A 57,378-nucleotide genomic window follows, 5' to 3' on the forward strand; every position below is an offset into this window, starting at 1 on the left:
CTCGAACTCGACCGGGGCCGTGGCATTCCGTATGAGGGGAACTACTCCTCGTGGCTGGAACAAAAGGCCAAACGGCTGGAGCAGGAAGCCCGCGAGGACAAGTCCAAGCAGAAAACCCTGCAACGCGAGTTGGACTGGATGCGCCAGGGCCAGAAAGCCCGTCAGGCCAAATCCAAGGCCCGGATCAACGCCTATAACGAGCTGGCCGAACAGTCCGAGCGCGAAAAGCTGACCCGCGCCCAGATCGTGATCCCCAACGGCCAGCGCCTTGGCGGCAAGGTGATCGAGGTCGAAGGCCTGTCGAAACACATGGGTGACAAACAACTGATCGAAGGGCTGGACTTCGCCCTGCCCCCCGGCGGCATCGTCGGCGTCATCGGCCCCAACGGTGCGGGTAAATCGACCCTGTTCAAAATGCTCACCGGACAGGAACAGCCCGACAGCGGCACCATCACGCTGGGCGACACCGTACAGCTGTCTTACGTGGACCAGTCCCGCGACGACCTGAAAGACAACGACACCGTGTGGGAGGCGATAACCGGCGGCGCCGAGATCATCCAACTGGGTGACGCCCAGGTCAATTCCCGCGCCTATTGCTCGTCGTTCAACTTCAAGGGCGGCGACCAGCAGAAAAAGGTCTCGTTGCTGTCAGGGGGTGAACGCAACCGCGTCCACATGGCCCGCCTGCTGAAAGAAGGCGGCAACGTCCTGCTGCTCGACGAACCGACCAACGATCTGGACGTCGAAACCCTGCGTGCACTGGAAGACGCCCTTGTCGATTTCGCAGGCTGCGCCGTTGTGATTTCCCACGACCGCTTCTTCCTCGACCGGATCTGCACGCATATCCTGGCATTTGAGGGCGACGCCCATGTGGAGTGGTTCGAGGGCAACTTCGAGGACTACGAAGAGGACAAAAAGCGCCGTCTGGGACCAGACGCGCTGGAGCCCAAGCGGTTGAAGCATAAGAAGTTCGTTCGATAAATCGCAACGCGATTTTCGGACGGGCGCGAGGCAGCGTCCGCATAGCGGGTGCGTTCGCGCTCCGTAGCTTTGAGTGCAAGCTTGGCATCTTTTGCACACTTGCTAACGATACTCGAAATATTCTTGTAACGCTGGGCGGTCTTCTGTCTGCCCTTTCAACTACAGTTTAGCATTAACCGTGGCTACAAGCGTAGGACGGGTTTTCCGCGTGTGTCTTCTTCCACCAATCCACCCGAGATTACCCAACCAGCACGCGCGTCACCGTTAGCCAGTGAATACGACCAATCGGGCGGGAGTCTCACCAAAGCATGTTCAAGTGATCTGAACAAAAAAGACGCACCTCATCGGTCCCGCCCAACCCCAACCCGTTTTGAGGTGGCACCCCGCCACTCTTCCATATAGTATTAACGAGATACGTTCCCAAAACGGGGCGGCAACCGATTAAACACAAGACATTCTCGCGATGAGTGGAACCCTAAAAAAGTGTTCAACCCGTTGGATGCGCAGCGCGCAGAAGAAGGTTGCGCTTGTGCGCTCTCAGATTCAGCCGGAACGGCGTCTGAGGCATCGGGTGATTGTGGCCAGCAATGGGCGCGCGGGCAGCACGTTGACCTATTCGGCCTTGATGGAAGGTCTGAACAAGACCGACCCTCGGCCCGTGAAACGGGCACGGTTTGTGCCTCGGCTGGCCCATGCGGAACACTCAGCACCCTGCCTGTTCAAGACGCATGATTTCCCCGCAGCCCTTGGCGCCTGGCCCGAGACCACGCGGGCGGTGTTCTGCTTTGGCGACACGCAGGATTCCGCGCTATCGGTCTATTCCGCCAAGTCGCGGTATGGCGACGAATGGGTTACGGAACATTTTGAGCATCTTCAGGCCACCGGCAGCTTTGACGAGTTGTTCGAACGCGATGTGCTGCAACAGGCGCGTCAGGTCAAGGAATGGGCCATCTTCGAACAGGTGCCCGTCCTATGCGTTCACTATGATGCACTGTGGGATCATGAAGAGACGATCTCGGACTTCACCGGGATCGCCTTCAAGGCCCCGCCCAGACGCGCGCGCGTCGCCAAGGACATCCCATCGGATCTCAGACAAGCGGCCGAGCGACTTTATGGGCCGATTGATGCGCTGATCAACCAGCTTCCCAAGTGCTTCGTGGCCGGGCCGCAATACAAAGGTTTGGTCAGCAAACTACCCTCCTGAAGCCTGCGGAAATTTGCTGGGGCGTTCATAAGCTACTCTTGCGTCAGACCATTCGGAGTGACATACCAATGGGGCTTACGTTTTTCTATTTCGACCTACTGTCTCCTATCACGGCGCTCAGTCACTCGATCCAGACCGACGACGCCAGGCTGCCGCAACCCCGTGGGCAGCATCAATCAGGAGACAACGGATATGCCCGCAGGCACCGTTAAATGGTTTAACACCACCAAAGGCTACGGCTTTATCGCGCCCGAAGACGGCGGCAAAGACATCTTCGTCCACATCTCGGCCGTCGAACGTTCGGGTCTGACCGGACTGGCCGACAACCAAAAAGTCACGTACGAGCTGCGCTCGGGCCGTGATGGCCGCGAAAGCGCGGACAATATCGAGCTTGCATAAGCTCTGAAAGGGCAGGGTCTTTCCCTGCCCTTTGCACCGGCAACACATGTCAGAAAGAACATGTGAAATTTGAATACGCCCTAAAATTGACCAATTGTGCTATCATACTTTCGGTAAAGTTTTGATTGTAATGGTTAATTGATGAGGCCTGCCATGTTCACGCGCCGCACGTTCCTTGCCGCGACGGCGAGTTCCAGCCTTCTGCCCACATTCGCTCAGGCAAAGAAGGCCGTCGAATACGACCCGACACCGCAATTTGTTCGCATCAAAAAGCAGTTCCTGCCGGGGCAATTGCTTGTCGTTCCGCGCTCATTCTATCTGTATTTCGTGACCGAACCGCGCAAGGCGATCCGGTACGGGTGCGGTGTTGGACGGGCCGGGTTAGAGTTCACCGGATCCGCCACGATCGACGTCAAGAAAGAGTGGCCGACCTGGCGACCCACACAAGAGATGATCGAACGTGAGCCGATCACCTACGCCCGTTTCAAGGACAATGACTATGTTCAACCCGGTGGCAGCGACAACCCTCTTGGCGCGCGCGCGCTCTATCTGTTCCAGAATGGGGTCGACACCTATTTCCGAATCCATGGCACGACACAGCCGCAGACGATTGGGCACGCTGCGTCAAACGGATGTATTCGTATGCTGAACGAGCATGTGATCGACCTTTATCAGCGTGTTCCACTGGGTACGGTTGTCACCGTAGTCTAATCTTGGGCCTTGGCCACAAGCTCCAGCACGTGCGGGCCCAGCCCCTCGACGATCTGGGTGACGCCGCTTGTATTTGGGTGAATGCCGTCGCTTTGCATCAGATGGCGCGCGGCCTGTAAATCCTGCCCGTTCGGGAAACCCTGAAAAAAATTCGGCGCGTATAGCGTGCCGAAGGCCTTCGCCAGTTCTGGGTATATCCCGTCGAAGGCGCGCTTGTATGCGGCCCCGTAGTTTGCCGGAGCTTCCAGCCCCACCAACAGGACCTCGACATCAGCAGCGCGCGCGGCCTTGAGGATCTTGCCCAGGTTCAAACGCGCGTATTCGGGATCAAGCCCCCGCAGCAGATCATTCCCGCCCAAAGCCACGATCATCGCGTCCACCTCTGGCGTCAGCGTCCAATCCACCCGCACAGCTCCTCCGGCTGTGGTATCCCCCGACACGCCTGCGTTGATCAGGCGCACATTCGCCCCCTGCGCCAGCAGCCAGCGTTCCATCTGCGGCACAAAACCGTGCTGAATCGGCAGCCCATAACCTTGGGTCAGGGAATCGCCCAAAGCGGCAACAACAATGGTTTCCGCTTTGGCAGCAAGACCACACAGGACGAAAATGAATGACACCAAGACCTTGCGTATCAGCTGCATCGCGCCATATCCCACATTATCGCTCTCCTTTCCGGACCGACCATGACCGAACCTGTACTTGCCCTTCAAAATGCATCACTGTCCCTGGATGGCAATGCCGGGCGCGTGGATATTCTACGCGATATCTCACTGACCGTTAACCATGGAGACTCCGTAGGCCTGATCGGGCCATCCGGTTCGGGCAAATCCTCGCTCTTGATGTTGATGGGCGGCTTGGAGCAGGCGACAAGTGGAACGATTACCGCGTTGGGGCAAGATCTGACGTCAATGTCCGAAGACGCACTCGCCCGCTTTCGCCGTGACGCGATGGGCGTGGTGTTTCAGAACTTCCACCTGATCCCGACGATGACCGCGCTGGAAAACGTGGCAACCCCATTAGAACTGGCGGGGCACACCGACGCCTTTGCCCGCGCCGAGGCCGAGTTGGATGCGGTTGGCCTTGCCCACCGCCGAGACCACTACCCCGCACAGCTATCGGGTGGAGAGCAACAACGTGTGGCGCTGGCGCGTGCGTCTGCCCCAAGACCAAAGATATTGCTGGCCGACGAGCCGACGGGCAATCTCGACGCCGCCAACGGACAGGCCATCGTCGATCTCTTGTTCGGCCTGCGCGACCGCCATGGCGCGACCTTGGTGCTTGTCACCCACAGTCACAGCCTGGCGCAAAAATGCGATCGAGTGATCCGGCTGCGCGATGGTAAGATCTCGGAAGACGCCTTGAATGAGGCCGCTGAATGAGCCTGAAACAGGCCAGCAGGCTGGCACGGCGCGAGCTGCGGGGCGGCCTGCTGGGGTTTCGTGTGTTTCTGGCCTGCCTTGCCCTGGGTGTCGCCGCCATCGCTGCAGTAGGCTCGGTCCGGCAGGCGATACAAACCGGGTTGGCCCAAGAGGGCGCTGCTCTACTCGGCGGCGATGCCGAGCTGGAATTCACCTATCGCCATGCAACGGACGAAGAACGCGCCTGGATGACGACAAACGCGCAAACGGTGTCCGAGGTGGTCGACTTCCGTTCTATGGCGGTGAAAGACCCGGACGGAGCACCAAAACGCGCGCTTACGCAGGTCAAATCGGTCGATGACGCCTATCCGCTGATCGGTGTACCGGTCTTGGAGCCCAACATTTCGTTGGCCGATGCACTGGACGGCGCGGATGGCCTGCCCGGTGCGGTCATGGATCCGACGCTTATCGCACAGCTGCAATTATCGGTCGGCGACAGGTTTGCGCTAGGCACCCAAAGCTTTGTGCTTTCTGCAGCCCTGATCCACGAACCGGATGGGGCTGCTGACGGGTTTGCACTTGGGCCCCGCACTCTGGTGCGCACGACCGACCTGCAAAACTCAGGCCTGTTATCTGCGGGCACCCTGTTCTCGACCAAATACCGCCTTGATCTGCCTAGCGACGCGGATCTTGCCCAGGTTTCGCGCGACGCAGAACTAAGCTTTGACGGCACCGGAATGCGTTGGACCGACGCGCGCAACGGTGCCCCGGGGATTACCGAGTTTGTCACCCGTCTCAGCGCGTTCCTGGTTCTGGTTGGTCTTTCTGGCCTTGCCGTAGGCGGCATCGGCGTGTCCGCCGCTGTGCGTGCTTATCTGATGCAAAAGACCGAGACAATTGCGACCCTGCGCACTTTGGGCGCCGACCGTGCCACGGTATTCCAGACCTATATGATCCAGATTGGCATCCTGTCGGTTGTCGGCATTGTTGTCGGGCTTGTGCTGGGGAGTGGCATCCCGTTGATGCTGGCCCCCATCATTGAAAGCCAACTCCCCGTCCCTGCGGTCTTTGCGCTCTATGTCGGCCCTTTGGGCGAGGCCGCGCTTTACGGCTTGCTTACCGCGTTCCTCTTCACCCTCTGGCCTTTGGCACGAACCGAAGAGGTACGGGCCGCGACCCTGTTTCGGGATGCGTTGACCACCACACGCGGCCTGCCGCGCCTGCCCTATCTGGCAGCCACAGCGCTTGGGTTGGCTGTGCTGATTGCCGCAGCCGCTTGGTTCAGCGGCTCGCCCCGTTTGACCCTATGGACAGCAGGCGGCTTGGCTGGTGCGCTGTTGCTGTTGTCCCTGGCCGCCGTTGCGATCCGGTGGCTGGCGCGTCGCGCCGCCCCTCTGGCGCGCGGTTGGCCTGCGTTGCGTTGGGCGCTGTCCGCCATTTCCGATGCCCGTGAAGGGGCCGCGTCCGTTGTTCTATCTCTTGGCCTTGGGCTTTCGGTTCTGGCCGCCGTGGGCCAGATCGATGGCACCTTACGCAATGCGATCACGGGCAATCTGCCAGACGTTGCACCGTCGTTCTTTTTCGTCGACATCCAGAAAGACCAGATGCCCGGCTTTACCGCGCGCCTCGACAGTGATCCCGCGGTCACGCGGCTGGAAAGCGCCCCAATGCTGCGCGGCGTGATCACCCAGATCAACGGTGCCCCGGCGCGCGACGTCGCCGGTGACCATTGGGTTCTGGATGGCGACCGTGGAGTGACCTATTCCGAAAACCCGCCCGAAACCGCGCGCATCACCCGAGGCGCATGGTGGCCCGAGAATTACGACGGCGCGCCACAGATAAGCTTCGCGGCAGAAGAGGCCGAAGAAATGGGGCTCGAACCCGGTGACGAGCTGACCGTTAACATCCTGGGCCGCGATATCATCGCCGAGATTACATCATTGCGCGAGGTTGACTTTTCGACCGCAGGCATGGGCTTTGTCATGTCCATGAACCCGGCCGCTTTGGCCGGGGCGCCACACAGCTTCATCGCCACTGTCTATGCAGAAGAACAGGCCGAGGCAGCGATCCTCAGCGATTTGACCGGTCAGTACCCCAATATCACAGCGATCCGTGTCCGGGACGCAATCGACCGTGTCTCAAACCTGCTCGCTGGTCTGGCTGCAGCAACATCCTATGGCGCAGGGGTATCCATCATGACAGGGTTTTTGGTTCTGATCGGAGCCGCAGCAGCCGGTGAACCTGCGCGACGCTACGAAGCTTCGATCCTGAAAACCCTCGGCGCGAACAGACGCCAAATCCTCGCCAGCTTCGCGCTACGGGCGGTGTTACTGGGAACAGCCGCCGGATGCGTCGCACTGACCACCGGAATCCTCGGGGGATGGGCGGTTGCGCGCTTTATCTTCGAGGTTGACTATGCCGTCATCTGGCCTTCGGCTTTGGGGATCATTTTCGCAGGTATCGCGGTCACGCTGGCAGCAGGTCTTGGCTTCGCCCTGCGCCCTCTGTCGGTCCGCCCGGCGCGTATTCTGCGGGCCAGCGACTAAGCGCTGTGGGCGCAGGCCAAAGGTTGCAAGATCTTCAATAAAGGCGCGTTGTCACAAACCAGCGCATCCAGCGTAATGCGGTCTAGCGATGCGTAAAAAGCCTGCGCCGCATCTTGCAGCGCAAGGCGCAATCGGCACGCGGCAGTCAATGGGCAAGTATTGTCCGCATCTGCAAAGCACTCAGCAATCGGCAGCTCACCTTCTACGTCGCGAAACACAGCCCCAATCCGGATTTGATCCGCAGCTTTGGCCAAGGTCATGCCACCATTCCGGCCGCGCTGCGTGGCAAGATACCCTAACTGCGCCAGCTGATTGATAACCTGAGCCAGATGGTTCTCCGAGACACTACAGACCTCTGCAATCTCGGATTTTGTCACCAATCGGCCTGGATGCGCCGCACAATACATCAGCAAACGCACAGCGATATTGGTCCGTTTAGTAATCCGCATGAGGCCCTCCCGGTTTTGTCGATGCTGCGTTATTGCATGATCGGGAAAAAACCGGTTTGACATACATCAATCGACTTAAAAGGACAGAACAGCGCATGGCAGACCCCTATTTCTTTGGCTACGGCAGCCTGGTGAACCTGGCCACGCATGACTTCCCCGACCCGCGCCCTGCCTCTCTCAAAGGCTGGCGGCGCGTTTGGCGGCACACCGACCTGAGGCCCGTTGCGTTCCTGACGGTCGAACGTGACCCCTCCACCGAAATCGAAGGTATGGTCGCCCATGTTCCTCGCAATGATTGGGCAGCCCTGGACGCGCGCGAATGGGCTTACGATCGCGTGCCCGCCACACAGGCTGTGTCACACCCTCTGCGACACGAGGTCGAAATCGCGGTCTATGCCGTGCCTGAGTCCCGACAGAACGCGCCAAGCGATACTCATCCGCTGCTGCTCAGCTATATTGATGTGGTGGTCCAGGGATATCTGCGAGCGTTTGGCCCCGAAGGCGCCGACCGGTTCTTTGCCACAACAGATGGCTGGGATGCGCCAATCCTGAACGATCGCGCCGAACCACGATATCCGCGCCACCAGCAACTCAAACCAGACGAAACCGACTTCGTGGATCAGCGCCTGCACCAACTCTCGGTCCGGCTTTTACAACCCAGCTAGAGAGCCAAGGCTAAAAGCTCCCTCAGCTTCTTCTGTTCAAAAATACCTCTGCCGGAGGCATGTGCCGACAGGCACATTCTCCTAGCCGCGCGCGCGGATGACTTGCAGCAACGGCAACAGTGTCGCCATCTCAGGCCCCCGCTCCATCCCGGTCAACGCCTTGCGCAGCGGCATGAACAGTCCCTTGCCTTTGCGACCTGTGGCCTCTTTCACAGCTTTGGTCCAAGTCCCCCAAGTGTCACCATCGAACGGGCCGTCCGGTAGTAGATCCATTGCCTCGGCGATAAACGCGCGATCCTCGTCATCGATCAAAGGCTCAGCCCCATCGCGACACAGATCCCACCATGCTTTGAGATCCCCCAGAGTTGTGATGTTCTCACGCGCCATGGTCCAGAACGGCTCTGCCAGATCAGTCGGAACACCTGCGTCGGCGACAGCCTCGGACACGTCGGCCAAGGGCAGCGATTGCAAATGCTTGGCCGTCAGCGGGAACAAATCCTGTACGTCAAACTTGGTCGGTGCCGCACCAAAGCGGCCGATATCGAACCCGTCAATCAGTTCAGACATGTCCGCGCGCAGCTCGACCGGATCGGACGAGCCCAACCGCGCCATCAGGCTCAGCAAGGCCATCGGCTGCACACCCTGTTCGCGCAGATCGCGCAGCGCCAGAGTACCCAGACGTTTTGACAACGCTTCCCCCTGCGGGCCCGTCAACAAAGAATGGTGCGCAAAGCGCGGGCAGGTTCCGCCCAGCGCCTCGATGATCTGGATCTGTGTCGCCGTGTTGGTCACATGATCTGATCCCCGCACAACATCCGTGACCCCCATTTCGGTGTCATCGACGACCGACGCAATCGTATAGAGAACCTGCCCATCACCCCGGATCAGAACCGGATCCGAGACCGAGGCCGCATCGATGGAGATATCGCCCAGAATCCCGTCGTTCCATTCAATCCGCTCATGATCCAGCTTGAACCGCCAGACGCCATTGCCACGCTCTGCGCGCAAAGCGTCCTTTTCGGCCTCACTCAAGCTCAGCGCAGCGCGGTCATAGACCGGGGGTTTGCCCATATTCAGCTGCTTCTTGCGTTTCAGGTCCAACTCGGTGGGCGTCTCAAATGCTTCATAGAACCGGCCAATCTCGCGCAGCTTGTCCGCCGCCTCGGCATAGCGGTCCAAACGGTCGGACTGACGTTCAACGCGGTCCCAATGCAGGCCCAACCACTCCAGATCCTGCTTGATCGCATCGACATATTCTTTTTTCGACCGCTCAGGATCGGTATCGTCGATGCGCAGAATGAATGTCCCGCCCGCCTTACGGGCGATCAGGTAATTCATCAAAGCGGTACGCAGGTTGCCCACATGGATATAGCCGGTGGGCGACGGGGCGAAACGGGTGGTGGTCATGGAGTTCTCCTGTTGGCGCGGCTCTTGTCACAAAGCCGCGTTTTTGTCCAGCAGGGGTTTCATTCACCCCAGGCAGTCAGAACCCGCGAGATCGCGAAGTGATCAAAAATGAACACGTAATGTTCATCCGTGCAGGCCGAAGACCGGGCTATACACTGGCGCATGGCCCACTTTGGGCTAGCTCGTACTGGACGACCTGACAGGGAGACGACGACATGGCCATTAACTTGACACGCAGAGCGGCCCTGGGTGCCGCAGCAGCCCTTCCATTTGCGTCAGCGGCAACACCGCTGTTGGCAGCCGGGGCACAGACCAAGGCGAACACCACTATTGCCAGATCATTCCAGCTTGGCGACTTCACAGTCACAACCCTGCTGGACGGCAGCCTGCCGCGCGACACTGCAAAGGAAATCTTTGGTGGTGGCGCATCTGACGAAGAGTTTGCAAAAGTATCCGCCGAGAACTTCATCTCGCCCGACGTGGCACAGTTCTTCTTCACGCCGACATTGGTGCACACCGGATCAGAGCTGGTTCTGTTTGACACAGGGCTCGGACAAGGTGGCATTCAGGCTGCGCTGGCAGATGCTGGCGTTTCGCCCGACCAGATCGACGTTGTTGTCATCACCCATATGCACCCTGACCACATCGGTGGCATGACGACAAATGACGCAGCAACGTTCCCCAACGCGCGCTATGTCACAGCGGCACAGGAATATGATTTTTGGGCAGCCCAAGAGGCCGGAAACCGCGTGGGCGATCTGGTTGCCGCCAAAGTATCACCGCTGGCCGAGAAGATGACGTTTGTCGAAGATGGCGGCGATGTCGCGTCCGGCATCACCGCGATGTCCGCCTTTGGACATACACCGGGCCATACGGTCTTTCACCTCGAAAGCAACGGTCAACGTTTGATCCTGACAGGTGACCTGGCCAACCACTATATCTGGTCCTTCGCACATCCCGAGTGGGAAGTGCGCTTTGACATGGACAAGGCCGCGGCCACAGAATCGCGCCGCAAGGTCCTGGGCATGCTGGCCGCCGATAAAGTGCCCATGGTCGGCTATCACATGCCCTTCCCTGGCGCAGGCTTTGTAGAAACACGCGGCGACGGCTTCCGCTTTGTGCCCGTCAGCTATCAGATGATGGGCTAAGCTTCCGCGGTAATGGACCGGCACTGCCGTTCTTTCAGGAGGTTTTGTGACATTGTACAAAACCTCCTAACCCACCCGGTGAACCACGTCTAAACAGCGATTTCGCCAAAGCTAGAAACCGTCGCTTTTGACTTTTCTGCTTTGTCAGAGCAAGAACACGTCGTCGATGTAGAATTCATCCCCGACACCTGCTTCTACGGTGAATTGAACCACGTCGGTCGCGTTTGTGAATTCCAAAACTCCATTGGCATCCAAGTCGGCATCCGTGACAGTAACCGAACCCAGAACATTTCCGCTTTCATCAGCGAAATAGAAGTTCGCTTCTTCACCCGGATCAAGCCCAACGATTGTCATGCCGCCCAGGTCAAAGGCCTCATTGTCCTTGTGCTTGAAATTCATTTCATGCGTGGTTCCGTCAAGGTCGGTCCAAACACGAAATTCATCGTCGCCATCGAGGTCATAGTCGTAGTTGCCACCCGCAGACAGATCTCGTTCTTCGAACCAGTTCGTGGCATTGGTTAGCTGGCTTATCCAATATTCTCCATTTGGACCATCCTGGTAGATATGCCCCAGAATTGCCGAGGCGAACGGGTCGTAAAGCGGCACCATCGACTCAAAGGTCACATCGCCCGGTGGTGCGGGATACGTGACTTGGAAAGTCACGTCGCCATAAGCTGTGGCTCCATTGCTATCGCTCGCCTCATACCAAAAAGACACGGTTGGCGAGGTGCCGTCGTTCGACTGATAGACACCGTTCGGGTCCCAAGTCACGGTTCCGTCTGCCAACACTGTCAAAATCGATCCATCATTCAGCAGGCCGCCATTGCTGTAGTATGATAGTGGCTCACCATCAGGGATCAGGTCGTAGTCGTTGATCCCATCGCCATTCAAATCAAGCTGAATGTCATCAATTGCAGAAAGTGTCAGACCTTCACCCAGGTTCCCACCCTCGATGTAGTCGTTGGCAAGTACATTGACGGTTATTGTCGAAGCATTATCGACAGAGGCAAAATCACCCTGCGTGATAATCTCCCCGGCTTGAGGAACAACTTCGATATTCACGCTCGCCACATTGGTAATATAGTCAACGTCGCCCGAACCATCGTTGGCAAACACTTCGTAGGCAACCACGACTTCTTTGGCTTTCTTTCCGTTGCCTTGGATCTCGGTAATCTCGTTGATTGTATAGTCCGTCTCGCTGTTGGCGAAATACAAGACTGTATCAATTCCGCTACCGCCATCGATGATGTCACTGCCTGCGCTTCCGATGATCAGATCTGCACCATCACCACCATTGATAATGTCGTCACCGTCACCACCGTTCAGAGTATCGTTTCCGGCTCCGCCTTCGATGGTATCGTTCCCTGATCCACCGTCGATCTCATCGTCACCGTCAAGGCCCCAAATGACGTCGTCCAATGGTGTGGCACTCAGGGGTGATGAGGTGGGCGTAATGACGTCGGCGCTATCTGTGCCAACGATCGCTCCGGGTGGTGGAGCTACGGTATCTTGGTTCTTCCCCCCACCGTTGCTGTTAGGCTTCGGCATTTTCTTCTCCAATCCAGACACGAGCCGCCTCAGCCTAAAAATCTGGCAGATCGGCGACTATGTAGAGAGGAAACCACAATAAAGGCGTAAGTAGGTCGGATTCTCGCCTTTTTGTGCCCATTGTCCTGTGCAGAGAGCGGATAAATTCGGAATCAGAGCTTTGTTTCTAAAAATTCGAATATGATCTTACTTTGTTCTTTCACGTCCAAAACTGCGAAGCAGCCGATCACCGTCAAGGAATTCAACTAGTATCCCGGATTCGGCCGCACTTTTGACCCATCCGTAAAACGGGATAAGCGAAAGGCGGTCGGGTCCACGCAGGGTTTCGACCGCGTGACCATCTCGGCCATCAAACGCCCTGCGCCAGGTCCTATTCCAAAGCCGTGTCCGGAAAACCCGGTGGCGATAAACAGACCCGGCAAGTCATCTACATCCGAAATAACCGGAATGGCGTCCGGGGTGACATCAATCATCCCGGCCCAGCTTTCGACGACCTCGGTAGATTGCAATTCTGGAAACGCACGGCGGGCATTGTCCCAAGATTTTCTGAGCAATTTTTGCGACGGTTCAGGATCCAGCACGCGACATTTCTCAAACGGTGTCACGTCACTTGGTAACCACGTCCTGTCCTCGCCCGCTTCAATACGCCAGCGTTTAGAAAGGCGAAAGCGCAGCGAGCGCCATTCCTGCGCGAAGGCCGGCATAAACGCGCGCGCCAGGCGGAAACTGTCGGGCACGATATCCACAGTGTTCTGGTTGCCCATCGCGATGGTGAACCCACCATCGGCACGCCTGCGAATGGCAAAATCATCCGACCACAAAGCCGTCTCGGGGCCAGCATCGACCGGAGCTGTACGCAAAACAGTGTTCAGCACCTTCAACTGAGGCAGCGCGATCCCCGCGTTTCCCGCAAACAGGCGCGACCACGCCCCACCCGCCAGTACCACTTGGGCGCAGGCAACACGGCCCCGCTCTGTAAATACCCCGCTCACGCGCCCATCCTGCGTGTCGATGCTGCGCACCGCGCAATTGGTCATCACGGTGGCGCCATTGTCGTGCGCGGCCTCGGCAATCGCAGGTGCGGCCCATTGCGGTTCGGCCCGCCCGTCCTGCGGGGTATAGAGCCCCGAAGACAGTCCAAGCGTGTTGCCTTGCAGCAAATCCTCAAGCTCAGGCCCCAAAACCATGCGGGCCCCTGTGCCCAGCCCTTCCAGGTTGCGCAGCCAGCGGTTCAATTGGCTTTCCACTTTGGTGGTCGCTGCGCCAAACACTATGCCGGACTGCACATATCCGGTATTACGCCCAATGCGCGTGTCCAGGTTCTCCCAAATACGGATGGATTCCTGCATCAGCGGGATTTCACGAGGATCACGCATGGCCAGACGCACCCAGCCCCAATTGCGCGAACTTTGCTCGCCCGCGATCCGTCCCTTCTCGCACAGCAAAACAGAACGTCCTCGCCGGGCCAGTTCGAACGCGGTACTGACCCCGATTATTCCACCGCCGATCACGACCACCTCGACCGATTTCGGCAGGTTGAGATCTGATTCTACTGGGGAAGGTCTGGGACCAGGCATCGACCGCTCGAACTGTTTGCTTGGGCCGACATCAGGCCTCAGGACATCGGCACTGACAATCCGAAAAACAAAGGTGGCCTGCAATACAAGCCACCTGTGGCGCAATCGCCATGCGAAATTCTAAATTTCGTCAGCAAAAACCGTTACGCGGCACCCGACAGATGCGCCCAAGTCTGGCGCAACAGATGCTTGACGCCATTTTCCTCGGCTGCGGGCTCTTCATCGATGATTTCATCCACCTCTTCCTGCGCCGCAAGCTCGGGCAGGTCACGGCCGGGCTCTGGTTCCAGATCGCCCTCGGACCCGAGATCGCTGATGAGGCTTGAAATTGCCGCGTCAACTTTTTGCTCGTCCAGTTCCTGACCGGGCGACTTCATCATCTTCATGCGCGACGGCGCATGTAAAGGCTTGTCGTATTCATTAAACATATCGACCACCAACACTCTGTACATCAGCACCCAAAAACACAGGCGCTTGGTTTCCCAATGCAACGACGCAAATTCACAGGCCAACATCGGCTCGACATCCACATCGCGTCACGATTGCCAAACATAAGGCAAACCCCGGCCATAAATGTGTCAAAAAAAGGACAAGCTGGCAAGCAAAACAGAAGAAAACGACGGCTAGACCGCTGATAATAATAAACAATCCAGAAGCCAGATTAGGATTGTCCACAAGAGGTGAACGATCAACGAATTCTTACCGCTTTTACCGCGACTCAGCGGTCGCGCCAGCGATTAACAATCGGGTATCTGCGGTCCAGCCAGAAGGCTCTGGGCGACAGTCGCGTCCCCGGTGCAGACTGAAAACGCTTGTATTCGCTGATATAGATCAGATGCTCGACCCGCCGCGCCACATCGGCATCAAATCCGGCGGCAACACAGTCGGCGATCGAGCCATCCTGATCCACCAATATGTCCAGTATACCGTCCAAAACCGGATAGTCAGGCAAGCTGTCGGAATCCTTTTGATCCTCACGCAGCTCGGCACTTGGCGGTTTGTCAATAATGGAGGGTCGAATTACTTCTCCGCCCGGTCCTTGCATCCAGTCACGATGGTTGGCGTTTCGCCAGCGGCAGGTCTCAAAAACCCGGGTCTTATAGAGGTCCTTGATCGGGTTATAGCCACCGTTCATGTCGCCATAGATCGTGGCATAGCCCACCGCAATCTCGGACTTGTTGCCTGTGGTCAGCAACATGTCACCAAACTTGTTCGAAATCGCCATCAGCAGCAGCCCGCGCAACCGCGACTGGATGTTCTCTTCGGTCAGATCCTCGTCACGCCCGACAAACAATGGCGCCAGTGTGTTTGTGATCGCCGCCCGCCCTTCGGAAATCGGCACAAAGTCATATTGCACGCCCAGCGCTTTGGCCAAGGCCTCGGCATCATCCAGCGACGACTGGCTGGTATATTCCGAAGGCAACATGACACAGCGCACATTCTCGGCCCCGATCGCATCAACGGCGATTGTGGCAACCAGGGCCGAGTCGACCCCGCCCGACAACCCCAGAACCGCGGATTTGAACCCGGTCTTGCGCATATAGTCGCGCAACGACTCGACCATGGCGCGGTAATCCTGCTCCCACACATCGGGTTGCGGAACAATCTCGGCCGGAACAATGCGCCAGCCTTCCTCGCCGCGCTCCAGATCGACATGGGTGATGGCGGTGTCAAAGACAGGCATCCGGAACGCCAATTCTCCACCCGGGTTCAGGCCAAAGGTTGCCCCGTCAAAGACCTGATCGTCTTGCCCACCCACCATGTTCAGATAGATCAGCGGCAGATCGGTTTCGACAACGCGCGAAACCATGTGGTTCAACCGAATGTCGTATTTGTCGCGAAAATAGGGCGATCCATTGGGGATCAGCAGAAACTCAGCACCGGTCTCAACCAAAGTCTCGGATACATCTTCGTGCCAGCCATCCTCGCAAACCGGGCTGCCGATCCGAAAGTTGCCAACTGAATAAGGTCCGCCCAGCGGACCCGCATCATACAGGCGCACCTCATCAAACACCGTTTCATTTGGCAAATGGTGTTTCAGCACCTTGCTGGCGATCCGACCGCCTTTCAGGATGAGATAGGCGTTATACAGTTTCCCATCTTCCGCCCAGGGCCCACCGATTGCCAGGGCGGGGCCATCTGCGCAGGATGTCGCCAAATCCTCGACAGCGCGCATGGCGGCCAGATGGAAAGAGGGTTTGGCGATCAGATCCTGCGTGTTGTAGCCGGTGATGAACATTTCGGGCAGCGCCACAAGGTTGGCCCCCGCGTCGCGCCCCTTTTGCCAGGCATCCTTCGCTTGGGCAGCGTTACCATCGATATCGCCGACGCACGGGTTCAATTGCGCCAGTGTGATGCGGAAACGGTCGGCCATCGATGCCCTCTTATGTTCATCGTTTCCATCGCATTTAGCAGATCGGGCGGCGAGGAAAAGCCAAATGCTGCAAAAGCCGTTGCCCTGCGTTCAGCGGTGGCCTAGTTTTGCGCCAATTGTGTGGGAACCTTAGAACAGGGCAAACCAGTTAGTACCATGAGTGTAATCCGTAATATCCTTGCTATCTCCGCCCTCAGCCTTTCGGCGCAGCTTGCCTCTGCGCAAGACGGGCAAATCATCACCAAGGATGACGAGGTTGGCGGTGTCTATGAAGGCACTTTCCAAAACGGCCTGCGCCACGGCACCGGAACGTATCGTTTGCCCAGTGGGTTTGAATATACCGGTGAGTGGGTCGAAGGCGAGATTCAGGGCCAGGGCACGGCCCGCTATGCGGATGGGTCGATCTATGAAGGCACGTTTGTCAAAGGCCAACCCGAGGGTCTTGGCAAGATCACATTTGCCAATGGCGGCACCTATGAGGGCGAATGGCGCGACGGCGCGATCAACGGCAACGGCATCGCACAATACACCAACGGTATGCGCTATGAAGGTGGCTTTCGTGACGCTCAGCGCCACGGCGAAGGCGTTCTGACCGACCAGAAGGGTTATGTCTATGATGGGGGCTGGGTCGACGGGGTGAAAGAAGGGTTTGCCAAAATCACCTATGCCGATGGTGGCACTTATGAAGGCGACATGAAGGCCGGCCAGCGCCACGGCAAAGGCACGGTGACCGTGCCCGACAGCATGACCTATACCGGTGATTGGCTGGAAGATCAGATCACCGGCACCGGCAAACAGGTGCTGTCCAATGGTGACGTGTACGAAGGCGAGCTGATCAACGGTCGCCGACACGGCAAAGGCAAGGAAACCTATGCCAATGGTACCGTTTATGAGGGCGATTTTGTTGACGACCTGCGCCATGGTCAGGGCACCCTGACTGGGGCGGATGGCTACAGCTATACCGGCGCCTGGGTGAATGGCCATATCGAAGGATTGGGTGAGATCACCTATCCTGATGGCGCGGTCTACACCGGGGATCTGCTCGACGATCTGCCCCATGGCAAAGGCCGGACCACATATCCCAATGGAACCTCTTATGATGGCGAGTGGATTGCCGGAGTGTTCGAAGGCACGGGCACCGCGACTTATTCCAACGGCACTATCTACACCGGTCAGTTCAAGAACGCGCAATATCACGGTACCGGAAAACTGACCCATCCGAACGGTTATCAATACGAAGGCGACTGGGTGGAAGGTGTTCGCTCTGGGACGGGAAAAACCACATTCGCCGATGGCTCGGTCTATGAAGGTGACTTCAACAATGGCGAACGGCACGGCAAAGGCACGCTCACCACGCCCAACGGTTTCAAATATGAAGGCGACTGGCGCGAGGGCGCGATCAACGGTATCGGCACGGCGACTTATGCCACCGGCGATGTCTATGTCGGCAGCTTTGTCGACAACAAACGTCAGGGTGACGGAACGATGACCTATGCCAACGGTGTGGTGGAATCCGGCACGTTCGAAAACGGTGTATTTGTCGAAGGCTCTGGCACCACCGAGCCTGCAGCACAAGACGAGCCGACAGAGAGCCCCGCGGAAGACACAAGCTCGGACGGCTAAGCGTCTCTCACCACGGGATAGGCTTACCGGCCCAATCGAAAAACCCGCCGGACTGATCCGGTGTCAGGCTCTCGATTACACGCAACAGGTTTTCGGCAGCCGCTGACGGTTCGACCGCTGGATGGCGGCCCAGGTATTTTTGCGTGAACTTGGTTTTGACCGTACCGGGGTGCAACGCCACACAAACACCTTTGGGATGGGTGCGTTTCAGCTCAATCGCTGCCGTGTGGACGATCTGGTTCACTGCCGCCTTGGCCGCGCGATAGCCGACCCAACCGCCCAACCCATTATCTCCGATCGACCCGACTCGCGCCGACAGCACCGCAAACACCGAAGGCCGATCACGGGGCAACAAACGAACGGCGTGTTTCAGAACCAAAGCCGGTCCAACCGCATTCAGCGCAAACTGGTCCATCATGGCTTGCGCCGTGACTGCGCGCAGCGACTTTTCGGGCACCGCGCCATCGATCTCAAGCGCCCCCGTTGCCACCAGCACCAGATCGAACGGGCCAGCGATGTGGTCCAGAATGGGCTCGGCCAAGTCGGGCCGGGTCAAATCCAACCCGTGTTCCGACCGCGACAACCGGGTAACCGCAACCCCTGAGGCTTCAAGTCGGGTGCAGACCGCCTGCCCGATCCCGCCGCTGGCTCCTATGATCAACGCTGTGCTCATGACCCTCAAGCTAGAGGCCCAACCACCAAGATCAACGCGGGCCCTCGGATACCTGGCACCGACATCGGCATCATTTTCCCACTTTTCATTCCGACCCTGCGTTGTATAAGGTCGTCCTCATGATCGACCGCGCAGATATCACACTTGCCGACACCGCCCTTCGCGGTGCATCGCTGCGTGGCCTACTGATCCTAATCCGCCTCTGAGCGTGCCATCCGGCGCGCCCGCTCAGAGGAGGACGCCAGCGCGCCATAGGCTTTAGGACAGAAGAAGAAAGAGAATCCCATGACCAACGTGACCGACCAAGACCGCGTCTTGATCTTCGATACCACTTTGCGCGACGGCGAACAAAGCCCCGGCGCGACCATGACCCATGATGAAAAGCTGGAAATCGCCGAACTGCTGGATGACATGGGCGTCGATATCATCGAGGCTGGCTTCCCCATCGCCTCGGAAGGTGATTTCAAGGCCGTGTCCAAGATTGCAGAACGGTCCAAAAACAGCCGCATCTGCGGACTGGCTCGCGCCAATTTCGCCGATATTGACCGCTGCTGGGAGGCGGTGAAGCACGCCAAGAAGAACCGCATTCACACCTTTATCGGCACCTCGCCGCTGCACCGTGCGATCCCGAACCTGACCATGGATGAGATGGCCGACAAGATCCACGAAACGGTCAGCCATGCGCGCAACCTGTGTGAAAACGTCCAATGGTCGCCCATGGATGCAACCCGTACGGAATGGGATTACCTCTGCCGTGTGATCGAGATTGCGATCAAGGCGGGGGCGACCACGATCAATATTCCCGACACTGTGGGCTATACCGCTCCGGTGGAAAGCGCCGACCTGATCAAGCGCCTGATCGAGACTGTTCCGGGCGCTGATGAGGTGGTCTTTGCCACCCATTGCCACAATGACCTCGGCATGGCGACCGCGAATTCTCTGGCGGCCGTCGCGGGTGGAGCGCGTCAGATCGAATGCACGATCAATGGCCTGGGTGAGCGCGCGGGCAATACTGCGCTGGAAGAGGTGGTGATGGCCCTGCGTACGCGCAACGATATCATGCCGTGGCACACGGGTATCGACACCACCAAGATCATGCATATCTCACGCCGTGTGGCGACCGTGGCTGGTTTTCCGGTTCAGTTCAACAAGGCGATCGTCGGCAAGAACGCATTTGCCCATGAAAGCGGTATCCACCAGGACGGGATGCTGAAAAACCGTGAGAATTTCGAGATCATGCGCCCCGAGGACATCGGTCTCTCAGGCACCTCGTTGCCCTTGGGCAAGCATTCGGGCCGCGCCGCGCTGCGCGACAAGCTGGAAACACTGGGTTATGAGGTTGGGGACAATCAGCTCAAGGACATCTTTGTGCGGTTCAAGGATCTGGCCGACCGCAAGAAAGAGGTCTTTGACGACGACCTGATCGCTCTGATGACGTTGGACGATGACGAGGCGAACGATCACCTCCACCTGGTGTCGATGAAAGTCACCTGTGGCACTGGGGGCCAAGCGGAATCAACCGTCGAACTGGAAGTGGATGGTAAGGATGTGATCGCCACCGAGCATGGTGACGGCCCCGTTGATGCGACCTTCAAAGCAATCCGTGCGATCTATCCGAACAAAGCGCATCTGCAGCTCTATCAGGTGCACGCCGTCACCGAAGGCACAGATGCGCAGGCAACAGTGTCGGTACGTCTGGAAGAGGACGGCATGATCGCCACCGGACAATCGGCCAACACCGACACGGTGGTTGCCTCGGCCAAAGCCTATATCCACGCCCTGAACCGCCTGATCATGCGCCGCGAAAAGGCGGGCCCCGGGGCGGACACGCGCGAGATCAGCTACAAAGACCTGACCTGATCGCCGCTGGCTGGCAGGGCTCCCGCACCCGCGGCTGTCCGGCTACGCCGAACATCCTGGCGGCTTTGGGCCCGGCACCGCGCTTTCGCGGTGCCGGGCCCAACACGTTTGACCGCATCTTTGATGCTGGCAAACGGGGCGGGCGCTTCTGCGGGTCACAACTTCTGAAACAACGTTGTCAGGCGCGCGGCTTCGTCTTCGATGCCAAAGGGTGCGTTCAGAAAGAACATACCAGACCCGACCATGCGGTGGCCTTCGCGCGCGGGGGGGAAGCTGACTTCATGACAGAATGCTTTCGGAAACCCTTGCGCCTTCAGTGCTGCAACCATCGGCTTATGCCGACCATCAGTCAAAACGGGATACCAAAGCGCGATGATACCCACATTCCATTTCCGGTGCAGTTTGGCGATCAGTTTGGGCAGACGCTCGTAATCCGCCTTCACCTCATAGCTTGGATCAATCAACATCATTCCGCGCCGAGGCGTCGGCGGTAGCAAGGACTGTGCGAGCTCAAACCCGTCCTGCGGATAGGTTTTTGCCCCGAATGCAGAGGTCGCAAGCTCCAAGGCCGCATATTCCCGCGGATGCAGCTCGGCAAAGTGCAGGCTGTCATGTTCCCGCAACACATGAGCCGCAATCAAAGGCGATCCAGGATAGGCCAAGGCCCCATGGCTCGCCTGCACGCGGCGCAATACATCCGACATAGGGTGATCAGGGCCAAACCACCCCTCGCGCTGCGCCCTCAGAATTCCGGCCTGCGCCTCACCTGTCCGAACCGCCTCTGCCGCATCCAGCTGATACAATCCACGCCCCGAATGGGTCTCGATATAGCTGATTGGCTTGTCCTTTTGCGTCAGATACCGCAGCGTCCACGCCAATAATGCGTGCTTTTGTACATCAGCCAGATTTCCAGCGTGGTAAATATGTTGATATGAGAGCATTTTGCCTTCTAAAGTCCGTATCAATAAGGCGGAAAGGTGCTGATTGTCGCGGAATCAACCCTTTTACCGGGCGGGTTCGCACCCTATAAGGCATCCGTCCCGGAACCGTCGAGTCGCGGGCAGATTATAAGAACGTACAAGCAGGATCAGGGACATATGGGATTCTTTGGCAATCTGGGCGGTCTGTTTACAGCAGATATGGCCATCGACCTAGGGACAGCGAACACGCTGGTCTATGTCAAGGGACGCGGGGTCATCCTGTCGGAGCCCTCGGTGGTTGCCTATCACGTCAAAGACGGTGTCAAAAAGGTCCTGGCCGTTGGCGAAGATGCCAAGCTGATGCTGGGCCGCACACCCGGTTCAATCGAAGCTATCCGCCCGATGCGTGAAGGTGTCATCGCCGATTTCGACACCGCAGAAGAGATGATCAAGCACTTTATCCGCAAGGTGCACAAACGCTCGACCTTCTCGAAGCCCAAGATCATCGTCTGCGTCCCCCACGGGGCCACCCCGGTTGAAAAACGCGCGATCCGTCAATCCGTGCTGTCTGCCGGAGCACGCCGCGCCGGTCTGATTGCCGAACCGATTGCTGCTGCGATTGGCGCGGGCATGCCGATCACTGACCCGACCGGCAACATGGTCGTGGATATCGGCGGCGGTACCACTGAGGTTGCTGTTCTGTCACTGGGTGACATCGTCTATGCGCGCTCGGTGCGTGTGGGTGGTGACCGGATGGATGAGGCAATCATCTCGTATCTGCGCCGACAGCAGAACCTGCTGGTGGGTGAATCCACCGCTGAGCGGATCAAAACCACCATCGGCACCGCACGGATGCCCGACGATGGCCGGGGCCAATCAATGCAGATCCGGGGGCGCGACCTGTTGAACGGTGTGCCCAAGGAAATCGAAATCAGTCAGGCGCAGGTGGCCGAAGCGCTTTCGGAACCTGTTCAGGCAATTTGCGAAGCGGTGATGACCGCTCTGGAAACCACTCCGCCAGATCTCGCCGCTGACATCGTTGACCGTGGCGTGATGCTGACAGGTGGCGGTGCTTTGCTGGGTGATCTGGATCTGGCACTGCGCGAACAGACCGGCTTGGCCGTGTCGATTGCCGATGAAAGCCTGAACTGCGTGGCCTTGGGCACCGGCAAGGCTTTGGAATACGAAAAACAACTGCGCCACGCGATTGACTACGAAAGCTAAGGCGCGCACCCTTCTTAGGGTAAAAGACGGATACGAGCAGCACGGGAAGGTAACCTGTGGCAAAGGACCGTTCACAGCGCGATGAATACACAACCCCTCTGCGCAGATTGCTTACGGGTCTTGTTGTGTTGTGCCTGCTGGGAATTTTCCTGATCTGGCGGATCGACAGCCCGCGGGTCGAGCGGTTTCGGGCTCAGGTTGTTGATGCCGTGGTCCCGTCGATGGAATGGGCCATGGTCCCAGTCACCGGGCTGGTCAATCTGGTTAGAGACTTCCAAAGCTACCAACGGCTCAGCGAACAAAACCGCGAACTGCGCAGTGAGCTGCGCCTGATGCGCGCCTGGAAAGAAGCCGCGCTGCAGCTGGAGCAGGAAAACGCGCGCCTGCTGGACCTCAACAATGTACGGCTTGACCCGCGCCTGACCTATGTCACGGGCGTTGTCATGGCTGATAGCGGATCCCCCTTCCGCCAGTCGGTTCTGCTGAATGTTGGTGAGCGCGATGGCATCGTCGATGGATGGGCAACGATGGACGGGATCGGTGTTGTCGGTCGGATTTCCGGCGTGGGGCCGGATACGGCGCGGGTTATCCTGCTGACTGATGCATCCAGCGCCATTCCGGCGACCATTCAACCCTCTGGGCAAACCGCGTTGGTGACCGGCGACAATACCTCAGCCCCGGTGATCGAATTTCTGGAGAACCGCGAACTGGTACGTCCCGGAGATCGCGTTGTGACCTCGGGCGATGGTGGCGTGTTCCCGGGTGGGTTGCTGATTGGTCAGATCACGGCTGATCCGGGTGGGCGATTGCGCGTGCGCCTGTCAGCCGATTTTGAACGGTTGGAATTCCTCCGTGTCCTCCGGTTTCAATCCGCCCCGGCGATCCGCGACCCGGGCGGGCTTGTTGGCCCGCAGCGCCCCGAAGCCGCCCTGACTCAGCCTGAGGCCGGCGATGGATAGACCGGTTTCACAGCTTTGGGGAAAACGCTGCCTTTATCTGGGCCTGGCATTGGCGATCATGTTCCTGCACCTGTTACCGCTGGACACGAAACCTGATCGCTGGCCGTTTCCCGATTTTTTGATCGCACTGACCTTTGCTTGGGTGATGCGCAGACCCGAATTTGTACCAATCGTCAGCGTCGCTGCAGTCATGCTGATGGCTGATCTTCTTCTCCAACGCCCGCCCGGCCTGCTGGCCGCTTTGGTTGTGCTTGGCACCGGTTATCTGCGCAACGCGGCACCGGGGATGCGAGATGCCGGGTTTCTTGCAGAGTGGAGTACAGTTGCGGCTGTGATCACTGCAATTTTTGTCCTGAACCGGATGATCCTTGCTATTCTGTCGGTGCAACAAGCTGCGTTAGGTCCAGTGGCGATACAAGTGATGCTGACAATCGCGATTTATCCGATCATCGTTCTGCTGAGCCAGAGCGCCTTTGGCGTGCGCCGGTTCTCAGTCACCGACACGGGCGCGATCGGAGCACGAGGATGAAGCGGCCAACGCAGAAATCAGAAGGCCGCGCCTATAAGCGCCTGCCGCGCCGTGCCCTGGTGCTGGGTGGGCTGCAAGCCGTGTTCATCGGCGGGCTGGCCGCGCGCATGCGGTACATGCAGGTGGATCAAGCCGACGAATACCGCCTGCTGGCCGAGGAAAACCGGATCAATATTCGCCTGATCCCACCAACCCGGGGCCGAATTTACGACCGCAACGGGCAGATCATCGGGCAGAACTCCCCCTCTTACCGCATTGTCATCGTGCGCGAAGATGCCGGTGATATCGACAAAGTCATCGCCAAGCTCTCGGAACTGATCCCGCTGACACAGGAAGAGATCGACCGCGCCAAGACCGAAATGCGCCGCTCGGCCCCGTTCCTGCCCGTGACGTTGGCAGACCAGGTCACGTGGGAAGACATTTCGAAAGTGGCCGTGAACGCCCCCGCCCTGCCCGGCGTGATCCCCGAGGTCGGCTCGACTCGGCAATACCCCCGTTATGAAGATTTTGCTCATGTGGTGGGTTATGTTGGCCCAGTCAGCGACTATGACCTGAGCCAGATCGAAGATCCCGAACCGGTGCTGCGCATCCCGCGCTTTCAGATCGGCAAAGTGGGACTAGAGGCCAAACAGGAAGGATCGTTGCGCGGCAAAGCAGGTGCTAAGCGGGTCGAAGTCAACGCGACCGGGCGAGTGATGCGCGAGTTGGACCGGCAAGAGGGTATTGCAGGCGCCGATCTGCAACTTTCGGTCGATGCCGACCTGCAGCAATACGCACAGGCGCGGTTGGCGGGTGAAAGCGCCGCTGCGGTGGTGATCGATTGCGAAACCGGCGACATTCGGGCCATCAGCTCGGCCCCCAGCTTTGATCCGAACCTGTTTGTGCGCGGGATTTCGGTGGCAGACTACCGCGTACTGACCAACGACAAATATCGCCCACTGGCGAACAAAACCGTGCAAGGCACTTATCCGCCCGGCTCCACCTTCAAGATGATCACCGCGCTGGCGGCGCTTGAGGCGGGTGTTATTGCACCCTCCAGCACCGTTTACTGCCCGGGCCACCTGAAGGTCGGCAGCCGCCGCTTTCACTGCTGGAAACGCGGCGGTCACGGAACGGTTGACCTGGAAACCTCGCTGAAACGCAGTTGCGACGTCTACTACTATGACGTCGCCCTGCGGGTGGGCATCGACAAGATATCGGACATGGCCCGCACCTTCGGGTTGGGTGTGAAACATGACATCCCGATGTCGGCGGTGGCCGCTGGGCTGGCCCCCAATCAGGAATGGAAACAACGTGTCCATGGGCAGGACTGGCTGGTGGGCGACACCGCCAATGCCTCGATCGGGCAAGGCTTCATGCTGGCCTCACCGCTGCAATTGGCGGTGATGACGGCGCGGATTGCCACCGGTCGCGCAGTGTCTCCGCGTCTGGTGCGGTCGGTCAACGGGGTCGAAGAACCGTCGGGCGCGGGCGAACCGCTGGCGGTGAACCGCAACAATCTGGAACAGGTTCGCCACGCGATGTGGACAGTTTCGAACGACCGACGCGGTACCGCCTATCGCAGCCGCATCATTGCTGATGATTTTCGTATGGCCGGCAAGACCGGTACCAGCCAGGTGCGCAACATCACCAAGGCCGAGCGCGCCGCAGGTGTGATCCGCAACGAAGACCTTCCATGGGAGCGCCGCGACCACGCGCTGTTTGTCAGCTTTGCACCCTACGACAAACCGAAATACGCCATTGCAGTTGTTGTCGAGCACGGTGGTGGTGGTTCAAAAGCCGCGGCCCCTGTTGCCCGCGACATCATGCTCCAAGCGCTCTATAACGGAACGCCCCCGCTCGAAGCCTATCCCGCCGCAGATCGCGAACGCATCAAAGAGCAGCAGATCCAGCTTGAGGGCGACCCCCGCCCCAAAGCGCGTCCTGACGCGAAGGACCGCGCATGAGCTATCTTGAAAGTACCGTCAAATCCACACCATCGGGATTTCGCAAAATCCTGTATCTGAACTGGCCCCTGACCCTGTTGCTGATCAGCGTTGCAAGTGCCGGTTTTCTGATGCTGTTCTCGGTCGCAGGCGGGTCATGGACCCCTTGGGCCGAACCTCAGATGGAGCGTTTCGGGCTTGGCCTGACAGTGATGTTCATCGTCGCCATGGTGCCCATCTGGTTCTGGCGCAACATGTCGGTACTGGCCTATCTGGGATCAATCGCACTGCTGGTCTTTGTGGAGCTGTTCGGCACGGTCGGCATGGGCGCGCAGCGCTGGATCGACCTGGGGTTCATGCGTCTGCAACCGTCCGAGCTGATGAAGGTTACGCTGGTGATGCTGTTGGCCGCCTATTACGATTGGCTGCCATCACAGAAAACCTCGCGCCCGATCTGGGTGATCATCCCGGTGCTTCTGATCCTGATCCCGACCTTCATGGTGCTGCGCCAACCTGATCTGGGCACGTCTATCCTGTTGCTCGCAGCTGGTGGTGGGCTGATGTTTCTGGCTGGCGTCCACTGGGCCTATTTCGCGGCGGTGATCGCGGCAGGCGTCGGGCTTATCGCAACCGTGTTCAACAGCCGAGGCACGGAATGGCAATTGCTCAAAGACTATCAGTTCCGGCGCATTGATACGTTTCTGGATCCGTCGACCGACCCTCTGGGCGCGGGCTATCATATCACCCAGTCAAAGATCGCCCTGGGATCAGGTGGATGGAACGGGCGCGGTTTCATGCAAGGCACCCAGTCGCGCCTGAACTTCCTGCCGGAAAAGCACACCGATTTTATCTTCACCACTTTGGCAGAAGAGTTCGGCTTTGTAGGCGGGATCACCTTGCTGGTCCTTTATGCGTTGATCCTGATCTTCTGCATGGTTACAGCGTTGTCGACAAAGGATCGCTTCTCGTCTCTGGTCACCCTTGGGATCGCGCTGAACTTCTTCCTGTTCTTCGCTGTCAACATGTCCATGGTGATGGGGCTGGCGCCGGTCGTAGGCGTCCCGCTGCCAATGGTCAGTTATGGTGGTTCGGCCATGCTGGTGCTAATGGCCGCCTTCGGCATCGTGCAGAGCGCACATATCCACCGACCTCGCTAACTTAGAGGCTTTAGATGACCGTCAACATCCTGTTTTCCGCGCGCCCAGCCTTATGGCCGGTCTATGAACCCCTGCTTCGTCAAAATCTGTTGGACCCAGGGCTGGAATTTCATCTGTCGACGGATATCCCGCCGGATCAGGTCGATTATGTCATTTATGCCCCCAATGGCGGTCTGCGCGATTTCACACCCTACACGCGGCTCAAGGCTGTACTCAGCCTGTGGGCCGGCGTGGAAAGCATTGCTGACAATGAAACCCTGACCGTACCATTGGCCCGCATGGTCGATCACGGATTGACCCAGGGCATGACCGAATGGGTCGTTGGCCATGTGCTGCGCTATCATCTCGGGATGGACCAGCACATCACAACGCAGGATGGCACATGGGAGCCAGACCCACCGCCGCTGGCCTCAGAACGGACGGTCGGCATTTTGGGGCTGGGCACATTGGGCACCGCGTCGGCCCACACCTTGAATAGCCTGGGCTTTAACGTCATCGGTTGGAGCCGCTCGGCCAAAGAGAACACAGGGATCACGTGTTTGCACGGGCCCGAAGGCTTACGAGAAACTCTTTCGCAAGCAGAAATCCTGGTTCTGCTGCTGCCCGACACAGCTGCAACTGAGAATACGTTAAACACTCAGACCCTTGCGCTGATGCCCAAAGGAGCCAAGATCATCAATCCGGGACGCGGCCCTTTGATCGATGATGAGGCGCTGTTGGCCGCGTTGGATGCAGGCCAGATCGGACACGCGACACTAGATGTCTTCCGTGTCGAGCCGCTGCCCGCCGACCACCCCTTTTGGGCGCACCCCAATGTGACGGTCACGCCTCATATCGCATCCGAGACCCGGCCACCGACCGCGGCTCAGGTCATTGTCGAAAACATCCGGCGCGGTGAGGCGGGAGAGCCCTACCTTCACCTCGTAGACCGCACTCTGGGCTATTAGGCCGCGATCAGACCCCGGCCTTTCAGCAACGCCTCAACGCCCGGCAGGCGCCCGCGGAAGGCAAGGTAGAGATCCTCGGCCTCGCGCGAGCCACCGGTTGACAGGATATTGTCCTCCAGAGCCTTTGCCCGTTCAGCATCAAACGCACCGCCTGCTTCCTCAAAGGCTGCGAAAGCATCCGCATCCATCACCTCGGACCACATGTAGGAATAATAGCCCGAGCTATAGCCATCGCCCGCAAAAACATGGGCAAAATGCGGTGTGGCGTGCCGCATCCCGATTGCGTGTGGCATACCCAATTCGGCCAGCACCTCGGCCTGTTTTACCATCGGATCCGCCGGGGCAGCGCCATCGTGGAAGGCCAGATCAACAAGGGCTGAGGCCACATATTCAACCGTTTGGAAGCCCTGATCGAAATTCGCCGCGTTCAACACCTTTTCCAGCATCTCTTGCGGCATGGGTTCGCCTGTTTCCGCATGTGTCGCGTATTCGGCCAGAACCTCTGGCACCTCCAGCCAATGTTCATAAAGCTGGCTTGGCAGCTCAACAAAGTCGCGCGCCACAGAGGTACCAGAGATGCTTTCATAGGTTACGTTCGACAACATCTGGTGCAAAGCGTGGCCGAACTCGTGAAACAAAGTGCGGGCGTCATCATAAGACAGTAAAGCCGGATCACCTTTGGCAAAGTTGCAGACGTTGATCACGACCGGCGCCTGCACCTTCGGGAATTTCGCCTGCGCCCGCATCGCGCTGCACCACGCGCCCGACCGTTTTGAGCCCCGCGCAAAATAATCCCCGATGAACACGGCCACATGCTGGCCATTGCGGGTCACCTCCCACGCGCGGCAATCGGGGTGATAGAGCGGCACATCCAAGGGGGCAAATTCCAGCCCGAACAAGCGGTTCGCACAGGCAAATGACGCCTCGATCATGCGATCCAGCTGCAAATAGGGCTTCAAAGCCGCCTCATCCAAATCATGCTCGGCCTTGCGGCGTTTTTCGGCGTAATAGCGCCAGTCCCACGCCTCGAGCGGGCCGTTGACACCGTCGTCCTGCATCATCTCGGTCAGAACCTCGGCATCCGCATCGGCCTGGGCCTTGGCCGGCTCCCAAACCTGCATCAACAGATCCCGCACACGGTCCGGTGTGCGTGCCATCTCGGTTTCCAGTTTGTAGTCGGCAAAGCTGTCATAGCCCAAAAGCTGGGCGCGTTCCTGGCGCAGTGTCAGGATCTCAGCAGCGATTTCGCGGTTGTCTGTCTCTCCACCATTGGCTCCGCGGGCCGTCCAGGCTCGATAGGCCTTTTCCCTCAAATCGCGGCGGGGTGAGAATTGCAGAAACGGAACGATGATCGAGCGCGACAGGGTCACCACCGGCCCGTCTGCACCCTTTTCTTTGCCTGCCGCGCGCGCTGCATCGACAACAAAGTCCGGTAAGCCGTGCAGATCATCCTCGCTCAGGTCCATGTACCAATCACGCTCATCGGCCAGCAAGTTCTGGGTGAAGCTTGTCCCCAAAGTGGCCAGGCGCGACTTGATCTCTTGCATTCTTGCATCCACATCGCCTTCTAGCGCCGCCCCTGCCCGCACAAAGCCCCGATGGGACAGCATCAGCACACGGGCCTGTTCTTCGGCCAAATCCAAACCGTCACGCCTGTCCCACAGGTCTGCGACACGGCTGAACAGCGCCTTGTTCGACGAAATCCCCGCAAAATGCGCCGCCAGCTTGGGTGAAAACGCGCGCTGGAGCTCTTCACGTTTCGGGTTGCTGTCAGCCCCGGCCACTGTGAAAAACACCGACAAGACTTTGTTCAGATCCTCACCCGCTGCCTCCAAGGCCTCAACCGTGTTGGCAAAACTCGGCGCCTCGGTATTCGCGGCAATCGCATCAATCTCGGCATTATGCGCCGCCAGCGCCTGATCCAATGCGGGCGCAAAATCATCGTCTGAAATCTGCGCAAAAGGTGCAAGTTCGAACGGGGTGGTCCAATCAGACAGGATCGAGTTGGTCATTGAGATCTCCTTTGCCTGTCAAGCTAGGGAGCACTGGTGCGATGGTCCAGTGGTTGAGCTTGGAAAACTCACTGGTAGGGAAGGAGAGGATGCGTCTTGGCGGTGTCGGACCGGGCCGCGCGCCTTTGGCATGCGGCAATTGCCTCAGGGGTGCGATCCCGCGCAGATCGGGCAGTCGGGGTTTTGCGACAGGGTGATCTTGCGACTTTCCCCGTAGAGCGCGTCATAGATCAGCATTTCGCCACTCAGGGCTTGCCCCGCACCCGTGATCACCTTGATCGCCTCGACCGCCATCATCGACCCGACAACACCGGGCAAGGGGCCGATGACGCCAGCTTCGGCACAGGAGGGTGCCAGACCAGCGGCTGGCGCCTCGGGGAAGATGCACTGATAGCAGGGGCCGCCATTGGCGGGATCAAAAACGCTCAACTGTCCTTCCCACTGAGACAGAGCGCCGGATATCAGCGGTTTCCCCAGTGCAACGGCTGTGCGGTTGGCCAAATAGCGCGTGTCGAAATTGTCTGTGCCGTCAAGGATCAGGTCAAAGTCCTGGAACAGTTCGGTCGCAATGTCCGGGCTCAGGCGACGGTGATAGGGGCGCACTACGACATTCGGGTTCTGCGCCTCCATCGCCTGCTGGGCCGAGAAGACCTTGGGGATGCCAATATCGGCGTCGCGGTGGATGACCTGACGTTGCAGATTGGCGTTCTCGACTACGTCGTCGTCGATTAACCCGATGGTCCCCACCCCTGCGGCAGCCAGATACTGCAACGCTGGCGCGCCCAGCCCGCCTGCGCCGATCACCAGAACGCGCGCTTGTTTCAGGCGTTTCTGTCCCGGGCCGCCCAACTCTCGCAATACGATGTGGCGGGCATAGCGGTCGAGTTCGGTTTCGCTAAAGGTACCTTGGGGTCTTGGCATGTCCTGTTCCGGTTCTGCTGTTGCTCGGGAGCGCAGCGCCTTTACAACCTGGCCATAGCCGACCGCCAAAGCCGCAAAGCCAGCCAGCATCAACCAAAGGGCCGCCGACCCGCCTGTAGCCTGACGCAAAGGGTGCCCATCCGGTAGCACCAACTGCGCCAGGATCACGCCGATCAACAGCACAGAGACCGAAACGACGCGCGCCGAGCGAGAGACACCGGCCAAATAGCCGATACCCCAAAGACTTGCCGCCATAAGCAAAACCAGCAGCATCAGGCGCGTCCCGTCGACCCAAAGCCGCCAGCACCACGTTCGGTTTCGTCCAAGCTATCAACCAGCTCGAACGAGGCCTGCACGACCGGGGCGACCACCAGCTGAGCGATACGCTCGCCATGGGTGATCTCAAAACTCTCCTGCCCCGCGTTCAGCACGATGACACCCAGCGGGCCGCGATAATCACTATCGATCGTCCCCGGCGTGTTGGGCAGAGTGATGCCGTGTTTCAGCGCCAGCCCCGAACGCGGACGCACCTGTATCTCGAACCCTTGGGGGATTTCGACCCGCAGACCCGTTGGGATCAACGCGCGTGCGCCGGGTTCAAGCCGCACCGATGTTGCGTCAGGCAGGTTGGCACGCACATCAGCACCTGCCGCACCCTCGGTTTCGTAAGACGGCAGAGGAATGCTGGGATCAGCACCCTCATCACGGATGACACGGATAGATACCATGCTGGGTCCTTTGTTCTGTGTTTGTCAGCTCAGCGCCTCGGCAATCCGAAGTGCAAGACGGCGCGCAACCTCTTCCTTGCTCATCCGGGGCCAATCTTCTGCGCCGGTATCGGAAATCAGCACGACCGCATTCTCGGACCCGCCCATGATCCCGGTTGACGGGCTGACATCATTGGCCACGATCCAGTCACAGCCCTTTCGGTCGCGTTTGGCCGTTGCATTTTGGACCAAGTCATCGGTTTCCGCTGCAAAACCGACAACAAGTGTTGGACGCCCCTGCTCCATACGGGCCACTTGCTTGAGAATGTCTGGATTTTCGGCAAATTCCAGAACCGGCAGGCCATCCCGGCTTTTCTTCAGCTTGCGATCCGAGGCTGAGGACACACGCCAATCGGCGACGGCTGCTGCAAAAACCCCGGCATCAACCGGTAGCGCGGCGTCGACCGCATCGGCCATCTGTTGGGCCGTTTCAACCGGGACAACCTGAACGCCCTGCGGTGGAGGCACGTCTGCCGGACCCGTCACAAAAACAACCTCGGCACCCAGCGCCGCCAAGGCAGCAGCCACCGCGCTGCCCTGCGCCCCTGACGACCGGTTGGCGATATAGCGTACGGGATCAATGGGTTCATGCGTCGGGCCAGAGGTTACCAGAACCCGTTTGCCTTCCAGCGGCCCGTCACCCAACGCGGCTTCGATGGCTGACACTATCTCAAGCGGTTCGGACATGCGACCGGGGCCGGATTCTCCGCAAGCCATGTCGCCTTCATTCGGGCCCACAAAGCGGATGCCATCCGCCTGCAACTGCGCCAGATTGCGCTGTGTGGCGGGATGATCCCACATTCGGACATTCATGGCAGGTGCGCATAATACGGTCGTATCAGTGGCCATCAGCAGGGTGGAGGCCAGGCCATTGGCCAAGCCTCCGGCCATCTTCCCCATCAGATCTGCTGTCGCTGGGGCCACCACAATCAAATCAGCGGATCGAGACAGTTGGATATGACCCATCTCGGCCTCATCCGTCAGATCAAAGAGGTCACGGTAAACCTTCTCTCCGGCTAGAGCGGAGACGGACAAAGGTGTCACAAACTCTTCGGCTGCACGGGTCAGAACAGGAGTTACGGCAGCGCCACGTTCTTTCAGGCGCCGGATCAGATCCAGCGATTTATAGGCCGCGATCCCGCCGCCGATAATCAGCAGGATACGTTTGGATGCCAGCATGTTCAGCCCTTCCTGTCCCGGTCAGCGCCAAGCTTAGGCAAGGCGGGCAGACAGTTCCAGCGGTTAATTGCTGGTTTCAAAGGCTTTGCACGGGTCTTCCCGCTCGGGTGCCGGGCTGTCGATGACCGCGTCAAATTCCCCGGTGATCGCGCCATCTTCGGACTGCCCCAGGGCAAAGACTTTCAGGCCCGGACGCAAGCGCGCCAGATAGGTTGGTATCCCCCAATCCTTGCGCGCATGTCCGTTACCCGTGATCACGGCAATCGGCCCTCCGGTCTCTGCTTCAGCCCGCAGGATCGCGCGTGCCAGCACCGCATCGCGCAGCCTTTGAATGGCCACCATCTGCGGCATGGCTTCGGCAGGAAGAGCATTGCAATGCGCCGCCATCTGTTCAACTTCACGTGCGGCTTGCTCTGCTGCAGATAGGGGGATGGTGAGTCCAAACCGTGCCGCATCAGCTCCTAAAGCCGTCGCAGCCCCACGCTCCATCGCTGCACGGGCGGCTGATCGTGGCACCATGGCACCATAGACCGGAGCACGTGTCGCCTGAAACAAAGGGTAATACATGCTAAGCGGCGGCCAGCCGGATTCAGCCCAGCGCAAGATACGGGACAATTCATCAGGGTTTGAGACCGCGGTTTGCGCAAGCCGCTGCGCACCTTCCTCGGTTACCATTTCCCAGACAACCGCAGACGGATCAATCGCCTCTAATGCCTCTTTCTGGACATAGTGGTGGTCAGGATTGTCGTGGATTTCACCCAGAATGACGACATCCGCAGATTGCATCTCTGCGATGATCTCATCAGGTATCAGATCCGCTGCAACAGCTGCGCGACTTGCACCAAGGCACGCAACTGCGGCAACCACCAGAATCGCAAAAGTTCTCATGCGAGGAAGTGTTGCACCTCGCGCGATTGGGCTTCAAGGTTCTTACGCATTTTTGAAAAGGCGGCGGCTTCAAGCTGACGGACCCGCTCTTTGGACAGGCTCAACTCTTGCCCCAGACTTTCAAGGGTGCGTGCCGGCTCACGCAGTTTACGTTCACGGATGATAAACCGCTCGCGATCATTCAAAGCGTTCATCGCCGCCAGCAACCATTCGCGCAATTGCTCGGTATCGTGGCTGTTCTCGACGGTCTCGGCGGCTTGCTCGCGCTCATCCTCAAGCGCGTCAATCCACTCGCGCCCGTCCTCATCCGCCGATTGCACCGCATTCAGCGAAAAATCCGAGCCCGACAGACGACCTTCCATCATCTCGACATCGCGCAGTGGCACGCCAATCTCGGTGGCGATCAACTGATGCAATTGATGGCGATCCAGCTCTACCCCTTCGGTGGCGGCCTCACGCTCAAGCCGCGCCTGCACGCGCCGCATATTGAAGAACAGCGATTTCTGCGATGACGTCGAACCGGTCCGCACCATCGACCAGTTGCGCATTACATAGTCCTGAATACTGGCTTTGATCCACCACACGGCATAGGTAGAAAACCGCACACCGCGATCAGGATCGAACTTGTCGGCGGCCTTCATCAAACCCAGCCCGGCCTCTTGGATCAGATCGTTCATCGGCGCGCCATAGCGTTTGAACTTGGCGGCCATGGAAATCGCCAGACGCATATAGGCGGTGATCAGACGATGCAGCGCTTTTTCATCGCGGTCATCGCGCCATGCATAGGCCAGTTTCAACTCTGTCTCGGCATCAAGCAATTCGGCCTTCATCGCCTGCCGGGACATCGAAAAATCGTTTGCATTGTCCAAAGCCATGCAAATCTCCCTTTTTTTCATAGGCGTTGGCCGGGCTTGCCTTGCCGACCTGGTGTCGATACGCAGGACATCACCGGTTGGATCACCAGAAAGGTATGATTTATGCGTCCCGATTTAACCTTAGTCTTGGGGGGCGCTGCATCAGGAAAGTCCGAGTTTTCCGAACAACTTGTTGTTTCGTATGGAAAAAACAGAGTTTACCTTGCATCATCACAAGTGTTTGATGACGAGATGCGCCAGAAAGTCGAGCGACATATTGTCCAGCGCGGTGCGGGTTGGACCACGATAGAAGCTCCGTTCGATCTGGGCCCGGCCCTTTGTGATTTGACCGCCGATGATGCCTGTTTAATCGATTGTGCCACGATGTGGCTGACCAACCATCTGCTGGCGGAACATGATTTGCAGGCCCAGCAGGACGCTCTGTTGCAAGCATTGCGCGATTGCGCCGCACAGGTTGTCATCGTCTCGAACGAGGTCGGGCATGGTATTGTGCCAGACAACGCCCTGTCCCGCAGGTTTCGCGAGGCACAAGGCCGCTTGAACATCGCGCTGGCCGCGCAGGCAGATTTGGTTGTTCAGATCACCGCCGGTCTGCCGCTGGTGCTGAAAGGGCAATTGCCGTGACGCGGCTGCATTTGGTGCGCCACGGGCCGACCCATGCGAAAACAATGGTCGGATGGTCCGATCTATCCGCAGACCTGAGCGACACCGCAGCCATCGCGCGCCTTCACGAACACTTGCCCGCGCAGGCCCTTGTGATTTCGTCCGACCTGACCCGCGCGGCAGACACCGCGTCGGTCATACAGGGGCAACGCCAGCGATTGGCTCATCGGGCTGACCTGCGCGAGATCAACTTCGGCACGTGGGAGCTGCGCGGCTTCAAAGAGATAGAATCTGAGGACCCGGAACTGGCCTTTGCCTATTGGGACAACCCCGGTGACGTCCGTCCACCCGGGGGCGAAAGCTGGAACGAAGTGCGCGCGCGCGTCGATGCAGCCGTTGACGCGTTGATTGCCCAGTTCAGCGGTCAGGACCTAATCATCGTGGCGCATTTAGGGGTGATCCTGACTCAGGTGCAACGCGCGCTGGATTTGACTGCTTATGAAGCGTTCAGCCATCGCATCGACAACCTCTCGGTCACCGAGGTGACCCATCATGGCGACCGCTGGTCCGTGGGACGGATCAATCACCGCCCGTGATCAGGCAGCGCACAAATCACTGATTTACGGATCACGACCCAGACGCCATCGTGGCTCCATGACTTATGATTTGTTTATCGGAGACCGCCTGTTTTCCAGCTGGTCGATGCGCGGCTGGTTGATGTTGGAAAAGTTCGGCCTGCCTTATCGAAGCCACATGATCGGCCTCTATTCTGGAACCATGGAGGAAGACATGAAGCCCCTCGCACCGGCACGGCTGGTTCCCACCTTGCGCCTGCCCGACGGAACTGTCGTGGGCGAAAGTCTGGCTATGGCGGAAACATTGGCCGAACGCCATCCCGATGCAGGCCTCTGGCCCAGTGCTCCCGCAGCACGCGCAACAGCCCGCTGGTTATGTGCCGAGATGACAGCCGGGTTTTCTGCCTTGCGGGGTGAATGCCCGATGCAATTGAAACACTGCTGGCACGGGTTCAAAGCATCCCCAGAAACGCTGAAGGATTTACAACGGGTTGAAGAGCTTTGGGCCCACGCCCGCACGCTTTCAGGCAGCGATACCGGCCCGCTGTTTGGCGACTATTCTCTGGCGGATGTGTTTTATACCCCGGTCGCGGCTCGTATCATTGGGTATGACCTGCCGGTGTCTTCTGACAATAAGGACTATTGCCTGTTCCTTCTGGCCGACACCGCGGTGCGGCAATGGCGCGCGATGGGTCTGACGGTCAATTATGATCCCTTCCCCTATCAACAAGGACTGTCGCATCAACCTTGGCCGGTCGGCGGTACGTCAAAAGCAAAACCGGTGTCGCAGGGCCCGTCGCGCAATACGCATTGCCCGTATTCAGGCGACCCCGTGCGCGACTTTCTGGAACTGGACGGTCAGGTCTGGGGCTTTTGCAACCCGTTCTGCCGCGACAAAACCGTCGCAGACCCCGAGGCCTGGCCAAAATTCACCGCGATGATGGCCCAGCATTAACCATTCTTAAACCGCGCCCATGGCAGCAACGACCTGTTAACCAAGAAACAGGATCGCCATGGTCGCCTTTGCTCAAACCGTTGCCTTTCAGGGGGTCGATGCCCGCCCGGTTGAGGTGCAATGCGCCGTATCCCCTGCCCGCCGCGATGACGGCCGCTGCCGAAGACCGCACGCTGCTCTGCCCCCGCGCCTCCAGCGCCGAGGCGGCTTGGGTCGACGCGACGCAGGTAATCGGTGCGGGTTCCTTGGGCGATGTGGTACGCCACTTCACCGGACAATCGCCGCTGGCCGCTGCGACACCAGGAGAGGTCACATTGGACACGAGCCCGCGTGATCTACGAGACGTCAAAGGGCAGGAACGCGCCAAGCGCGCGCTAGAGATCGCCGCCGCAGGACGACATCATCTGATCATGATCGGGACACCGGGGTCGGGTAAATCCATGCTGGCGGCACGCCTGCCGGGCATCTTGCCGCCCCTGACCCCGACCGAGGCGCTGGAAACCTCGATGATCCAATCCCTCTGCGGCCTGTTGGACGAAGGCGGTATCAGCCGCACCCGCCCGTTTCGCGAGCCCCATCATACCGCCTCGATGGCGGCAATCGTGGGTGGTGGCAAAGGTGCGAAACCGGGCGAGATATCATTGGCGCATAACGGCGTTCTGTTCATGGACGAGTTTCCCGAATTCCCGCGCACAGTGTTGGAAACCCTGCGCCAACCGATTGAAACCGGCGAAGTGATGGTGGCCCGTGCCAATGCCCATGTGAAATATCCCTGTCGGTTCATGCTGGTTGCCGCTGCAAACCCGTGCAAATGCGGCTATCTCACCGATCCCGCCCGCGCCTGTTCCCGCGTTCCTGGATGCGGAGAAGACTATCTGGGGCGCATTTCAGGCCCTTTGATGGACCGGTTCGATTTGCGGATCGAGGTTCCTCCGGTCGCCTTCACCGATCTGGATCTGCCACCGTCTGGCGACAGCTCAACCGCCGTTGCGGCCCGCGTGGACGCAGCGCGGCAGATACAGGCAGACCGATTCAAAGACACACCCGATACCCGCCAAAACGCGGATGTAGAGGGGAAACTGCTGGAAGAAATCGCCGCGCCTGATCCCGGAGGCAAAGACTTGTTGTTGAGAGCCGCCGAACGCTATGGCCTGTCGGCCCGCGCCTTTCACCGCATCCTGCGCGTGGCGCGCACGATTGCGGATCTGGCCGGTGAGGATGCAATCCGCCGCCCGCATGTGGCCGAGGCGCTGAGTTTTCGCATCAGCGCCAAGGTGGCGGGTTAAATCTTGGCCTCGATCGCCTGCCAGATCTTTTCGGCGATGTTCACGCCATCAAAGCGTTCCAGCTCCTGAATGCCGGTGGGTGAGGTCACGTTGATCTCGGTCAGATAATCACCAATCACGTCGATGCCGACAAAGATCTGACCTTTTTCCTTCAACAAAGGCCCGATGGCCGCGCAGATCTCTTTATCGCGTTCGGTCAGACCGATCTTTTCCGGGCGCCCGCCCACATGCATGTTCGACCGCGTTTCGCCTTTGGCAGGCACCCGATTGATCGCGCCAACCGCTTCGCCATCGACCAGAATGACGCGTTTGTCGCCATTGCTGACATCCGGCAGGAATTTCTGAACGATCAGGGGTTCACGCGAAAACCCGGTGAAGAGCTCATGCAATGAGGTCAGGTTGCGATCATTGGCATCCAGCCGAAACACACCCGCGCCCCCGTTGCCATAAAGCGGTTTGAGGATGATATCGCCGTGCTTTTCCTTGAACGCTTTGATGGTCTGCAAGTCACGCGCGATGGTGGTAGGCGGCGTCAGCTCAGGGAAATCCAGCACCAGCAGTTTTTCTGGATAGTTCCGCACCCAAAACGGATCGTTCACCACCAGCGCCTTGCCTTTGAGCCGGTCCAGAAGGTGGGTCGAGGTGATGTAGTGCATGTCAAAAGGCGGGTCTTGCCGCAGCCAGATCACGTCGAAATCGGCCAGATCAACCTCACGCTCGGGGCCCAATACAGCAGGATCACCCGGCACGCGCTGAACCGTCATGTCCTGTCCGCGCGCGGTAATGCGACCTTCCTGATAGGCGAGCTGATCGGGTCCGTAGAAAAACAGCGTATGCCCACGGGCCTGCGCCTCTTCGGCCAGACGGAATGAGCTGTCGGCGTTGATATCCACGGCCCCGATCGGGTCCATCTGAAAGGCAATTTTCATGGCGCGTCCCTCGTATTTACGCCTGATACATGGCGTAGCAGCGCCCCAGGTTCAATGGCGATTTCAATGGCGATCAAACCTGTCCGAAGGCATTTTCAATAATTTGAACCGCGCCCGAGGCGTCAACAAGCGCCGCGTCAAACCGCGCATTGGTCAGCTGCCCGGCCGGTTCGGTTTCCAGAAACTGCGCTGCCGATGCGTAAATACGTGCCATTTGGCGCTTACTGATACGGGCCGCAGCGGCGTCAAAGCTGTGGCTTTTCTTGACCTCGATAAAGACCAGACCTTCGCTGTCGCGCGCGATCAGATCAATCTCACCCCCGGCACCGCGCCAGCGGTGGTGGAGGATCCGGTATCCGCGCCGCGCATAGTCATCGGCCACCGACATCTCTGCCGATTGGCCTGCGTGATAGGTGAGTGTGCCGCGCGTGGATCGTTTGGCCAATTCATCCCTTTCCCAGCTTCAGCGCCTTTTGATATATCGGGCGGCGCGGCAACTTGTACATCTGCGCCACCAGATCCGCCGCATCGCGCACCGAATGGCTTTCCAAAGCGTCTTTCAACGCTTGATCTACGTCAGATTCGTTAACGCTTGGCGAATGGCTGCGGTCGACCAGCAAGACCACCTCACCCTTGACGGTGGTGGATTCATAATCCGAGGCCAATTGCGCAAGTGTTCCGCGCCGCACTTCTTCGAACTTTTTCGTCAACTCACGACAGATGGCAACCTGTCGATCACCGCCCAGCACATCGGCCATATCCGACAGGCAGGCCGCCAACCGCTTGGGCGATTCGTAAAAGACCAGCGTGCCGGGGATATCGCGCAGCGCCTCGATACGCGCTTTGCGGGCACCGGTCGCATTGGGCAAAAACCCGGCAAAGAAAAACGCATCTGTGGGCAAGCCCGCAAGCGTCAGCGCCGTCAACGCAGCCGACGGCCCGGGCGCGCAGGTGACCATGAACCCCGCCTCGGACGCCTGCCGTCCAAGGTCGTACCCCGGGTCAGCGATCAGGGGCATCCCGGCTTCGGACGCATAGGCAACGGACTTGCCGTCGCGTAGTGCATCAAGGATTTTCTCGCGCGCGCCTGCGCCGCTGTGATCGTGATAGGCTTGGATCCGCCGACCTTCCAGCGGGATGCCGTGGATCTCCATCAACCGGCGCAAACTGCGGGTGTCTTCTGCGGCGACTACATCTGCCGAGGCCAGTACGTCCAAAGCCCTCAGCGTGATATCGCGCGCCGTTCCAATCGGCGTGGCCACAAAATACAGCCCGGCGTTCAATTTGGTTTTTACAAAATTCAAAGCTGGACCCTCACAGCGTGACGTTTATTATCGCGGCGCAATAGTATAGCAGCGTGCCAAGCCGCCGATCAGGGAGTTCTCATTTAGATGTTTACCGTTTGCAACCCCGTACGCAAGCTGGCGCGTTTCGCGACCGTTCTGGCCGCCGCAGCCGTGCTGGCCGCCTGTGAACCCGGTGGATTTGGTGGAGGTCCGTCGATCAATACCTCCGAGCCTGTGCCCGTTGCTTTGCTGGTTCCAAGCGGCTCACCCCAATCCGGTGATGCAGAGCTTGCCCGCAGTCTTGAGAATGCCGCGCGTCTGGCCATGTCGGATCTGCCAAATGTGCTGATCGATCTGCGGGTCTATGATACTGCAGGCAGCGCCAATACAGCCGCGGCAGTGGCGCAGCAGGCTGTTGCCGACGGTGCCAAGATCATTCTGGGGCCCGTCTACGCCCAGGCTGCGAACTCGGCAGGCCTGGCTGTTTTGAACAACAACGTCAATGTGCTGTCCTTCTCGAACAACACCAGCATCGCGGGTGGCAACGTTTATGTTCTGGGCCCAACCTTCCAGAACACCGCCGACCGTCTGGTCAGCTATGCAGGCCGCCAGGGCAAGTCGAGCGCTGTCATTGTCAGCAGCAACGACGCCGCTGGTCAGCAAGCGCAGTCGGCAATTGCCTCGGCTTTAGGCAGCAGCCCGGTGGCCAATGCGGGCACGGTTAATTTCGAACGTTCGCAGCAAGGTGTGATCGACTCGATCCCAACAGTCAAAGCGACTGTAGACGCCAACAACGCCGACGCGATGTTCCTAACCGCCACAACGGCGGGGGCCCTGCCGCTGTTCTCGCAACTGCTGCCGGAAGCAGGTGTATCACCGGCCACCACGCAGTATATCGGCCTGACTCGCTGGGATATCCCCGCGCAGACACTTGAATTGCCCGGTGTGCAAGGCGGGTGGTTCGCTCTACCCGACCCTGCCAAGGCGCAAGCCTATCGCCAGCGGTACAACAACACGTATGGCGAAGCGCCGCATCCAATCAGCGGGTTGGCTTATGACGGCATCGCTGCTATCGGCGCACTGGTCAGCCAGGGGAATTCCAACGCACTGTCCGGCGCCGCCCTGACCCAAGGGGCCGGCTTTCAAGGAGTCGGAGGCATCTTCCGCCTGCTGCCCAACGGAACAAACCAACGCGGCCTCGCGGTCGCGACAATTCAGAACAAACAGGTGGTTGTGATTGACCCTGCCCCACAAAGCTTCTCTGGCGCCGGATTCTGATTGGGCTCTTCGGATCGCTCCTCCGCTGGGGGAGCTGATTTGCCCGGCAGACGAAATCTTCGACAGCGCCGCGGTCAGCACTCAGCTTGCCAACGCATTCGAGACCATCACGGATAACACCGCATTACGTGCCGAAACGGTGCGCATTCTGCGGGACACCCAGAAAACAGGACGCAAAGCTATAGCAGAGGCTTTTGCCGAACGTCCTTTTGATGCCCGACCGCTGACCCGCTCATACGCCTATCTTACCGACCAACTGGTCTGCGTCGCCATGCAGGTATCCAGCGAAAAGCTGCACCCGCTGGCCACGCCTACGCGCGGAGAGCGGATCGCAGTGATGGCGGTGGGCGGCTATGGTCGTGGCGAAATGGCCCCAGCTTCGGATGTCGATCTGCTGTTCCTGACGCCCTACAAGATCACCGCCTGGGCCGAGAGCGTCATCGAATCCATGCTGTACATCCTTTGGGATCTGCGGCTTAAGGTTGGCCATTCCTCGCGCACGATCAAGGATTGCCTGCGCCTTGGGGCCGAGGATTTCACGATCCGCACCGCGATGCTGGAACACCGACAACTGGCAGGCGACAGCGCCCTGGCGCAAGAGCTGGACACCCGGCTGCAAGAAGATCTGTTCAAAGGTTCTGAAAAGCAGTTCATCGAGGCCAAACTACAAGAACGCGAAGCGCGGCACCTCAAGCAGGGCCAACGCTATGTGGTCGAACCGAACGTCAAAGAGGGCAAAGGCGGGCTGCGCGACCTGCAATCGCTCTACTGGATCGCCAAATACATCTACGGCGTACAGGACGTGGCTGAATTGGTGCCGCTCGGCCTGTTTACCGCCGAGGAGTTTCGGGGTTTTGTCCAGGCCGAAGAATTCCTTTGGGCGGTCCGGTCTCATCTTCATTTGGTCACTGGCCGGGCAACCGAACAACTGACCTTCGACCTGCAGGTCGAAGTGGCCGAGCGCATGGGGTACAAAGACCGCGCCGGGCGTCGCGGCGTCGAAATCTTTATGCAGCGCTATTTCCGCGAAGCCACAAGCGTGGGCGAGTTGACCCGGATCTTCCTGACCAAGCTGGAAGCTGCTCATGTCAAAAGCGCGCCTCTGCTTGAACGGATCTTCCGCCGCCGCCCCCGGGTCAAAGACGGGTACAAGGTTGTACACGGGCGTCTGGATGTTGCAGATCCAGACACGTTCCTGACCGACAAGCTGAATATGCTGCGCCTGTTCGAAGAAGGTCTGCGCACCGGAATGCTGATCCACCCGGACGCGATGCGCCTGGTCTCGGCCAATCTGGATCTGATCGACGAAGATATGCGCAACGACAAGGAAGCGCAGCGTATCTTTCTGGATCTGATGCTGAAGCACGGAAACCCCGAGCGCGCATTGCGGCGCATGAACGAATTGGGTGTTCTGTCGACCTTCCTGCCCGAGTTCGAGCCCATCGTCGCGATGATGCAGTTCAACATGTATCACAGCTATACGGTGGACGAGCACATCATTCAGTGCATCACACATCTGGCCCGAATTGAACGTGGTGAGCTGATCGAAGCTTTGCCTTTGGCGTCATCGATCCTGAAAAACGGCGTGAACCGCAAGGTTCTCTATGTCGCTTTGTTGCTGCATGACATCGCAAAAGGCCGCCCCGAGGATCATTCAATCCTGGGCGCCCAGATCGCGCGGAAGGTGGCGCCACGCTTAGGGCTCGGCAAGTCCGAGTGCAAAACGGTGGAATGGCTTGTGCGTTATCATTTGCTGATGTCGGACATGGCACAGAAACGCGACATCTCGGACCCGCGTACAATCCGCGATTTTGCTAAGGCGGTGAAAACCGTCAAACGTCTGGATCTGCTGACGGTCCTGACCGTCTGCGATATTCGCGGCGTTGGACCAAACACTTGGAACAACTGGAAAGCCACGTTGTTGCGCGCGCTACATGCCGAAACCAAGCGCGCGCTTGAGACCGGTATGGAAGACCTCAACCGCGCCAATCGCGGAGCTGAGGCGAAAAAGGCGCTGCGAGCCCGACTTGCAGATTGGCCCAAGGCGGACCTCAAGACCGAAACCGGGCGGCATTACGATCCCTATTGGCAGGGCCTCAACACCGCGACCCAAGTCGAATTTGCCGAGATGCTGCGCGCATTGGAAACCAGCGGAGACCCCGGCGCGATGGAGATCCGCCTGCATCCCGACGAGGATCGCGACGCTACCCGTGCCTGTTTCGCCATGGCAGACCATCCGGGCATTTTCGCGCGCATTGCGGGGGCTTTGGCGCTTGTTGGGGCCAATGTGGTGGATGCTCGCAGCTATACGACCAAAGATGGTTACGTGGCTGACGCCTTCTGGCTGCAGGATGCGCAGGGCCGGCCGTTCGAGGCTGATCGCCTGCCGCGTCTGACCAAGATGATCAGCCGAACGCTGAAAGGCGAGGTCGTGGCGCAAGAGGCGCTCAAATCCCGCGACAAGATCAAGAAGCGCGAAAAAGCCTTTAACGTTCCCACGCATATCACTTTCGACAATGAAGGGTCCGAGATCTATACGTTGATCGAGGTCGATACCCGCGATCGCCCTGGTCTGCTCTATGACCTGGCGCGCGCGTTGGCGGCATCGAATGTCTACATCGCCAATGCAGTGATCGCCACCTATGGCGAACAGGTGGTCGATACATTCTATGTCAAAGACATGTTTGGCCTGAAATACCACTCGGAAAGCAAACAGCGCGCCTTGGAAAGCCGGTTGCGCAAGGCCATTGCCGACGGCGCCGAGCGCGCCGCGTCATGAAACAGATCCGTCTGTTCTCGGGCCTGTTCACAGTCGGGTTCTGGACGCTTGCCAGCCGTATCCTTGGTTTCGTTCGAGAGATCCTGCTAACCGCCTATATCGGACCCGGAACGGTGATGGATGCCTTTGTAGCAGCCTTCCGCTTGCCCAACATGTTCCGCCGGTTCTTTGCCGAAGGCGCCTTCAATGCGGCTTTTGTGCCGATGTTTTCCAAGCGGCTGGAAGGAGGCGAAGATGCGCAGGGCTTTGCCCAAGATGCGTTCAACCTGCTGGCCGTCGCGGTTCTGACACTGGTCGGCCTGGCCATGGTGTTCATGCCAGCCCTGGTCTGGATCACCGCCGAGGGGTTTTATGGCGACGAACGCTTCGATCTGGCGGTTGACTACAGCTATGTGGTGTTTCCCTACATCCTGTTCATGGCTTTGGCCGCGCTGTTTTCCGGGGTGCTGAACGCGACAGGCCGGTTTGCCGCAGCGGCAGCGGCCCCCGTCTTGTTGAACATATTCGCCTGCTCGGCCCTCGTTTTCGGGGCGATATCGGGGGGCGAAGTCATTCGTTGGCTGATCGCCGTCATCCCCGTTGCCGGGGTTGCCCAATTGGCGCTGGTCTGGGTTGCAACCGAACGCGCCGGGGTCGTAATCCGCCCCGGGTTTCCAAAACTCAGCCCGGAAATGCGCCATATGGTCCGCGTTGCTGTGCCTGCCGCTCTGGCGATGGGGGTCACTCAGGTCAATCTGGTGGTCGGGCAATTGGTGGCATCCAAGACCGAAAAAGCCGTGAGCTGGCTTTTTGCCGCTGACCGTCTCTATCAATTGCCGCTGGGTGTGGTGGGGATTGCGGTCAGTATCGTATTGCTGCCCGACCTGTCGCGCCGTTTGCGCGCAGATGACAAGGACGGCGCTCGCAACGCTTTTTCCCGCGCGGGCGAATTCACCTTGCTGCTGACCATTCCTTCGACCGTCGCTTTCGTCATCATCCCGCAACCGTTGGTGTCGGTCCTGTTTGAACGTGGCCAGTTCAGCACCGAAGATACAATCGCAACCGCGATGGCCGTGGCCATTTACGGCATCGGGCTGCCTGCCTTCATGCTGCAGAAGCTGCTTCAGCCATTGTTCTTTGCCCGCGAAGATACCAAATCGCCGTTTCGCTATGCGGTGGTGGCCATGGTGGTCAATGCGGTGCTGGCGTTCGGGCTCTTTCCACTGGTGGGCTGGATCGCCCCGGCCATTGCGGCCTCGGCTGCGGGTTGGGCGATGGTGCTGTTGCTGGCCATTGGCGCGCGCCGCATGGGTGATGAGGCCCGATTTGATGAGCGTTTCAAACGCCGGATCTGGCGTATCGTGGCGGCATCAGCTGGAATGGGCGTGGTGCTTTACGCCGCGATCCAACTATTCGGCTGGGCATTCCAACTGGAAGGCTGGCGCTATTTGGCCCTGGTTTTGCTGATCGTAATTGCCGCAGCGGCCTATTTCATCCTTGGCCATCTGCTCAAGGCATTCCAATTGTCCGAGTTCAAACGCGCCTTGCGACGGTCGTAATCACTCGCGACGGATGCGGCTTACGATCCGGGACCAGCCGCCCGGTGCCAGAACGAAGGACAAACCAAACCCTGTAGCGAAACCGCCCAGGTCAGCGACCCAGTCCGAGGTCCCCCCAAACAGCAAACCAAATACAAGCTGAATGCCCATCAGCATCGCAATCAGGCTGAACGCTCGCGACTGGTTTTCTCCGATCAAAGACAATCTGCGCCACAACAGCCAGGTAAATGCGCCGATCAGCCCATAGACCGGCGGGAACCCTCCGACCAAGGGATAGGCCGGGTCCAACAGCAGCACATAGGCCAAAGCGCCGCCCACACCGGACAGTACAAAGATCACCAGCATCTGCACGCCACCAAAAACCTCGGCCACCATCTTGCCCATCGCCAGTAAAAAGACGGACACAAAAATGGCCTGAGTGAAGCTGCCCGAGACAAACGGATAGGTGACAAAGCGCATCACATAGTCCAGCGGCCAGCGCCCGTTTTGCACCATCCAGTTGAAGACATTGGGCGAAAACGAATATTTCTCAAGCGCCAGCAGCCGCCATCCGACAGCTTCGGGTCCGCCGATCAATCCGCGTGCGCCAAGGGTAAAGGCCAGCTCGATCCCCATGATACACAAAAACAGCGCCACAACGGCGGGTGGCAAGGGGTTCACGGCGTGTACATTGTGGTCACTGCTCATTGGGCGGCCCTTTGCGGCTGTTGACGTCCCTTGACCTCATGGGTAAGCGACGGGGGCTGATTTTTCCAGACGGGAGTTTCCTTCGATGACCGAGACCCAGTTCACGCCGCGCGTGTTTTCGGGCATCCAGCCTTCGGGCGGGTTGACCCTGGGCAACTATTTGGGCGCGATGAAACGCTTTGTGGACATGCAGGGCGCCGATTTCGAAACGATCTATTGCATGGTTGACCTGCACGCGATCACCACCTGGCAAGATCCAGCAGCATTGATGCACAACACCCGTGAACTGTGTGCCGGTTTCATTGCCGCAGGCATCGATCCAGAACAATCGATCCTGTTCAACCAAAGCCAGGTACCTGAACACGCCCAACTCGGATGGATCTTTAACTGTGTCGCCCGCATGGGCTGGATGCAGCGCATGACCCAGTGGAAGGACAAGGCCGGCAAGAACCAGCAGAACGCCTCGCTGGGCCTGTTTGCCTATCCGTCGCTGATGGCTGCAGATATCCTGATCTATCACGCGACACACGTTCCAGTGGGTGAAGACCAAAAGCAGCATCTAGAGCTGACACGCGACATTGCGATCAAATTCAACAACGACTTCGGCGTTGATTTCTTTCCCATCACCGAGCCGGTGATCGAAGGGGCTGCCACCCGTGTCATGAGCTTACGTGACGGGTCCAAGAAGATGTCCAAATCCGACCCCTCAGATATGAGCCGCATCAACATGACCGATGATGCTGACACGATTGCCAAGAAGATCCGCAAGGCCAAAACTGACCCGGATGCTTTGCCTTCCGAGCTCAAGGGGCTGGACGACCGTCCCGAGGCGCGCAATCTGGTCAATATCTACGCGGCCCTCAGCGACAAGTCTGCTGCGCAGGTGCTGGCCGAGGTGGGTGGCAAGCAATTCGGGGAGTTCAAACCGATGCTGGCCGAACTGGCGGTCGAGAAACTGTCTCCGATCTCGTCGGAAATGGCGCGCCTGATGGGTGACCAGTCGGAGATTGATCGCATCCTGGCGCGCGGGGCTGAACGCGCGAGAGAGATCACCGCACCGATCCTGCGCCAGACCTATGAGATCGTTGGAATGGTTGGCGCGGGTTCCGATTAAGCCGCGCTGACAATCCGCTGGACCTCTGCGTGATGCCCTCCTAGTTTGGCCCAAACTGTGGAGGGCATCATGGCAGTCGGAAAGAATATCCGCACCTATTTCGAAGGTCAGTGGCACGATGGCGACGCACCGATTATGCGCGCTGCGGATCATGGCGCGTGGCTGGGCTCGTCAGTCTTTGACGGGGCGCGGTATTTCGATGGCATGGCTCCGGATCTCGATGCCCATTGTGCGCGGGTGAACCGGTCAGCCGAAGCTTTGATGCTGAACCCGACCGTGACACCCGAGCAAATGGTCGAGATCGTGCGCGAAGGCCTTCAATCCTATGCACCAGACGCCGCAGTCTACATCCGCCCAATGTATTGGGGTATCGACGGCGACATCACGGCTATTGTCCCGCAAAGCGACACGACCGGATTTGCCATCTGCCTGGAAGAGATCCCGATGGCACCCGAGGCTGCCTCCGTCACGCTGACAACCACCCGGTTCCGCCGTCCGGTCTTGGAATCCGCAGTGGTCAACGCCAAGGCCGGATGTCTTTACCCCAACAATGCGAGAATGCTGAAAGAGGCGCGGTCCAAGGGGTTTTCGAACGCGCTGGTGACGGATGCAATGGGCAACGTCGCCGAAACAGCAACCGCCAACATCTTCATGGTCCGCGACGGAGAGGTGTTCACCCCTGTCCCCAATGGCACGTTTCTGGCCGGGATCACCCGCGCCCGGCATATGAAGAACCTGCGCAGCGATGGCGTCAAGGTCCACGAAACAGTGCTGAGTTTCGATGATTTCCACGCAGCAGACGAAGTATTCATGACGGGGAACATGAACAAGGTGACCCCAGTAACTGCCTTGGATGACACGCAATATCAGGTTGGCCCCATTGCTCGCCGCGCCCGCGAGATGTATTGGGATTGGGCTGCAAGTGCGGGTTAACCCAAACCGCTCTGGTTGCCAGCCTGTTCAGCTTCGGGCATGATCTGGGAAAAAGAAAGAGGACAATAATGCGCAAGTTTCTGGTTGTTCTGGATGACAGTCGCGAATGCCTGAACGCAATGCGCTTTGCAGCGATGCGTGCGGCCCATACCGGTGGTGGCGTCACCATCCTTTCGGTCATCCCTCCAGACGAATTCAATCACTGGATCGGAGTGGCCGAAGTAATGCGCGAAGAGGCGCGCGAACGTATCCATGCCCATTACGAGGTCTTTGCAAAATGGATGCGTGACAAGCAAAAGGTTGAACCTGTGCTTGCGATCCGCGAAGGCGACCCGGTGGCTGAGATCATTGCACATGTGCAATCAGATCCGGAAATCGGTGTGCTGGTTCTTGGTGCGGGGACCGACAAGAAGGGCCCCGGCCCTCTGATCACGCAGTTGACCAAGAACTCGGGCAGCTTGCCGATCCCGATCACTATCGTTCCCGGTGACCTGAGCAAGGAAAAGCTGGAAGAAATCACCTGAGGGATCACCATGGGCGCGCAGCTTGAATTCTGGTTCGATTTCGCGTCCACCTACTCATATCTCAGCGCGATGAGGATTGAAGATGAGGCCGCCCGGTGCGGGGTGTCTGTGTCGTGGCACCCTTTTCTTCTTGGGCCGATCTTTGCCCATCAGGGCTGGGCGACATCCCCCTTCAACCTTTACCCGGCCAAAGGGCGCTATATGTGGCGCGATATGGAGAGGTTGTGCGATGAACGCGGCCTTCCCCTGCACCGCCCGGAACCGTTTCCGCAGAACAGCCTGAAAGCCGCACGGTTGGCATTGGCCGTCGATGCCCAGACTGATCGTGCAGCGTTTTGCCGGGCCGTTTTTTCGGCCGAATTTGGCGAAGGCCACGATATTTCTCAGGACAGCGTGTTGACTGAATGCCTGCGAAAGGCGGATTTACCTGCCGAAAGCCTCGCGCTGGCGGCCGACCCCGCGATAAAAGCCGCCTTGTTTGAACAGGGCGCGCGGGCCAAGGCCTTGGACCTGTTTGGTGCGCCCAGTTTCGTGGTCGAGAGCGAGGTATTTTGGGGTGATGACAGGTTGGACGCTGCCCTGTCATATGCCAGCGCACTTTAGAACGATTCCAATTCTTGACTTCCTTGGCCCTCGGGCGCATATCTGAACCAACAGAAACGGAGCCGCGCCATGTTCATCCAAACCGAATCCACACCAAACCCGGCCACGCTGAAATTCCTGCCTGGACAGACGGTTCTGGACGCAGGCACGGCTGATTTTCCGACCCCCGAAGCTGCCGAAAAATCACCGCTAGCGCAGCGTATTTTTGGCGTAAATGGCGTAACGGGCGTGTTCTTTGGCAATGATTTTGTCACAGTGACCAAGACCGACGACGTGCAGTGGGATCACATCAAACCGGCGATCCTTGGCGCGGTGATGGAGCACTACCAATCCGGTCAGCCAGTGATGTGCGAGGATGCCCAAACCGCCTCGGGCCATGCTGAACATACCGGCGAGGATGCCGAAGTCGTCAACCAAATCAAAGATTTGCTTGACAGCCGCGTGCGTCCGGCGGTCGCGCAAGACGGGGGTGACATCACCTTTCACGGGTTCGACCGCGGTGTGGTTTACCTGCATATGCAAGGGGCCTGCGCAGGCTGCCCGTCTTCAACCCTGACGTTGAAAATGGGCATCGAGAACCTGCTGCGTCACTACATCCCCGAGGTGACCGAGGTACGCCCGGTTGCCGTCTGAACCCATAATACTGGCATTCGACACATCGGCCGCGCATAGCGCGGCCGCTTTGTTGCGGGGCGACGACATTCAATCAGCGCGGGTCGAGGCGATGACCCGGGGGCAGGCCGAACGGTTGATGCCTCTGCTGGAGGAGTTGTTGACGGACAGCAACTGCGCGTGGTCGGATCTGGATGCAATCGGTGTCGGAACCGGGCCCGGCAATTTCACGGGTATTCGTATCTCGGTCTCGGCTGCGCGTGGTCTTGCACTGGGGCTGGGCGTTCCTGCGATTGGCGTCACTGGGTTCGAGGCTCTGTCCCGCCTGGCCCCGCAGGATCAGCTTGCCGCGATCCCCGCCCCACGCGAACAGATTTATGTGCACCCAACGGGGCAAGACCCGCAGCTCATACCGCAAGACGCGGCTGCTAAGCTTGGTCAATTATTCATTTGTGATGACCCCAAAGATCATGTCTGCGCGATTGCGCATATAGCGGCGCAGCGCGCCTCGGATCCGGCTTCACCCCCTGCTCCGCTCTATATTCGCGCAGCCGATGCGGCCCCATCAAAAGACCGTCCACCGGTTCTGTTGGACGAATGACACCGCAAGAGATGGCCGATACCCATGCCGCTGCCTTCGTCACAGCGCGCGCCTGGACAGCAGACGAGTTCGCCGACCTGAGCGCCAACCGGTTTACACATATTTTGGGCGACCATCGGTGTTTTGCTGTGTTCACAGTAATCGCGGACGAGGCGGAACTGCTGACCATCGCGACTCACCCCAGGTTTCAACGTCAGGGTTTGGCCCGACATTGCATGACCCAATGGCAGGCCAGAGCCGCAAAATTGGGCGCGACACGGGCTTTTCTGGAAGTGGCTGCAGATAATTCCGCTGCGTTCGCGCTTTATGCGGCAAGCGGTTACCGCGAATGCGGCGTAAGAAAAGACTATTATTTACGCGACCATGGGCCCAAGATCGATGCGATTTTGATGGAAAATCAGCTGATTTGACCCTTTATCGTGATTTTTTTGACCATTCGGGCAAAAAACCAGTTGATAGTCTCTGTTGCAAACCGGATAAATTCTCTTCATCACAATAGATATGCTCGCTCTGAGTGGGTGACCGGGGTTGTTGCGGCCCTGGACCAACGACAAAAACCAACGGGAGTAAAAAATGATCCTGATGAAATCTTTGATGGGTGCCGCCGCTGCTGTCGCTTTGACCGCAGGTGCCGCATTGGCTGAACCTGCGCTGATCTTCGACCTTGGTGGCAAGTTCGACAAATCTTTCAACGAAGCGGCTCATAATGGCGCGCAGCGTTGGGCCGACGAGACCGGTGGGACATACCGCGAAATCGAGCTGCAGTCCGAAGCGCAGCGCGAGCAAGCTCTGCGCCGCTTTGCTGAGGCCGGCGCAAACCCGATCATCACAATGGGCTTTGCCATGGCGGATCCGCTGTCTGCTGTTGCAGGTGACTATCCGGACACAAAATTCGTTGCGGTTGACGTGACCTGGCTGGACGCGCCGAACATCCGCCAGATCGGTTTTGCCGAACATGAAGGATCGTACCTGGTTGGCATGATGGCCGCGATGGCGTCTGAATCAGGCACAGTCGGCTTTATCGGCGGCATGGATATTCCGCTGATCCGTCACTTCGGTTGCGGCTATGCACAAGGCGCCAAAGCTGTGAACCCTGATGTCGAAGTTGTTGCCAACATGACCGGCACCACCCCGGCGGCCTGGAACGATCCGGTTAAGGGCTCGGAACTGACCAAAGCGCAGATCAGCCAGGGCGCTGACGTGATCTATGCGGCTGCGGGTGGCACCGGTGTTGGTGTTCTGCAAACTGCAGCCGACGAAGGCATCCTGTCGATCGGTGTGGACAGCAACCAGAATCACCTGCACCCAGGCAAAGTTCTGACCTCGATGCTGAAACGCGTAGACGTTGCCGTTTATGACGCGATGAAAGCCGGTGAAAACCTTGAAACCGGTGTCTTCGCAATGGGTCTGGCCGAAGAAGGCGTGGGCGTTGCGATGGATGAAAACAACGCGCCGTTGGTCAGCGACGAGATGAAAGGTGCCGTCGACAAGGCGCGCCAGGACATCATCGACGGCAACGTGACTGTTGTCAGCTACTACGAAAACGACAGCTGTCCTGCTCTGCAGTTCTGATGTCTATTCAGATGGGACGGGGGATCACCTCCGTCCCATTTACGTTTTGCTGCGTTGCCATACGCAGGCACCCCTTCGGCAATTGAGGACAAGACATGACCGTCCCCGCCATTGAGCTCAAAGGGATTTCCAAAGCCTTTGGGCCGGTTCAGGCCAACAAGGACATCTCGATCAGCGTCGCCCCCGGCACGATCCACGGGATCATCGGTGAAAACGGTGCGGGCAAATCCACGCTGATGAGCATCCTCTATGGGTTTTATAAAGCCGATAAAGGTGAGATTTGGATCAACGGCACCAAGACCGACATCCCTGACAGCCAGGCGGCAATCGCCTCGGGCATCGGGATGGTATTCCAGCATTTCAAACTGGTCGAAAACTTTACCGTTCTGGAAAACATCGTGCTGGGCGCGGAAGATGGCGGGCTTTTGGCCCCCTCTCTGGCCAAGGCCCGTAAGGAACTGAAAGAGCTTGAGCAGGAATATGAACTGTTCGTCGATCCAGACAAGCGCATCGACGAGATTGGTGTCGGCATGCAACAGCGGGTCGAGATCCTGAAGGCCCTGTATCGTCGGGCCGAGATTTTGATTCTGGACGAACCCACCGGTGTTCTGACTCCGGCCGAAGCCGATCAGCTATTCCGTATCCTCGACCGTCTGCGCGCCGAAGGGAAAACGATCATCGTGATCACGCACAAGCTGCGCGAGATCATGGAGAACACTGACACCGTCTCGGTCATGCGACGCGGTGAGATGACGGCCACCGTCAAGACCTCTGAGACCAGCCCTGAAGAGCTGGCCGAGTTGATGGTGGGCCGCAAGGTTCTGTTGCAGGTCGATAAAGCCCCGGCAAAGCCCGGCAAACCCATTCTTGAGGTCGAAAACCTGCGTGTCTTCGATCAAGCGGGTGTCGAGCGTGTGAAAGGCATCGACCTGACCGTGCGCGCAGGCGAAATCGTCGGGATTGCAGGCGTTGCGGGCAATGGTCAGTCCGAGTTGCTTGAGGTTCTGGGCGGTATGCGTCCGGGCCAGGGGGCTATTAAACTGAATGGCACGCCCTTGGCGCTCAGCGGGGCGGGATCAGACGGCCAGGCGCGCCGCGCGCAGCATATCGCTCATGTGCCCGAAGATCGGCAGCGCGAGGGTCTGGTGATGGACTTCCACGCTTGGGAAAACGTGGCCTTTGGCTATCACCGCGACCCGGCATATCAGCGCGGGATGTTCATGAACAACGCCGCTTTGCGGGCGGACACCGAAGCCAAAATCGAAAAGTTCGACGTGCGCCCACCCGATCCTTGGCTGGCAGCCAAAAGCTTTTCCGGCGGCAACCAGCAAAAGATTGTGGTTGCCCGAGAGATCGAGCGCAACCCAGACCTGTTGCTGGTCGGGCAGCCAACGCGTGGCGTCGATATCGGAGCGATTGAATTCATTCACAAGCAAATCGTCGCACTGCGCGATCAGGGCAAGGCGATCCTGCTGGTCTCGGTCGAGCTGGAAGAGATCTTCTCGCTCTCGGATCGGATCGCGGTGATGTTTGATGGACATATCATGGGCGAACGTTTGCCTCATGAAACCGATGAAAAAGAGCTGGGCCTGTTGATGGCCGGCGTTGCGGGAGAGGCCGCGTGAACCATGGATAAAATGCCCAAATGGGCCGATGTCGTGCTGATCCCTCTGATCAGCCTGATCTTGGCCACGATCCTGTCGGCACTGGTCATTCTTGCCATCGGAGAAGACCCGATTGAGGCCGTGAACCTGATGGTGACCGGCGCTCTGGGGTCCACTTATGGCTGGGGCTACACGCTTTATTACGCGACCAACTTCATCTTTACCGGGCTGGCCGTTGCCGTGGCCTTTCACGCACGGCTGTTCAATATCGGTGGTGAAGGTCAGGCGATGTTGGGCGGGCTTGGCGTTGCGATTGTCTGTCTGTCGGTACAATGGCCGCATTGGACCATCGCTTTGCTGGCTGCCTCGGCCGCGGCAATGGTCTTTGGAGCGGCCTGGGCGGCCATCCCGGCCTATCTTCAGGCCAAGCGTGGCAGCCATATCGTGATCACCACAATCATGTTCAACTTTATCGCCGCCGCCCTGCTGAACTATATGTTGGTCAACATCATGCGCCCGCAGGGCTCGCAGGATCCGGCAACTGCGCGGTTCCCCGAGGCCGTGCATCTGCCCACGTTCCAATCCATGTTCTCGACCGCCGAAAACGTGATGTTCCGCGGTGCGCCCGCCAACGTGACCTTTTTCATCGCCTTGCTTGCCTGTGTGGTGGTCTGGGCGCTGATCTGGCGCACACGTCTGGGCTATGAAATCCGTGCCTATGGCAAGACCGAAACCGGCGCCGTTTACGCTGGCATTTCGCCCGTTCGGATCACCATCATTGCCATGCTGATCTCTGGCGCACTGGCGGGTCTCATGGCTATCAACAACGTCATGGGCGAGGCGGAACGGTTGGTGCTGAACTCCACCGAAGGTGCTGGTTTCATCGGCATCGCGGTGGCGCTGATGGGGCGGTCGCATCCGTTTGGCGTGTTGCTGGCCGCGCTTCTGTTCGGGTTCCTTTATCAGGGTGGTGCCGAATTGGCATTGTGGACGTCGATCCCACGTGAATTGATCGTGGTGATCCAGGCGCTGGTCATCCTGTTCACCGGCGCGCTCGACAACATGGTCCGCATGCCGCTTGAAAAACTGTTTCTGGGTATGCGTCAGGGGGCCAAGTGATGGAGTTCTTTGTCACCCTCGTACAGGTACTCGATTCAACCATTCGCCTGGCCACGCCGCTGCTGCTGGCCTGTCTGGCGGGGCTTTATTCGGAACGCGCTGGCATTTTCGACATCGGGCTTGAAGGCAAGATGTTGATGGCCGCATTCTTTTCCGCTGGTGTTGCCGCTGTGACCGGTTCGGTCTGGCTGGGCCTATTGGCCGGAATCGCGGCCTCATTGCTGTTGTCGGGCCTGCACGGATTGGCCTCGATCACGTTCCGGGGCAACCAATTGATCTCGGGCGTCGCGATCAACTTTCTGGCCTCAGGTCTGACTGTTCTGATCGCGCAGAGCTGGTTCCAACAAGGTGGACGCACGCCCTCGCTTTTTGGTGAAGGACGGTTCGAGCCTATTGAGTTTCCGTTTGCCGAAGCTCTGAGCGGTGTGCCAATTTTGGGACCTATCTATGCCGAATTAATCTCCGGGCATTCGATCCTGGTCTATGTGGCCTTTCTGATGGTCCCGGCGACCTGGTGGATCCTTTATCGCACCCGCTTTGGCCTGCGTCTGCGTGCCGTGGGTGAAAACCCGGCCGCCGTCGATACGGCCGGTGTTTCGGTGGTTGGCTTGCGATTTGCAGCCGTTGCTATCTGCGGCATCCTTTGCGGCATTGCGGGCGCCTACCTTGCAACTGCGTTGCAGGCGGGCTTTGTGAAAGAAATGACCGCAGGTCGCGGCTTTATCGCCCTGGCCGCCCTGATCTTTGCCAAGTGGCGTCCCTGGCATGCCATGTGGGCCTGTCTGTTGTTCGGTTTGCTGCAAGCCATTGCACTCCGGTTCCAGAATATCGATCTGGGTGGCGTGGTGATTCCGGTACAAGTCATGGACGCCCTACCCTATATCCTAACAGTGGTTATTCTGGCTGGTTTTGTCGGCAAAGCCATTCCACCGCGTGCAGGGGGCGAGCCCTACGTAAAAGAGCGGTAATGAGTCCAGTTTAGGACTGATCTTCAGTCCTGTTCGCTGCAAAGCGGCATACAGAGTTGATTTTGTGTGCCGCAAGCGCTCTAAGGGGGCACAGACGTGCTTCGCCACAGTTTCGCAGCATTCGAAATGCCCTGCCTTTTGCTTCTGAATCGGAACAGTCTGACAGGTCTGACTGTCGCGCGCATCGTCTTTTAAGTTTGAAATCCGCAACGGTTTTGTCGCATTCCGCGACGGCACCAGTTCCCGTTAGAAGAAACCATGCAAATCTACCTTCCTATTGCCGAAGTCTCCGTAAATGCTTTCCTGTTGTTGGGCTTAGGCGGCATGGTCGGGATTTTATCGGGGATGTTCGGCGTCGGCGGTGGCTTTTTGATGACGCCGCTTTTGTTCTTTATCGGCATCCCTCCGGCAGTGGCGGTTGCGACCGAGGCGAACCAGATTGTTGCCTCGTCCTTCTCCGGCGTTCTGGCCCATTTCCGGCGACGAACTGTTGATTTGAAAATGGGAACCGTCCTGCTATTGGGCGGCCTGACCGGCGCGGCTTTGGGTGTTGTTGTCTTCAACTACCTCAAAAGCCTGGGGCAGGTCGATTTGCTGGTGCGGCTTTGCTATGTCGTCTTCCTGGGCGTGATCGGCAGCCTGATGTTTGTCGAAAGCCTGAACGCCATCCGCAAGACGCGCAAAGGCGCAACGCCTGCCAAACGGCGTCAGCGCGGGTGGATCCATGCCCTGCCCTTCAAGATGCGGTTTCGGACCTCTGGTCTTTATATCTCGGTCATTCCGCCACTGGTCGTGGGTCTGCTGGTAGGTGTGCTTTCAGCCATCATGGGTGTTGGCGGTGGCTTTATCATGGTTCCCGCGATGATCTATCTGCTGGGTATGCCAACTAAAGTCGTTGTGGGTACATCCCTGTTCCAGATCATCTTCGTCACAGCCTTTACAACAATGCTGCATGCCACCACCAACTTTACAGTGGATGTGGTGCT

General features: G+C 58.7%; 54 protein-coding genes (2 of these 54 running past the window's edge). 35 read left to right on the forward strand and 19 right to left on the reverse strand.

Annotation, left to right across the window (positions count from 1 at the left end; translation table 11 throughout):
* The 4 genes from ettA to GOW40_RS13435 all read left to right on the forward strand — a co-directional run.
* On the forward strand, window positions 1–981 hold the 3' portion of the coding sequence (gene ettA / locus GOW40_RS13420; RefSeq protein ID WP_171130773.1) for an energy-dependent translational throttle protein EttA. 675 nt of this gene lie to the left of the window's left edge; the window shows 981 of its 1,656 coding nt (coding positions 676–1,656); its start codon lies off the left edge, out of view; the stop codon is at window positions 979–981.
* A 499-nt stretch (window positions 982–1,480) separates the two neighbouring features.
* Entirely contained in the window at window positions 1,481–2,185 is a 705-nt protein-coding gene (locus GOW40_RS13425) for a hypothetical protein (RefSeq protein ID WP_171231050.1), read from the forward strand.
* A 192-nt stretch (window positions 2,186–2,377) separates the two neighbouring features.
* Window positions 2,378–2,584, forward strand: a complete 207-nt coding sequence (locus GOW40_RS13430) for a cold-shock protein (RefSeq protein ID WP_170378838.1) — start codon at window positions 2,378–2,380, stop codon at window positions 2,582–2,584.
* A 153-nt stretch (window positions 2,585–2,737) separates the two neighbouring features.
* Window positions 2,738–3,295, forward strand: a complete 558-nt coding sequence (locus GOW40_RS13435; protein ID WP_171101092.1) for a L,D-transpeptidase — start codon at window positions 2,738–2,740, stop codon at window positions 3,293–3,295.
* On the opposite strand, the gene GOW40_RS13440 is transcribed toward GOW40_RS13435, so the two are convergent.
* Window positions 3,292–3,936, reverse strand: coding sequence for an arylesterase (locus tag GOW40_RS13440; RefSeq protein WP_171130777.1), 645 nt, complete (start codon window positions 3,934–3,936; stop codon window positions 3,292–3,294). The genes GOW40_RS13435 and GOW40_RS13440 overlap by 4 nt on opposite strands.
* 42 nt (window positions 3,937–3,978) lie before the next feature.
* On the opposite strand from GOW40_RS13440, the gene GOW40_RS13445 reads away from it, so the two are divergent.
* Window positions 3,979–4,674 (forward strand): ABC transporter ATP-binding protein, encoded by a 696-nt coding sequence (locus GOW40_RS13445; RefSeq protein ID WP_171130779.1) that lies wholly within the window; start codon window positions 3,979–3,981, stop codon window positions 4,672–4,674.
* Complete coding sequence (locus tag GOW40_RS13450) at window positions 4,671–7,199, forward strand: ABC transporter permease (protein ID WP_171231051.1); 2,529 nt, start codon at window positions 4,671–4,673, stop codon at window positions 7,197–7,199. Before GOW40_RS13445 ends, GOW40_RS13450 begins: the two co-directional genes overlap by 4 nt.
* On the opposite strand, the gene GOW40_RS13455 is transcribed toward GOW40_RS13450, so the two are convergent.
* A complete protein-coding gene (locus tag GOW40_RS13455; RefSeq protein ID WP_171130783.1) occupies window positions 7,196–7,648 on the reverse strand; it encodes an Rrf2 family transcriptional regulator in 453 nt (150 codons plus the stop codon). The genes GOW40_RS13450 and GOW40_RS13455 overlap by 4 nt on opposite strands.
* A 95-nt stretch (window positions 7,649–7,743) precedes the next feature.
* On the opposite strand from GOW40_RS13455, the gene GOW40_RS13460 reads away from it, so the two are divergent.
* Window positions 7,744–8,313 carry a gamma-glutamylcyclotransferase family protein gene (locus GOW40_RS13460; RefSeq protein WP_171101082.1) on the forward strand — a complete coding sequence of 190 codons (570 nt, stop codon included), beginning with the start codon at window positions 7,744–7,746 and terminating at the stop codon, window positions 8,311–8,313.
* 81 nt (window positions 8,314–8,394) lie between these two features.
* Here the strand turns inward: GOW40_RS13460 and gltX are convergent, their stop codons facing one another.
* Window positions 8,395–9,720 (reverse strand): glutamate--tRNA ligase, encoded by a 1,326-nt coding sequence (gene gltX, locus GOW40_RS13465; RefSeq protein ID WP_171130785.1) that lies wholly within the window; start codon window positions 9,718–9,720, stop codon window positions 8,395–8,397.
* Window positions 9,721–9,935: 215 nt separating this feature from the next.
* Between gltX and GOW40_RS13470 the strand changes: the two genes are divergently transcribed.
* Window positions 9,936–10,868, forward strand: coding sequence for an MBL fold metallo-hydrolase (locus tag GOW40_RS13470; protein ID WP_171231052.1), 933 nt, complete (start codon window positions 9,936–9,938; stop codon window positions 10,866–10,868).
* Window positions 10,869–11,012: 144 nt separating this feature from the next.
* Here the strand turns inward: GOW40_RS13470 and GOW40_RS13475 are convergent, their stop codons facing one another.
* From GOW40_RS13475 to GOW40_RS13490, 4 genes are all read right to left on the reverse strand, one after another.
* The gene (locus GOW40_RS13475) at window positions 11,013–12,416 is read right to left on the reverse strand and encodes a calcium-binding protein (protein WP_171130789.1); all 1,404 of its coding nucleotides are present in this window, start codon (window positions 12,414–12,416) and stop codon (window positions 11,013–11,015) included.
* A gap of 245 nt (window positions 12,417–12,661) precedes the next feature.
* Window positions 12,662–13,993 (reverse strand): FAD-binding oxidoreductase, encoded by a 1,332-nt coding sequence (locus GOW40_RS13480; RefSeq protein ID WP_171130791.1) that lies wholly within the window; start codon window positions 13,991–13,993, stop codon window positions 12,662–12,664.
* Between the two features lie 143 nt (window positions 13,994–14,136).
* Window positions 14,137–14,445 carry a hypothetical protein gene (locus tag GOW40_RS13485; protein ID WP_171231053.1) on the reverse strand — a complete coding sequence of 103 codons (309 nt, stop codon included), beginning with the start codon at window positions 14,443–14,445 and terminating at the stop codon, window positions 14,137–14,139.
* A gap of 266 nt (window positions 14,446–14,711) precedes the next feature.
* Window positions 14,712–16,367: an NAD+ synthase gene (locus GOW40_RS13490; RefSeq protein ID WP_171136488.1), complete on the reverse strand. Its 1,656-nt coding sequence runs from the start codon at window positions 16,365–16,367 to the stop codon at window positions 14,712–14,714.
* Between the two features lie 156 nt (window positions 16,368–16,523).
* Between GOW40_RS13490 and GOW40_RS13495 the strand changes: the two genes are divergently transcribed.
* A complete protein-coding gene (locus GOW40_RS13495; protein ID WP_171101068.1) occupies window positions 16,524–17,990 on the forward strand; it encodes an MORN repeat-containing protein in 1,467 nt (488 codons plus the stop codon).
* 7 nt (window positions 17,991–17,997) lie between these two features.
* Here GOW40_RS13495 and GOW40_RS13500 read toward each other — a convergent pair whose 3' ends face one another.
* On the reverse strand, window positions 17,998–18,663 hold the full coding sequence (locus tag GOW40_RS13500; RefSeq protein WP_171130798.1) for an SDR family NAD(P)-dependent oxidoreductase: 666 nt from the start codon (window positions 18,661–18,663) through the stop codon (window positions 17,998–18,000).
* A 285-nt stretch (window positions 18,664–18,948) separates the two neighbouring features.
* Between GOW40_RS13500 and GOW40_RS13505 the strand changes: the two genes are divergently transcribed.
* Entirely contained in the window at window positions 18,949–20,523 is a 1,575-nt protein-coding gene (locus GOW40_RS13505) for a 2-isopropylmalate synthase (protein ID WP_171130800.1), read from the forward strand.
* Window positions 20,524–20,678: 155 nt separating this feature from the next.
* Here the strand turns inward: GOW40_RS13505 and GOW40_RS13510 are convergent, their stop codons facing one another.
* Window positions 20,679–21,464, reverse strand: a complete 786-nt coding sequence (locus GOW40_RS13510) for a 23S rRNA (adenine(2030)-N(6))-methyltransferase RlmJ (protein WP_171130802.1) — start codon at window positions 21,462–21,464, stop codon at window positions 20,679–20,681.
* Between the two features lie 156 nt (window positions 21,465–21,620).
* On the opposite strand from GOW40_RS13510, the gene GOW40_RS13515 reads away from it, so the two are divergent.
* Genes GOW40_RS13515 through GOW40_RS13540 form a run of 6 tightly spaced genes read left to right on the forward strand, consistent with a single transcriptional unit; the run spans window position 21,621 to window position 28,184 of the window.
* A complete protein-coding gene (locus GOW40_RS13515) occupies window positions 21,621–22,667 on the forward strand; it encodes a rod shape-determining protein (RefSeq protein WP_171101059.1) in 1,047 nt (348 codons plus the stop codon).
* Window positions 22,668–22,723: 56 nt separating this feature from the next.
* Complete coding sequence (mreC, locus tag GOW40_RS13520; protein ID WP_171130804.1) at window positions 22,724–23,626, forward strand: rod shape-determining protein MreC; 903 nt, start codon at window positions 22,724–22,726, stop codon at window positions 23,624–23,626.
* Window positions 23,619–24,155 (forward strand): rod shape-determining protein MreD, encoded by a 537-nt coding sequence (locus GOW40_RS13525; protein ID WP_171130806.1) that lies wholly within the window; start codon window positions 23,619–23,621, stop codon window positions 24,153–24,155. The genes mreC and GOW40_RS13525 overlap by 8 nt, the downstream gene beginning before the upstream one ends.
* Window positions 24,152–26,101: a penicillin-binding protein 2 gene (gene mrdA / locus GOW40_RS13530; protein ID WP_171136487.1), complete on the forward strand. Its 1,950-nt coding sequence runs from the start codon at window positions 24,152–24,154 to the stop codon at window positions 26,099–26,101. The genes GOW40_RS13525 and mrdA overlap by 4 nt, the downstream gene beginning before the upstream one ends.
* On the forward strand, window positions 26,098–27,237 hold the full coding sequence (gene rodA / locus GOW40_RS13535; RefSeq protein ID WP_171101050.1) for a rod shape-determining protein RodA: 1,140 nt from the start codon (window positions 26,098–26,100) through the stop codon (window positions 27,235–27,237). Before mrdA ends, rodA begins: the two co-directional genes overlap by 4 nt.
* A gap of 14 nt (window positions 27,238–27,251) precedes the next feature.
* Window positions 27,252–28,184: a glyoxylate/hydroxypyruvate reductase A gene (locus GOW40_RS13540; protein ID WP_171130809.1), complete on the forward strand. Its 933-nt coding sequence runs from the start codon at window positions 27,252–27,254 to the stop codon at window positions 28,182–28,184.
* Here GOW40_RS13540 and GOW40_RS13545 read toward each other — a convergent pair.
* The 6 genes from GOW40_RS13545 to GOW40_RS13570 form a co-directional block, all read right to left on the reverse strand.
* The gene (locus tag GOW40_RS13545) at window positions 28,181–30,196 is read right to left on the reverse strand and encodes a M3 family metallopeptidase (RefSeq protein ID WP_171130812.1); all 2,016 of its coding nucleotides are present in this window, start codon (window positions 30,194–30,196) and stop codon (window positions 28,181–28,183) included. The genes GOW40_RS13540 and GOW40_RS13545 overlap by 4 nt on opposite strands.
* 144 nt (window positions 30,197–30,340) lie before the next feature.
* Window positions 30,341–31,390: a molybdopterin-synthase adenylyltransferase MoeB gene (locus GOW40_RS13550; protein WP_171130814.1), complete on the reverse strand. Its 1,050-nt coding sequence runs from the start codon at window positions 31,388–31,390 to the stop codon at window positions 30,341–30,343.
* Window positions 31,390–31,845 carry a dUTP diphosphatase gene (gene dut / locus GOW40_RS13555; RefSeq protein WP_171101042.1) on the reverse strand — a complete coding sequence of 152 codons (456 nt, stop codon included), beginning with the start codon at window positions 31,843–31,845 and terminating at the stop codon, window positions 31,390–31,392. The genes GOW40_RS13550 and dut overlap by 1 nt, the downstream gene beginning before the upstream one ends.
* Before the next feature lie 24 nt (window positions 31,846–31,869).
* Window positions 31,870–33,063, reverse strand: coding sequence for a bifunctional phosphopantothenoylcysteine decarboxylase/phosphopantothenate--cysteine ligase CoaBC (gene coaBC, locus GOW40_RS13560; RefSeq protein ID WP_171130816.1), 1,194 nt, complete (start codon window positions 33,061–33,063; stop codon window positions 31,870–31,872).
* Window positions 33,064–33,126: 63 nt separating this feature from the next.
* Window positions 33,127–33,951, reverse strand: a complete 825-nt coding sequence (locus GOW40_RS13565; protein WP_171130818.1) for a ChaN family lipoprotein — start codon at window positions 33,949–33,951, stop codon at window positions 33,127–33,129.
* Window positions 33,948–34,826, reverse strand: coding sequence for an RNA polymerase factor sigma-32 (locus GOW40_RS13570; RefSeq protein WP_171101036.1), 879 nt, complete (start codon window positions 34,824–34,826; stop codon window positions 33,948–33,950). Before GOW40_RS13570 ends, GOW40_RS13565 begins: the two co-directional genes overlap by 4 nt.
* A gap of 102 nt (window positions 34,827–34,928) precedes the next feature.
* Between GOW40_RS13570 and cobU the strand changes: the two genes are divergently transcribed.
* The 4 genes from cobU (at window position 34,929) to GOW40_RS13590 (ending at window position 38,245) form a co-directional block, all read left to right on the forward strand.
* Complete coding sequence (cobU, locus tag GOW40_RS13575) at window positions 34,929–35,450, forward strand: bifunctional adenosylcobinamide kinase/adenosylcobinamide-phosphate guanylyltransferase (protein ID WP_171130820.1); 522 nt, start codon at window positions 34,929–34,931, stop codon at window positions 35,448–35,450.
* Entirely contained in the window at window positions 35,447–36,025 is a 579-nt protein-coding gene (locus tag GOW40_RS13580) for a histidine phosphatase family protein (protein ID WP_171130822.1), read from the forward strand. Before cobU ends, GOW40_RS13580 begins: the two co-directional genes overlap by 4 nt.
* Before the next feature lie 58 nt (window positions 36,026–36,083).
* Window positions 36,084–36,959, forward strand: a complete 876-nt coding sequence (locus GOW40_RS13585; protein WP_171136527.1) for a glutathione S-transferase — start codon at window positions 36,084–36,086, stop codon at window positions 36,957–36,959.
* Between the two features lie 98 nt (window positions 36,960–37,057).
* The gene (locus GOW40_RS13590; protein WP_171231054.1) at window positions 37,058–38,245 is read left to right on the forward strand and encodes a YifB family Mg chelatase-like AAA ATPase; all 1,188 of its coding nucleotides are present in this window, start codon (window positions 37,058–37,060) and stop codon (window positions 38,243–38,245) included.
* Here the strand turns inward: GOW40_RS13590 and gshB are convergent.
* From gshB to rsmI, 3 genes are all read right to left on the reverse strand, one after another.
* Complete coding sequence (gshB, locus tag GOW40_RS13595) at window positions 38,242–39,174, reverse strand: glutathione synthase (protein ID WP_171130826.1); 933 nt, start codon at window positions 39,172–39,174, stop codon at window positions 38,242–38,244. The two genes, GOW40_RS13590 and gshB, sit on opposite strands and share 4 nt — an antisense overlap.
* A 73-nt stretch (window positions 39,175–39,247) precedes the next feature.
* Complete coding sequence (locus GOW40_RS13600; protein WP_254444449.1) at window positions 39,248–39,619, reverse strand: YraN family protein; 372 nt, start codon at window positions 39,617–39,619, stop codon at window positions 39,248–39,250.
* 1 nt (window position 39,620) lies between these two features.
* A complete protein-coding gene (rsmI, locus tag GOW40_RS13605) occupies window positions 39,621–40,478 on the reverse strand; it encodes a 16S rRNA (cytidine(1402)-2'-O)-methyltransferase (protein ID WP_171130828.1) in 858 nt (285 codons plus the stop codon).
* 87 nt (window positions 40,479–40,565) lie between these two features.
* Between rsmI and GOW40_RS13610 the strand changes: the two genes are divergently transcribed.
* Genes GOW40_RS13610 through murJ form a run of 3 tightly spaced genes read left to right on the forward strand, consistent with a single transcriptional unit; the run spans window position 40,566 to window position 46,055 of the window.
* A complete protein-coding gene (locus tag GOW40_RS13610) occupies window positions 40,566–41,738 on the forward strand; it encodes a penicillin-binding protein activator (protein WP_171130830.1) in 1,173 nt (390 codons plus the stop codon).
* Window positions 41,698–44,517 carry a [protein-PII] uridylyltransferase gene (locus GOW40_RS13615; RefSeq protein ID WP_171130833.1) on the forward strand — a complete coding sequence of 940 codons (2,820 nt, stop codon included), beginning with the start codon at window positions 41,698–41,700 and terminating at the stop codon, window positions 44,515–44,517. Before GOW40_RS13610 ends, GOW40_RS13615 begins: the two co-directional genes overlap by 41 nt.
* Window positions 44,514–46,055 (forward strand): murein biosynthesis integral membrane protein MurJ, encoded by a 1,542-nt coding sequence (gene murJ / locus GOW40_RS13620; protein ID WP_171130835.1) that lies wholly within the window; start codon window positions 44,514–44,516, stop codon window positions 46,053–46,055. The genes GOW40_RS13615 and murJ overlap by 4 nt, the downstream gene beginning before the upstream one ends.
* Here the strand turns inward: murJ and GOW40_RS13625 are convergent, their stop codons facing one another.
* A complete protein-coding gene (locus GOW40_RS13625) occupies window positions 46,056–46,742 on the reverse strand; it encodes a rhomboid family intramembrane serine protease (protein ID WP_171130837.1) in 687 nt (228 codons plus the stop codon).
* An 85-nt stretch (window positions 46,743–46,827) separates the two neighbouring features.
* Here GOW40_RS13625 and trpS point away from each other — a divergent pair, with 85 nt between their 5' ends.
* The 12 genes from trpS to GOW40_RS13685 form a co-directional block, all read left to right on the forward strand.
* Window positions 46,828–47,856, forward strand: coding sequence for a tryptophan--tRNA ligase (gene trpS, locus GOW40_RS13630; RefSeq protein ID WP_171130839.1), 1,029 nt, complete (start codon window positions 46,828–46,830; stop codon window positions 47,854–47,856).
* Between the two features lie 69 nt (window positions 47,857–47,925).
* Window positions 47,926–48,789 (forward strand): branched-chain amino acid aminotransferase, encoded by an 864-nt coding sequence (locus GOW40_RS13635; RefSeq protein ID WP_171130841.1) that lies wholly within the window; start codon window positions 47,926–47,928, stop codon window positions 48,787–48,789.
* A 68-nt stretch (window positions 48,790–48,857) separates the two neighbouring features.
* Complete coding sequence (locus GOW40_RS13640) at window positions 48,858–49,313, forward strand: universal stress protein (protein ID WP_171101011.1); 456 nt, start codon at window positions 48,858–48,860, stop codon at window positions 49,311–49,313.
* Between the two features lie 9 nt (window positions 49,314–49,322).
* Complete coding sequence (locus GOW40_RS13645; RefSeq protein WP_171130843.1) at window positions 49,323–49,916, forward strand: 2-hydroxychromene-2-carboxylate isomerase; 594 nt, start codon at window positions 49,323–49,325, stop codon at window positions 49,914–49,916.
* Between the two features lie 69 nt (window positions 49,917–49,985).
* Window positions 49,986–50,549, forward strand: a complete 564-nt coding sequence (locus GOW40_RS13650) for a NifU family protein (RefSeq protein ID WP_171130845.1) — start codon at window positions 49,986–49,988, stop codon at window positions 50,547–50,549.
* Complete coding sequence (gene tsaB, locus GOW40_RS13655) at window positions 50,539–51,129, forward strand: tRNA (adenosine(37)-N6)-threonylcarbamoyltransferase complex dimerization subunit type 1 TsaB (RefSeq protein WP_171130848.1); 591 nt, start codon at window positions 50,539–50,541, stop codon at window positions 51,127–51,129. The genes GOW40_RS13650 and tsaB overlap by 11 nt, the downstream gene beginning before the upstream one ends.
* Window positions 51,126–51,539 (forward strand): GNAT family N-acetyltransferase, encoded by a 414-nt coding sequence (locus tag GOW40_RS13660; protein ID WP_171130850.1) that lies wholly within the window; start codon window positions 51,126–51,128, stop codon window positions 51,537–51,539. Before tsaB ends, GOW40_RS13660 begins: the two co-directional genes overlap by 4 nt.
* Window positions 51,540–51,702: 163 nt before the next feature.
* A complete protein-coding gene (locus tag GOW40_RS13665; protein ID WP_171130853.1) occupies window positions 51,703–52,701 on the forward strand; it encodes a BMP family protein in 999 nt (332 codons plus the stop codon).
* A gap of 95 nt (window positions 52,702–52,796) precedes the next feature.
* Window positions 52,797–54,326 carry an ABC transporter ATP-binding protein gene (locus tag GOW40_RS13670; protein ID WP_171130855.1) on the forward strand — a complete coding sequence of 510 codons (1,530 nt, stop codon included), beginning with the start codon at window positions 52,797–52,799 and terminating at the stop codon, window positions 54,324–54,326.
* Between the two features lie 3 nt (window positions 54,327–54,329).
* The gene (locus tag GOW40_RS13675; protein WP_171100998.1) at window positions 54,330–55,424 is read left to right on the forward strand and encodes an ABC transporter permease; all 1,095 of its coding nucleotides are present in this window, start codon (window positions 54,330–54,332) and stop codon (window positions 55,422–55,424) included.
* A complete protein-coding gene (locus GOW40_RS13680; protein ID WP_171100996.1) occupies window positions 55,424–56,392 on the forward strand; it encodes an ABC transporter permease in 969 nt (322 codons plus the stop codon). Before GOW40_RS13675 ends, GOW40_RS13680 begins: the two co-directional genes overlap by 1 nt.
* 258 nt (window positions 56,393–56,650) lie before the next feature.
* On the forward strand, window positions 56,651–57,378 hold the 5' portion of the coding sequence (locus GOW40_RS13685; RefSeq protein ID WP_171100994.1) for a sulfite exporter TauE/SafE family protein. It continues 190 nt past the right edge of the window; the window shows 728 of its 918 coding nt (coding positions 1–728); it begins with the start codon at window positions 56,651–56,653; its stop codon lies beyond the right edge, outside the window.

The sequence above is a fragment of the Ruegeria sp. HKCCA6707 genome (assembly GCF_013033515.1).
In the GTDB taxonomy this organism is placed as follows: Bacteria; Pseudomonadota; Alphaproteobacteria; order Rhodobacterales; family Rhodobacteraceae; genus Ruegeria.

Excerpts from the sequence above, each read along its gene's own strand:
- GOW40_RS13425 (WP_171231050.1), top strand. The coding sequence starts at position 1,481 with ATGCGCAGCGCGCAGAAGAAGGTTGCGCTTGTGCGCTCTCAGATTCAG.
- GOW40_RS13430 (WP_170378838.1), top strand. The coding sequence starts at position 2,378 with ATGCCCGCAGGCACCGTTAAATGGTTTAACACCACCAAAGGCTACGGC.
- GOW40_RS13435 (WP_171101092.1), top strand. The coding sequence starts at position 2,738 with ATGTTCACGCGCCGCACGTTCCTTGCCGCGACGGCGAGTTCCAGCCTT.
- GOW40_RS13440 (WP_171130777.1), bottom strand. The coding sequence starts at position 3,936 with ATGCAGCTGATACGCAAGGTCTTGGTGTCATTCATTTTCGTCCTGTGT.
- GOW40_RS13445 (WP_171130779.1), top strand. The coding sequence starts at position 3,979 with ATGACCGAACCTGTACTTGCCCTTCAAAATGCATCACTGTCCCTGGAT.
- GOW40_RS13450 (WP_171231051.1), top strand. The coding sequence starts at position 4,671 with ATGAGCCTGAAACAGGCCAGCAGGCTGGCACGGCGCGAGCTGCGGGGC.
- GOW40_RS13455 (WP_171130783.1), bottom strand. The coding sequence starts at position 7,648 with ATGCGGATTACTAAACGGACCAATATCGCTGTGCGTTTGCTGATGTAT.
- GOW40_RS13460 (WP_171101082.1), top strand. The coding sequence starts at position 7,744 with ATGGCAGACCCCTATTTCTTTGGCTACGGCAGCCTGGTGAACCTGGCC.
- gltX (WP_171130785.1), bottom strand. The coding sequence starts at position 9,720 with ATGACCACCACCCGTTTCGCCCCGTCGCCCACCGGCTATATCCATGTG.
- GOW40_RS13470 (WP_171231052.1), top strand. The coding sequence starts at position 9,936 with ATGGCCATTAACTTGACACGCAGAGCGGCCCTGGGTGCCGCAGCAGCC.
- GOW40_RS13475 (WP_171130789.1), bottom strand. The coding sequence starts at position 12,416 with ATGCCGAAGCCTAACAGCAACGGTGGGGGGAAGAACCAAGATACCGTA.
- GOW40_RS13480 (WP_171130791.1), bottom strand. The coding sequence starts at position 13,993 with ATGCCTGGTCCCAGACCTTCCCCAGTAGAATCAGATCTCAACCTGCCG.
- GOW40_RS13485 (WP_171231053.1), bottom strand. The coding sequence starts at position 14,445 with ATGTACAGAGTGTTGGTGGTCGATATGTTTAATGAATACGACAAGCCT.
- GOW40_RS13490 (WP_171136488.1), bottom strand. The coding sequence starts at position 16,367 with ATGGCCGACCGTTTCCGCATCACACTGGCGCAATTGAACCCGTGCGTC.
- GOW40_RS13495 (WP_171101068.1), top strand. The coding sequence starts at position 16,524 with ATGAGTGTAATCCGTAATATCCTTGCTATCTCCGCCCTCAGCCTTTCG.
- GOW40_RS13500 (WP_171130798.1), bottom strand. The coding sequence starts at position 18,663 with ATGAGCACAGCGTTGATCATAGGAGCCAGCGGCGGGATCGGGCAGGCG.
- GOW40_RS13505 (WP_171130800.1), top strand. The coding sequence starts at position 18,949 with ATGACCAACGTGACCGACCAAGACCGCGTCTTGATCTTCGATACCACT.
- GOW40_RS13510 (WP_171130802.1), bottom strand. The coding sequence starts at position 21,464 with ATGCTCTCATATCAACATATTTACCACGCTGGAAATCTGGCTGATGTA.
- GOW40_RS13515 (WP_171101059.1), top strand. The coding sequence starts at position 21,621 with ATGGGATTCTTTGGCAATCTGGGCGGTCTGTTTACAGCAGATATGGCC.
- GOW40_RS13525 (WP_171130806.1), top strand. The coding sequence starts at position 23,619 with ATGGATAGACCGGTTTCACAGCTTTGGGGAAAACGCTGCCTTTATCTG.
- mrdA (WP_171136487.1), top strand. The coding sequence starts at position 24,152 with ATGAAGCGGCCAACGCAGAAATCAGAAGGCCGCGCCTATAAGCGCCTG.
- rodA (WP_171101050.1), top strand. The coding sequence starts at position 26,098 with ATGAGCTATCTTGAAAGTACCGTCAAATCCACACCATCGGGATTTCGC.
- GOW40_RS13540 (WP_171130809.1), top strand. The coding sequence starts at position 27,252 with ATGACCGTCAACATCCTGTTTTCCGCGCGCCCAGCCTTATGGCCGGTC.
- GOW40_RS13545 (WP_171130812.1), bottom strand. The coding sequence starts at position 30,196 with ATGACCAACTCGATCCTGTCTGATTGGACCACCCCGTTCGAACTTGCA.
- GOW40_RS13550 (WP_171130814.1), bottom strand. The coding sequence starts at position 31,390 with ATGCTGCTGGTTTTGCTTATGGCGGCAAGTCTTTGGGGTATCGGCTAT.
- dut (WP_171101042.1), bottom strand. The coding sequence starts at position 31,845 with ATGGTATCTATCCGTGTCATCCGTGATGAGGGTGCTGATCCCAGCATT.
- coaBC (WP_171130816.1), bottom strand. The coding sequence starts at position 33,063 with ATGCTGGCATCCAAACGTATCCTGCTGATTATCGGCGGCGGGATCGCG.
- GOW40_RS13565 (WP_171130818.1), bottom strand. The coding sequence starts at position 33,951 with ATGAGAACTTTTGCGATTCTGGTGGTTGCCGCAGTTGCGTGCCTTGGT.
- GOW40_RS13570 (WP_171101036.1), bottom strand. The coding sequence starts at position 34,826 with ATGGCTTTGGACAATGCAAACGATTTTTCGATGTCCCGGCAGGCGATG.
- cobU (WP_171130820.1), top strand. The coding sequence starts at position 34,929 with ATGCGTCCCGATTTAACCTTAGTCTTGGGGGGCGCTGCATCAGGAAAG.
- GOW40_RS13585 (WP_171136527.1), top strand. The coding sequence starts at position 36,084 with ATGACTTATGATTTGTTTATCGGAGACCGCCTGTTTTCCAGCTGGTCG.
- GOW40_RS13590 (WP_171231054.1), top strand. The coding sequence starts at position 37,058 with ATGCCCGCCCGGTTGAGGTGCAATGCGCCGTATCCCCTGCCCGCCGCG.
- gshB (WP_171130826.1), bottom strand. The coding sequence starts at position 39,174 with ATGAAAATTGCCTTTCAGATGGACCCGATCGGGGCCGTGGATATCAAC.
- GOW40_RS13610 (WP_171130830.1), top strand. The coding sequence starts at position 40,566 with ATGTTTACCGTTTGCAACCCCGTACGCAAGCTGGCGCGTTTCGCGACC.
- murJ (WP_171130835.1), top strand. The coding sequence starts at position 44,514 with ATGAAACAGATCCGTCTGTTCTCGGGCCTGTTCACAGTCGGGTTCTGG.
- GOW40_RS13625 (WP_171130837.1), bottom strand. The coding sequence starts at position 46,742 with ATGAGCAGTGACCACAATGTACACGCCGTGAACCCCTTGCCACCCGCC.
- trpS (WP_171130839.1), top strand. The coding sequence starts at position 46,828 with ATGACCGAGACCCAGTTCACGCCGCGCGTGTTTTCGGGCATCCAGCCT.
- GOW40_RS13635 (WP_171130841.1), top strand. The coding sequence starts at position 47,926 with ATGGCAGTCGGAAAGAATATCCGCACCTATTTCGAAGGTCAGTGGCAC.
- GOW40_RS13640 (WP_171101011.1), top strand. The coding sequence starts at position 48,858 with ATGCGCAAGTTTCTGGTTGTTCTGGATGACAGTCGCGAATGCCTGAAC.
- GOW40_RS13645 (WP_171130843.1), top strand. The coding sequence starts at position 49,323 with ATGGGCGCGCAGCTTGAATTCTGGTTCGATTTCGCGTCCACCTACTCA.
- GOW40_RS13650 (WP_171130845.1), top strand. The coding sequence starts at position 49,986 with ATGTTCATCCAAACCGAATCCACACCAAACCCGGCCACGCTGAAATTC.
- GOW40_RS13660 (WP_171130850.1), top strand. The coding sequence starts at position 51,126 with ATGACACCGCAAGAGATGGCCGATACCCATGCCGCTGCCTTCGTCACA.
- GOW40_RS13665 (WP_171130853.1), top strand. The coding sequence starts at position 51,703 with ATGATCCTGATGAAATCTTTGATGGGTGCCGCCGCTGCTGTCGCTTTG.
- GOW40_RS13670 (WP_171130855.1), top strand. The coding sequence starts at position 52,797 with ATGACCGTCCCCGCCATTGAGCTCAAAGGGATTTCCAAAGCCTTTGGG.
- GOW40_RS13675 (WP_171100998.1), top strand. The coding sequence starts at position 54,330 with ATGGATAAAATGCCCAAATGGGCCGATGTCGTGCTGATCCCTCTGATC.
- GOW40_RS13680 (WP_171100996.1), top strand. The coding sequence starts at position 55,424 with ATGGAGTTCTTTGTCACCCTCGTACAGGTACTCGATTCAACCATTCGC.